This window comes from Bacillus sp. Leaf49, from assembly GCF_001426125.1.
Lineage (GTDB): Bacteria > Bacillota > Bacilli > Bacillales > Bacillaceae > Bacillus > Bacillus altitudinis.
Genome location: NZ_LMRK01000022.1, coordinates 115,159 through 172,829 on the forward strand (window position 1 = coordinate 115,159; position 57,671 = coordinate 172,829).

The 57,671-nt window shown below is 41.2% G+C and carries 55 protein-coding genes (2 of these 55 only partly in view); 34 read left to right on the forward strand and 21 right to left on the reverse strand.

The features are described from left to right. From ASG46_RS15285 to ASG46_RS15315, 7 genes are all read left to right on the forward strand, one after another. Nucleotides 1-764: the 3' portion of a transglycosylase domain-containing protein gene (locus ASG46_RS15285; protein WP_056705110.1), read on the forward strand. The gene continues 1,372 nt to the left of window position 1, outside the view; the window shows 764 of its 2,136 coding nt (coding positions 1,373-2,136); its start codon lies off the left edge, out of view; it ends in the stop codon at nt 762-764. A gap of 124 nt (nt 765-888) precedes the next feature. Then, on the forward strand, nt 889-1,947 hold the full coding sequence (gene hemE, locus ASG46_RS15290; RefSeq protein WP_007497181.1) for a uroporphyrinogen decarboxylase: 1,059 nt from the start codon (nt 889-891) through the stop codon (nt 1,945-1,947). A 32-nt stretch (nt 1,948-1,979) separates the two neighbouring features. Then, the gene (gene hemH, locus ASG46_RS15295) at nt 1,980-2,918 is read left to right on the forward strand and encodes a ferrochelatase (RefSeq protein WP_017366949.1); all 939 of its coding nucleotides are present in this window, start codon (nt 1,980-1,982) and stop codon (nt 2,916-2,918) included. A 22-nt stretch (nt 2,919-2,940) separates the two neighbouring features. Further along, on the forward strand, nt 2,941-4,353 hold the full coding sequence (hemY, locus tag ASG46_RS15300; protein WP_056705183.1) for a protoporphyrinogen oxidase: 1,413 nt from the start codon (nt 2,941-2,943) through the stop codon (nt 4,351-4,353). A gap of 175 nt (nt 4,354-4,528) precedes the next feature. Next, nucleotides 4,529-5,107, forward strand: coding sequence for a TetR/AcrR family transcriptional regulator (locus ASG46_RS15305; RefSeq protein ID WP_007497184.1), 579 nt, complete (start codon nt 4,529-4,531; stop codon nt 5,105-5,107). 64 nt (nt 5,108-5,171) lie between these two features. Next, entirely contained in the window at nt 5,172-7,481 is a 2,310-nt protein-coding gene (locus tag ASG46_RS15310) for a YhgE/Pip domain-containing protein (RefSeq protein ID WP_056705113.1), read from the forward strand. A gap of 347 nt (nt 7,482-7,828) precedes the next feature. After that, a complete protein-coding gene (locus ASG46_RS15315) occupies nt 7,829-8,878 on the forward strand; it encodes a M42 family metallopeptidase (protein ID WP_017360302.1) in 1,050 nt (349 codons plus the stop codon). A gap of 32 nt (nt 8,879-8,910) precedes the next feature. Here the strand turns inward: ASG46_RS15315 and ASG46_RS15320 are convergent, their stop codons facing one another. Further along, the gene (locus ASG46_RS15320; protein ID WP_008348850.1) at nt 8,911-10,200 is read right to left on the reverse strand and encodes a cation:dicarboxylate symporter family transporter; all 1,290 of its coding nucleotides are present in this window, start codon (nt 10,198-10,200) and stop codon (nt 8,911-8,913) included. Between the two features lie 339 nt (nt 10,201-10,539). After that, the gene (gene yhfH, locus ASG46_RS20710; protein ID WP_008359029.1) at nt 10,540-10,677 is read right to left on the reverse strand and encodes a protein YhfH; all 138 of its coding nucleotides are present in this window, start codon (nt 10,675-10,677) and stop codon (nt 10,540-10,542) included. A gap of 155 nt (nt 10,678-10,832) precedes the next feature. On the opposite strand from yhfH, the gene ASG46_RS15325 reads away from it, so the two are divergent. The 3 genes from ASG46_RS15325 (at nt 10,833) to ASG46_RS15335 (ending at nt 14,294) form a co-directional block, all read left to right on the forward strand. Next, on the forward strand, nt 10,833-11,576 hold the full coding sequence (locus ASG46_RS15325) for an MBL fold metallo-hydrolase (protein ID WP_056705114.1): 744 nt from the start codon (nt 10,833-10,835) through the stop codon (nt 11,574-11,576). Between the two features lie 2 nt (nt 11,577-11,578). After that, nucleotides 11,579-12,568, forward strand: a complete 990-nt coding sequence (locus tag ASG46_RS15330) for a lipoate--protein ligase (protein ID WP_056705116.1) — start codon at nt 11,579-11,581, stop codon at nt 12,566-12,568. A gap of 172 nt (nt 12,569-12,740) precedes the next feature. Further along, a complete protein-coding gene (locus ASG46_RS15335) occupies nt 12,741-14,294 on the forward strand; it encodes a fatty acid--CoA ligase family protein (RefSeq protein ID WP_056705118.1) in 1,554 nt (517 codons plus the stop codon). Between the two features lie 193 nt (nt 14,295-14,487). Here ASG46_RS15335 and ASG46_RS15340 read toward each other — a convergent pair whose 3' ends face one another. Then, nucleotides 14,488-14,904 (reverse strand): hypothetical protein, encoded by a 417-nt coding sequence (locus tag ASG46_RS15340; protein ID WP_056705121.1) that lies wholly within the window; start codon nt 14,902-14,904, stop codon nt 14,488-14,490. A gap of 177 nt (nt 14,905-15,081) precedes the next feature. On the opposite strand from ASG46_RS15340, the gene ASG46_RS15345 reads away from it, so the two are divergent. Beyond that, a complete protein-coding gene (locus ASG46_RS15345; RefSeq protein WP_056705123.1) occupies nt 15,082-16,365 on the forward strand; it encodes a M48 family metallopeptidase in 1,284 nt (427 codons plus the stop codon). Nucleotides 16,366-16,411: 46 nt separating this feature from the next. Here ASG46_RS15345 and ASG46_RS15350 read toward each other — a convergent pair whose 3' ends face one another. The 4 genes from ASG46_RS15350 to ASG46_RS15365 all read right to left on the reverse strand — a co-directional run bounded on the left by ASG46_RS15350 (nt 16,412) and on the right by ASG46_RS15365 (nt 21,509). Then, entirely contained in the window at nt 16,412-17,557 is a 1,146-nt protein-coding gene (locus ASG46_RS15350) for a serine alkaline protease SapB (RefSeq protein ID WP_008348814.1), read from the reverse strand. A 386-nt stretch (nt 17,558-17,943) separates the two neighbouring features. Continuing rightward, the gene (locus ASG46_RS15355) at nt 17,944-18,528 is read right to left on the reverse strand and encodes a histidine phosphatase family protein (protein WP_008348812.1); all 585 of its coding nucleotides are present in this window, start codon (nt 18,526-18,528) and stop codon (nt 17,944-17,946) included. Nucleotides 18,529-18,589: 61 nt separating this feature from the next. Next, nucleotides 18,590-19,951 carry a globin-coupled sensor protein gene (locus tag ASG46_RS15360; RefSeq protein ID WP_370539267.1) on the reverse strand — a complete coding sequence of 454 codons (1,362 nt, stop codon included), beginning with the start codon at nt 19,949-19,951 and terminating at the stop codon, nt 18,590-18,592. A gap of 25 nt (nt 19,952-19,976) precedes the next feature. Continuing rightward, nucleotides 19,977-21,509: an FAD-dependent oxidoreductase gene (locus tag ASG46_RS15365; protein ID WP_008348809.1), complete on the reverse strand. Its 1,533-nt coding sequence runs from the start codon at nt 21,507-21,509 to the stop codon at nt 19,977-19,979. A gap of 142 nt (nt 21,510-21,651) precedes the next feature. Between ASG46_RS15365 and ASG46_RS15370 the strand changes: the two genes are divergently transcribed. Next, nucleotides 21,652-22,512 (forward strand): SDR family oxidoreductase, encoded by an 861-nt coding sequence (locus ASG46_RS15370; RefSeq protein WP_008348806.1) that lies wholly within the window; start codon nt 21,652-21,654, stop codon nt 22,510-22,512. Nucleotides 22,513-22,570: 58 nt separating this feature from the next. Here ASG46_RS15370 and ASG46_RS15375 read toward each other — a convergent pair whose 3' ends face one another. Continuing rightward, nucleotides 22,571-22,807, reverse strand: coding sequence for an IDEAL domain-containing protein (locus ASG46_RS15375; protein ID WP_008348804.1), 237 nt, complete (start codon nt 22,805-22,807; stop codon nt 22,571-22,573). Nucleotides 22,808-23,096: 289 nt separating this feature from the next. On the opposite strand from ASG46_RS15375, the gene ASG46_RS15380 reads away from it, so the two are divergent. The 3 genes from ASG46_RS15380 (at nt 23,097) to ASG46_RS15390 (ending at nt 25,794) form a co-directional block, all read left to right on the forward strand. Next, the gene (locus tag ASG46_RS15380; protein ID WP_017366958.1) at nt 23,097-23,675 is read left to right on the forward strand and encodes a competence protein ComK; all 579 of its coding nucleotides are present in this window, start codon (nt 23,097-23,099) and stop codon (nt 23,673-23,675) included. 143 nt (nt 23,676-23,818) lie between these two features. After that, nucleotides 23,819-24,925, forward strand: a complete 1,107-nt coding sequence (locus tag ASG46_RS15385; RefSeq protein ID WP_056705189.1) for a D-TA family PLP-dependent enzyme — start codon at nt 23,819-23,821, stop codon at nt 24,923-24,925. 386 nt (nt 24,926-25,311) lie between these two features. After that, a complete protein-coding gene (locus ASG46_RS15390; protein WP_007499155.1) occupies nt 25,312-25,794 on the forward strand; it encodes a hypothetical protein in 483 nt (160 codons plus the stop codon). Between the two features lie 30 nt (nt 25,795-25,824). Here ASG46_RS15390 and pdxR read toward each other — a convergent pair whose 3' ends face one another. Then, nucleotides 25,825-27,264, reverse strand: coding sequence for a MocR-like pyridoxine biosynthesis transcription factor PdxR (gene pdxR / locus ASG46_RS15395; protein ID WP_056705124.1), 1,440 nt, complete (start codon nt 27,262-27,264; stop codon nt 25,825-25,827). 143 nt (nt 27,265-27,407) lie between these two features. Between pdxR and ASG46_RS15400 the strand changes: the two genes are divergently transcribed. The 7 genes from ASG46_RS15400 (at nt 27,408) to ASG46_RS15430 (ending at nt 33,781) form a co-directional block, all read left to right on the forward strand. Next, nucleotides 27,408-28,577, forward strand: a complete 1,170-nt coding sequence (locus ASG46_RS15400) for an MFS transporter (RefSeq protein WP_048002568.1) — start codon at nt 27,408-27,410, stop codon at nt 28,575-28,577. Nucleotides 28,578-28,639: 62 nt separating this feature from the next. Continuing rightward, nucleotides 28,640-28,918, forward strand: coding sequence for a barstar family protein (locus ASG46_RS15405; RefSeq protein WP_025207101.1), 279 nt, complete (start codon nt 28,640-28,642; stop codon nt 28,916-28,918). Between the two features lie 158 nt (nt 28,919-29,076). Next, nucleotides 29,077-30,027 carry an ABC transporter permease gene (locus ASG46_RS15410; protein WP_017366964.1) on the forward strand — a complete coding sequence of 317 codons (951 nt, stop codon included), beginning with the start codon at nt 29,077-29,079 and terminating at the stop codon, nt 30,025-30,027. Then, a complete protein-coding gene (locus tag ASG46_RS15415; RefSeq protein ID WP_008348643.1) occupies nt 30,020-30,970 on the forward strand; it encodes an iron chelate uptake ABC transporter family permease subunit in 951 nt (316 codons plus the stop codon). The genes ASG46_RS15410 and ASG46_RS15415 overlap by 8 nt, the downstream gene beginning before the upstream one ends. Further along, nucleotides 30,961-31,719 carry an iron ABC transporter ATP-binding protein gene (locus ASG46_RS15420; protein ID WP_056705126.1) on the forward strand — a complete coding sequence of 253 codons (759 nt, stop codon included), beginning with the start codon at nt 30,961-30,963 and terminating at the stop codon, nt 31,717-31,719. The genes ASG46_RS15415 and ASG46_RS15420 overlap by 10 nt, the downstream gene beginning before the upstream one ends. Before the next feature lie 22 nt (nt 31,720-31,741). Further along, a complete protein-coding gene (locus ASG46_RS15425; RefSeq protein WP_025207104.1) occupies nt 31,742-32,686 on the forward strand; it encodes a siderophore ABC transporter substrate-binding protein in 945 nt (314 codons plus the stop codon). Between the two features lie 138 nt (nt 32,687-32,824). Next, complete coding sequence (locus tag ASG46_RS15430) at nt 32,825-33,781, forward strand: LCP family protein (protein WP_056705127.1); 957 nt, start codon at nt 32,825-32,827, stop codon at nt 33,779-33,781. A 233-nt stretch (nt 33,782-34,014) separates the two neighbouring features. On the opposite strand, the gene ASG46_RS15435 is transcribed toward ASG46_RS15430, so the two are convergent. Beyond that, a complete protein-coding gene (locus ASG46_RS15435; protein WP_039167431.1) occupies nt 34,015-34,449 on the reverse strand; it encodes a hypothetical protein in 435 nt (144 codons plus the stop codon). A gap of 85 nt (nt 34,450-34,534) precedes the next feature. After that, entirely contained in the window at nt 34,535-34,897 is a 363-nt protein-coding gene (locus ASG46_RS15440; RefSeq protein ID WP_017360224.1) for a hypothetical protein, read from the reverse strand. Between the two features lie 158 nt (nt 34,898-35,055). On the opposite strand from ASG46_RS15440, the gene ASG46_RS15445 reads away from it, so the two are divergent. Next, nucleotides 35,056-35,673, forward strand: coding sequence for a TVP38/TMEM64 family protein (locus tag ASG46_RS15445; protein WP_017366969.1), 618 nt, complete (start codon nt 35,056-35,058; stop codon nt 35,671-35,673). Beyond that, entirely contained in the window at nt 35,673-36,185 is a 513-nt protein-coding gene (gene lepB, locus ASG46_RS15450; protein WP_007499139.1) for a signal peptidase I, read from the forward strand. The genes ASG46_RS15445 and lepB overlap by 1 nt, the downstream gene beginning before the upstream one ends. Before the next feature lie 220 nt (nt 36,186-36,405). On the opposite strand, the gene ASG46_RS15455 is transcribed toward lepB, so the two are convergent. Then, nucleotides 36,406-37,548, reverse strand: coding sequence for an AbrB family transcriptional regulator (locus tag ASG46_RS15455; protein WP_024720016.1), 1,143 nt, complete (start codon nt 37,546-37,548; stop codon nt 36,406-36,408). Nucleotides 37,549-37,822: 274 nt separating this feature from the next. Here ASG46_RS15455 and ASG46_RS15460 point away from each other — a divergent pair, with 274 nt between their 5' ends. The 3 genes from ASG46_RS15460 to ASG46_RS15470 are packed head-to-tail and all read left to right on the forward strand — an operon-like array spanning nt 37,823 to nt 39,545. Next, the gene (locus ASG46_RS15460; RefSeq protein ID WP_007499135.1) at nt 37,823-38,245 is read left to right on the forward strand and encodes a BlaI/MecI/CopY family transcriptional regulator; all 423 of its coding nucleotides are present in this window, start codon (nt 37,823-37,825) and stop codon (nt 38,243-38,245) included. Then, nucleotides 38,238-39,077, forward strand: a complete 840-nt coding sequence (locus ASG46_RS15465) for a M56 family metallopeptidase (protein WP_025207106.1) — start codon at nt 38,238-38,240, stop codon at nt 39,075-39,077. The genes ASG46_RS15460 and ASG46_RS15465 overlap by 8 nt, the downstream gene beginning before the upstream one ends. Nucleotides 39,078-39,134: 57 nt before the next feature. Then, nucleotides 39,135-39,545: a DoxX family protein gene (locus ASG46_RS15470; RefSeq protein ID WP_008348626.1), complete on the forward strand. Its 411-nt coding sequence runs from the start codon at nt 39,135-39,137 to the stop codon at nt 39,543-39,545. A 191-nt stretch (nt 39,546-39,736) separates the two neighbouring features. Here the strand turns inward: ASG46_RS15470 and ASG46_RS15475 are convergent, their stop codons facing one another. Continuing rightward, nucleotides 39,737-40,183, reverse strand: a complete 447-nt coding sequence (locus tag ASG46_RS15475; RefSeq protein WP_056705129.1) for a ferritin-like domain-containing protein — start codon at nt 40,181-40,183, stop codon at nt 39,737-39,739. Between the two features lie 166 nt (nt 40,184-40,349). Here ASG46_RS15475 and addB point away from each other — a divergent pair, with 166 nt between their 5' ends. From addB to ASG46_RS15500, 5 genes are read left to right on the forward strand one after another with little or no spacing between them, the layout of a single operon-like run. Then, nucleotides 40,350-43,859 carry a helicase-exonuclease AddAB subunit AddB gene (gene addB / locus ASG46_RS15480; RefSeq protein WP_056705131.1) on the forward strand — a complete coding sequence of 1,170 codons (3,510 nt, stop codon included), beginning with the start codon at nt 40,350-40,352 and terminating at the stop codon, nt 43,857-43,859. Beyond that, entirely contained in the window at nt 43,837-47,541 is a 3,705-nt protein-coding gene (addA, locus tag ASG46_RS15485; protein WP_056705132.1) for a helicase-exonuclease AddAB subunit AddA, read from the forward strand. The genes addB and addA overlap by 23 nt, the downstream gene beginning before the upstream one ends. Before the next feature lie 25 nt (nt 47,542-47,566). Beyond that, complete coding sequence (sbcD, locus tag ASG46_RS15490) at nt 47,567-48,742, forward strand: exonuclease subunit SbcD (RefSeq protein ID WP_056705134.1); 1,176 nt, start codon at nt 47,567-47,569, stop codon at nt 48,740-48,742. Further along, nucleotides 48,739-52,134, forward strand: a complete 3,396-nt coding sequence (gene sbcC, locus ASG46_RS15495; RefSeq protein WP_056705136.1) for an exonuclease subunit SbcC — start codon at nt 48,739-48,741, stop codon at nt 52,132-52,134. Before sbcD ends, sbcC begins: the two co-directional genes overlap by 4 nt. A 17-nt stretch (nt 52,135-52,151) precedes the next feature. Next, nucleotides 52,152-52,451: a hypothetical protein gene (locus ASG46_RS15500; protein WP_017360217.1), complete on the forward strand. Its 300-nt coding sequence runs from the start codon at nt 52,152-52,154 to the stop codon at nt 52,449-52,451. Between the two features lie 47 nt (nt 52,452-52,498). Here the strand turns inward: ASG46_RS15500 and ASG46_RS15505 are convergent, their stop codons facing one another. From ASG46_RS15505 to ASG46_RS15540, 8 genes are all read right to left on the reverse strand, one after another. Further along, a complete protein-coding gene (locus ASG46_RS15505; RefSeq protein ID WP_003211468.1) occupies nt 52,499-52,717 on the reverse strand; it encodes a spore germination protein in 219 nt (72 codons plus the stop codon). A 22-nt stretch (nt 52,718-52,739) separates the two neighbouring features. Beyond that, entirely contained in the window at nt 52,740-53,174 is a 435-nt protein-coding gene (locus ASG46_RS15510; RefSeq protein ID WP_008348609.1) for a spore germination protein GerPE, read from the reverse strand. Further along, nucleotides 53,174-53,350: a germination protein GerPD gene (locus ASG46_RS15515; RefSeq protein ID WP_003210893.1), complete on the reverse strand. Its 177-nt coding sequence runs from the start codon at nt 53,348-53,350 to the stop codon at nt 53,174-53,176. The genes ASG46_RS15510 and ASG46_RS15515 overlap by 1 nt, the downstream gene beginning before the upstream one ends. Continuing rightward, entirely contained in the window at nt 53,347-53,961 is a 615-nt protein-coding gene (locus ASG46_RS15520; protein ID WP_008348607.1) for a spore germination protein GerPC, read from the reverse strand. The genes ASG46_RS15515 and ASG46_RS15520 overlap by 4 nt, the downstream gene beginning before the upstream one ends. 31 nt (nt 53,962-53,992) lie before the next feature. Then, on the reverse strand, nt 53,993-54,226 hold the full coding sequence (locus tag ASG46_RS15525) for a spore germination protein GerPB (RefSeq protein WP_035392485.1): 234 nt from the start codon (nt 54,224-54,226) through the stop codon (nt 53,993-53,995). Between the two features lie 14 nt (nt 54,227-54,240). Next, nucleotides 54,241-54,462, reverse strand: coding sequence for a spore germination protein (locus ASG46_RS15530; protein ID WP_003211745.1), 222 nt, complete (start codon nt 54,460-54,462; stop codon nt 54,241-54,243). Nucleotides 54,463-54,589: 127 nt separating this feature from the next. Next, nucleotides 54,590-54,751, reverse strand: a complete 162-nt coding sequence (locus ASG46_RS15535; RefSeq protein ID WP_008348605.1) for an aspartyl-phosphate phosphatase Spo0E family protein — start codon at nt 54,749-54,751, stop codon at nt 54,590-54,592. Nucleotides 54,752-54,873: 122 nt separating this feature from the next. Continuing rightward, nucleotides 54,874-55,968, reverse strand: coding sequence for a CotH kinase family protein (locus tag ASG46_RS15540; protein WP_056705138.1), 1,095 nt, complete (start codon nt 55,966-55,968; stop codon nt 54,874-54,876). A gap of 203 nt (nt 55,969-56,171) precedes the next feature. On the opposite strand from ASG46_RS15540, the gene cotG reads away from it, so the two are divergent. Together cotG and ASG46_RS15545 are read left to right on the forward strand one after the other, a co-directional pair. Continuing rightward, complete coding sequence (gene cotG / locus ASG46_RS21645) at nt 56,172-56,714, forward strand: spore coat protein CotG (protein WP_442854138.1); 543 nt, start codon at nt 56,172-56,174, stop codon at nt 56,712-56,714. Between the two features lie 127 nt (nt 56,715-56,841). Continuing rightward, nucleotides 56,842-57,671 carry the 5' portion of a fumarylacetoacetate hydrolase family protein gene (locus ASG46_RS15545; RefSeq protein ID WP_056705139.1) on the forward strand. 76 nt of this gene lie beyond the right edge of the window, so the window shows 830 of its 906 coding nt (coding positions 1-830); the start codon lies at nt 56,842-56,844; the stop codon falls past the right edge of the window.

The following is a 57,671-nucleotide window of genomic DNA, read 5'->3' on the forward strand; positions in this document are numbered from 1 at the left end:
TGCAGATGGCTGGAGCATTTCATACATTTGCAAATGAAGGCGTCTATAAAAAGCCATTCTTCATTCAGAAAATCACGAATGATGATGGTGAAACCGTTGAAAAAAATCGAAACAAAGAAGAACGAGTGTTTAGCGTACAAAATGCTTGGAATATGACAAGAATGCTTCAACAGGTCGTCAAAGGCGGAACCGCTCAGAGCGGATCATACGCTGGAGATTTGGCTGGTAAAACAGGCACAACTACGTATTCCGGTGTCAAAGGGGCAACGAAAGATGCTTGGTTTGCTGGCTACACGCCTAGTACAACAGGGGCAATCTGGATGGGGTATGACAAAACGGATAACAGTCATTATTTAACTGGCGGCAGTCAGTATCCAGTGCAGTTAATGAAAGATATTTTAACGACCGCTCAAATAACCAATGAAACATTCCAAAAACCAGAGGGAATTAAAGAACTTCAATCGCCAATCCATTTAGAAGGACTGTCAGGCTTTGAAGCACGTTATGCATTTAAAATCAAAGGGCTCTTTACATTGGAGCTGTCATGGGATGAACAGGAAGACAAACGCGTTGAATATCGTATTTATGAAAAGAGAAATGGAAGCGAGACCCTGATCGACTCAGTAACAGGAACAAACAGCTACACAATGCCGTATGCAAATGTGTTTTCAGATGTGCAGTATAAAGTTGTTCCATACAATACTCAAACACAAGAAGAAGGCGAAGGTAGTGCTTATATCAAGCCAGAGGCTTTTGGACGTTAATATTCGGCGATTTTTTGAACATTGAGCCGCTTTAGTATACCGAGCCTTGAAAAAGCGGTATAGTAAAAGCAGTGTTTGAGCCTTATACAAAGAGAGTGTGAGGCGAAAGGTGGAATGAAAGGTAATGGGAAAAACGAAGGCTTTTAATGACACGTTCTTAAAGGCGTGCAAAGGGGAAAAAACAGACCATGTACCGGTTTGGTATATGAGACAGGCAGGACGCTCGCAGCCTGAATATCGTGCCCTTAAAGAAAAATACGGGCTATTTGAAATTACGCATCAGCCAGAGCTATGTGCTTACGTAACAAGACTTCCTGTAGAACAATATGGTGTAGATGCCGCTATTTTATATAAAGATATTATGACTCCGCTTCCAGCTATTGGAGTGGATGTTGAAATTAAAAATGGAATTGGACCAGTGATTGACTCGCCTATTCGGACAAAGGCAGATATCCAGCGTCTTGGAGAGCTTCATCCTGAAGAAGACCTGCCATATGTGCTTGATACGATCAAGCTGTTAACAGAGGAGCAGTTGAATGTTCCGCTGATTGGTTTCGCAGGTGCACCTTTTACGATGGCAAGCTATATGATCGAAGGCGGTCCATCTAAAAATTATCATAAAACAAAGGCGCTCATGTACAGTGAGCCAGAGACATGGATGCTTTTGATGAATAAATTAGCCGATATGACGATCACATACATACGCGCTCAGGTAAAAGCAGGCGTCCGAGCATTTCAAATCTTCGACTCTTGGGTTGGCGCTTTAAATGCAGCAGATTACCGGACCTTCATTAAGCCTGTCATGCAGCGTATTTTCACAGAGCTGAAGTCTGAAAACGTACCAATGATTATGTATGGTGTCGGTGCGAGCCATCTGGCGAAAGATTGGCATGACTTGCCGCTTGATGTCGTTGGACTGGATTGGCGTATGAGTATAGACGAAGCGCGAAAAGAAGGCTTAACAAAAACGTTACAAGGAAACCTTGATCCAACGATATTACTTTCTCCTTGGGAAGTGATTGAAGAAAGAGCAAAAGCGATTTTAGATCAAGGAATGAAATCAGATCAATTCATCTTTAACTTAGGTCACGGGGTATTTCCTGATGTCTCACCAGACACGTTAAAGAAGCTGACTGATTTTATTCACGATTATTCAGCTAAACATAAAAAGACATCCATCTAAATGATTTCAAATGATCCGAAGGAGTGTTGGTTGTGGAGAAAAAGAAAATGGGGCTACTTGTCATGGCATATGGCACCCCATATAAAGAAGAAGACATTGAACGTTACTATACACATATCCGCAGAGGCAGAAAGCCAGAGCCGGAGATGCTGCAAGATTTAAAGGACCGCTACAAGGCAATTGGCGGCATTTCTCCTTTATCAAAAATTACAGAACAGCAGGCAAATGGTTTGTGTGAACATTTGAATGAGATCCAAGACGAGATTGAATTTCATGTATACATTGGGTTAAAACACATCGAGCCTTTCATTGAAGATGCTGTCGCTGACATGCACCGAGATGGTATCACAGAAGCGGTGAGTATTGTCCTAGCACCGCACTTCTCCACATTTAGTGTGAAATCGTATAACAAACGTGCACAAGATGAAGCAGAAAAGCTTGGCCATCTGAACATTACTTCTGTTGAAAGCTGGTACGATGAGCCGAAGTTTGTGGACTATTGGGTGAAACAAGTGAAAGAGACGTATGCATCCATGAGTCAGGAAGAAAGAGATTCAGCAGTGCTGATTGTGTCTGCACACAGTCTTCCTGAAAAAATTATTGCAGCAGGGGACCCATACCCTGATCAGCTTGCACAATCTGCAAAAATGATTGCTGAAGGTGCAGGAATTGAGCATTATGAAATTGGCTGGCAAAGTGAAGGCAATACGCCTGATCCGTGGCTTGGACCAGACGTACAGGATCTCACGCGTGACCTATTTGAGCAAAAAGGCTATAAAACATTTGTATACGTGCCTGTTGGATTTGTCGCTGATCACCTTGAAGTGTTATACGACAATGATTATGAATGTAAAGTCGTCACGGATGAAATTGGTGCAGCCTACTATCGTCCAGAAATGCCAAATGCGAAACCAGCATTTATTGATGCACTGGCAGCAGTCGTATTAAAGAAGCTTAATGAAAGTAAGTAATCATATAAAAGAAGGCGATCCTATGCATGACAATCAAAAACACCTTGTCATCATTGGCGGTGGCATCACGGGTTTGGCCGCCGCCTTCTATTTGGAAAAGGAAATTGAAGAAAAAGGCCTTCCTCTCCAAATATCTCTTATTGAAGCGAGTCCTAGGCTAGGTGGAAAAATTCAAACATTATATAAAGACGGTTATATCATTGAACGTGGACCCGATTCATTTTTAGAAAGAAAGGTCAGTGGACCCCAGCTGGCAAAAGATGTTGGCCTATCTGATCAGCTCGTCAATAATGAAACAGGGCAAGCGTATGTATTAGTCAATGAAACCCTTCATCCGATGCCAAAGGGCGCTGTCATGGGCATTCCAACTCAAATCAGTCCTTTCATTACAACTGGGCTTTTTTCAGTTGCCGGAAAAGCACGTGCAGCGATGGATTTCGTTTTGCCAAAAAGCAAACAGACAGAAGATCAATCTCTTGGGGAATTTTTTAGAAGACGTGTGGGTGATGAAGTGGTGGAGAATTTAATTGAACCGCTACTATCAGGCATTTATGCTGGTGACATTGATCGCCTGAGCTTAATGTCTACCTTCCCGCAGTTCTATCAAACAGAACAGAAGCATCGCAGTTTGATTCTTGGGATGAAAAAATCACAGCAGCATGCTAAAGCTCAACAAGTGACAGCGAAAAAGCAAGGACAGTTCCAGACAATCAATCAAGGGCTGCAAGCACTTGTTGAAGCGGTCGAAAGTAAACTCAAGCTGACGAAGATTTACAAAGGGACAAAAGTGACCCAGATCGAAAAAGCCGAGGGAGGCTATGGCGTTCAATTAGACAGCGGTCAAACGCTTTTTGCAGATTCTGCCATTGTGACAACTCCTCACCAATCGATCTATTCCATGTTTCCAAAAGAAGCAGGGCTTGAGTACTTGCATGACATGACATCGACTTCTGTTGCAACAGTTGCACTCGGATTTAAAGAAGAAGATGTTCACAATGAATATGATGGTACTGGTTTTGTCATCTCAAGAAATAGTGATTTCTCCATTACAGCATGTACGTGGACAAATAAGAAATGGCCTCACACTGCACCTAAAGGAAAAACATTGCTCCGTGCATACGTTGGGAAAGCTGGCGATGAATCAATTGTTGAACAGTCTGATCATCAAATCGTGAGCATCGTGCTGGAGGATTTGAAGAAAATCATGGATATTAAAGCAGATCCAGAGCTGACGACAGTGACTCGCTGGAAAACAAGCATGCCGCAATATCATGTGGGTCATCAAAAAGAGATTTCGACGATGAGAGAAACGTTTAAGCAATCATATCCTGGTATTTATATCACGGGTGCTGCATTTGAAGGTGTTGGGATTCCTGATTGTATTGATCAAGGAAAAGCTGCCATCTCAGAAGCTGTATCTTATCTATTTTCATAAAAAACAAACTCCCTTTTCTGTCATGGAAAGGGAGTTTTTCATGTTCGTATGTTTAGAAAAGAGTGGTGAATAATAAAATTGAACAAAGTTGTTGCATCTGACGAAAAAGATGTGGTATATTACTTTCTGTACTTAATGACCGAAACGTTCAAATAGTCATTTTGGGAGTGAGATCATGAGTGTTGATAGGAGACAAATGATTTTAGATGGAGCAACAAAGGCGTTTACCCAGTTCGGGTATAAAGCCACGACAATGGACCTTGTAGCAAAGCTTGCTAACGTCGGAAAAGGAACGATTTATACCTTTTTTAAAAACAAAGAAGAGCTGTTCGATGAAATTTTCACATCACTGTTAATGGAGATGAGGAAAATTGCAGATGAAGCAATAGATGAGAAGAATAGTTTCTCAGAAAATCTTCACTTAGCACTCTTTGCAATATTAGAATTTCGAAAAAACCACCAACTTACAATTAAAATCTTTCAGGAAAATGCGGAGCTTGGCACATCAGCAGTGAAAGAAATGATTGAAAAAATGGAGCAGATGATCATTCGCTATATTAAAACAAAAGTAAAAGAAGCGATTGAAAAAGGCGATATCAAGCCCTGTGATCCTGAATTGACGGCATTTGTGATGGTGAAACTATATATTGCACTTATTTTTGACTGGGAAAAGCGATATGAGCCTTTAACAAAAGAAGAGGTCGCTGAATCGCTCGAGCTTTATGTACTAAAAGGACTGTCTGCAACAACATAATTTTTTTTGAGTTCAAATGACCGAATTCTTAATTTAGTCATTCATCAATGGGAGGAAAACAGCAATGAATTTAATTCGGAATCAATGGAAAGACATTGTGACGAGCAAAAAACTACTGATCCCGATTTTAGCTGTCTTATTTATTCCACTGATTTATAGTGGTGTATTTTTAAAAGCTTACTGGGATCCATATGGTACAGTTGATCAATTACCTGTAGCGGTTGTCAACTTGGATGAAGGCAGTCATTATGACGGCAAAACCCTTCAAGTGGGCGATGATTTAGTGAAGGAATTGAAGAAAAACGATAGTTTTAAATGGCATTTTGTTGATAGTGAAGAAAAGGCCATCAAAGGGTTAAATAACGAAGACTATTATCTTGTCGTCGAGATTCCGAAAGATTTCTCGAAAAATGCGAGTACAGTACTAGACAAACATCCGAAAAAATCGAATCTGAAATATTATACGAATCCAGGCGCAAACTATGCTGCGTCTCAAATTGCGAATAACGCCATTATCAAATTAAAAGATTCGGTTTCAAAGGAAGTCACAGAAAATTATGCAGAGGTCATCTTTGATAACTTCAAAACGATTGCAAAAGGATTAGATCAAGCAAGCGATGGAGCGAAGAAAATTGATGACGGAACAAAAAGCGCAAAAGACGGTAGCCAAAAGTTAAAAGACAATTTGGCGAAATTGGCAGAAGGAACGTTAACGTATAGCGAAGGTGTTCATCAGTTTGCAGGAAAAATGGGTGAACTGAACACTGGAATTCAATCTCTTGATAGCGGTCTTGGTCAGCTCTTAACAGGCTATCAAACGATTGATCAGAAATTTGGTGAACTTGGCACAGGAATTGATACATTGACCGAAGGGTTAAACACAAGCCGTGAAGGTCATGAGCAGCTTTCTTCTAAAATGCCGCAATTCACAGCAGGCATTGAGCAGCTGAACAATAAAGCACAGTCATTTTCAGAAAAAATCGCTGCTGTGGAGAAAGTATTGTCTTCACCTGAATTAGCGAATCTTGAAAAGATGGCGCCTAAGATTGATCAGGTGAAAAAAGATGCAAAAACGTTTAGTACCAAACTTGCTTCTTTAAAAGAAGCATTATCTAATCGAGATGCAAAAGTAAAAAGTATTATTCAAAACAGCTCGATGACAGATGAAGAGAAAAAGGCGGCAATGGATCAGCTAGACAGTCTTCCTACAATCGAACTGCCTGATTTGTCTGGTCTTGAGCAAAGCTTAGCGGCGCTGCAAGAACTGCCTGACGCAAGTGAAGTTCAGTCTGCGGTTGCATCTGCAAAAGCACAGCTACAGCAAGTCAAGCAGCTGCCAGAGAAAACAGAACAGCTGTATACATCAACAGTCGCCATACAAAATGCGATTGATCAAATGACATCTGGTACGAATAAATTGTATCAAGGTGCACTGAAGCTTCAAACGGGTCAAGGGAAATTACAAGATGGCCTGCAAACAGCAAATGGAAAGCTTGACACAGCGAAAAGTGGTGCGGATAAACTGGCAAATGGTTCAAGCCAGCTTAGTGCAGCATTGAATAAACTAGAAAGTGGATCAGCGAGTATCCAAAGCAACTCATCTAAACTAGCTGAAGGGTCAAAATCCCTTGATAAAGGATTAGGTGACTTAAAAAGTGGGACTGGAAAGCTTTCTGATAAGCTAAAAAGCGCTGCAGATGAAACAGGAGACATTGATGCGGGGCAGGACAACTACAATATGATTGCAAGCCCAGTCAAAACAGAGAATGATACAGCGAAAAAAATTGATAACTATGGAACAGGGCTCACACCATATATTTTATCAATGGGACTCTTTGTTGGAGCTCTAATGCTGACTGTTGTATTCCCAATGAAAGATCCTGCAGGACGCCCTAGAAATGCGTTTGAATGGTTTGTCAGCAAATATAGTGTGCTTCTCTTAGTCGGTATCTTGCAGGCAGTGATTGCAAGCTCCATGCTGATCTTTGGACTTGGACTTGAAGTGGAAAGCCTCTGGCGCTTCTATCTCTTTGCAATCATCGTCAGTCTGACATTCCTAGCGATCATTCAGCTTCTTGCGACGACGATGGGGAACCCAGGACGCTTTATTGCCGTCATTATCTTGGTTCTTCAGCTTGCAGCAAGTGCGGGTACATTCCCGCTTGAGCTTGTACCAAAATTCTTCCAAGTTATTCACAGTCTGCTTCCAATGACGTATACCATCAACGGATTTAGAACGATCATTGCAAGCGGTGATAACAGTTATTTATGGCACCAAGCAGCGATTCTTGGAACAGTAGCCATCATCATGATGGCTGCAACAACAGCATACTTTGCTTGGAACATAAGAAAAATGAAACAAGAAGAAGCATAATCAAAAAAACCTTTCTCTTTCCTGAGAAAGGTTTTCAGCGTGTAGACAAACCCTCGCATTCGGTGTCAGTCCTGCGCTTCGGTGCTCACGAATGTTAAATTCGCTCCGCGCCGATGCTCGTCCTTCCTAGACTGCAAAGGTTTTCTATCACGCTGAAAAGAAGACAAAGGGCTAAAATCAAGTTCATTTTAGCCCTTTGTCAACAATCTGAAACCTTTCTCTTTCATGAGAAAGGTTTTTCTATTAGAAATTAGACATCAGGAACCCGAAGCGATATATTTTAAGAAGGATGCTGAAAAAAAGCATGCTTGGAAATAATTTCTTTTAGATGAAGGAGGATATGCCGAATGACAACGGAAGTAAATGAAACGATTCAGCTTATTCAAAAGCTTGTGTCGATCCCAAGTCCATCAGGAAATACTGAGAAAGTGATTGGCTTTGTCGAACGTTTTTTACAAGATTTACATATTGAAACGAAGCGAAATCGAAAAGGCGGATTAATTGCCACCCTAAAAGGAACAGATGACAAGGAACACCGCATGCTGACAGCACATGTCGATACGCTCGGTGCGATGGTCAAAGAAATTAAATCAAATGGCCGGCTGCGTCTTGCACTCATTGGAGGCTTTCAATATAACTCGATAGAAGGCGAGTATTGTGAAATTGAAACAGTAACAGGCCGTACATACACAGGTACCATTCTGATGCATCAAACGTCCGTTCACGTATATGAGGATGCTGGAAAAGCGAAGCGAAATCAAGAAAATATGGAGATTCGCTTAGATGAAAAAGTGAAAAATGCAGACGATGTGCAAGCACTCGGCATTCAAGTAGGAGACTTTATCTCATTTGATCCTAGAGTGGAAGTGACATCTTCAGGTTTTATTAAATCAAGACACCTTGATGATAAGGCAAGTGTGGCGTTGTTGCTGAGATTGATTCACCGCATTCAAACAGAGAACATCACATTGCCGCATACGACACATTTCTTAATTTCAAATAATGAAGAAATCGGATACGGTGGGAACTCGAATATCCCGGAAGAAACGGTGGAATATTTGGCTGTTGATATGGGAGCCATCGGTGACGGTCAATCAACTGATGAATACAGTGTGTCAATATGTGTGAAGGATTCTAGCGGTCCTTATCACTATGGTCTGCGCAAACATTTAGCCGCATTAGCTGAGGCAAATAAGATCGATTACCGCCTTGATATATACCCTTATTATGGTTCAGATGCGTCAGCAGCGATTCGAGCAGGGCATGATATCATTCATGGACTGATTGGACCTGGCATTGACTCTTCGCATGCCTTTGAAAGAACCCATGAAGACTCATTGATTCATACGGCCAATCTTCTGTACCACTATGTTCAAAGCAAATTAATCACAGTATAAAAAAAGAACCCCGATCGCGGGGTTCTTTTTGATTAGCTTGAAAGTTGTGTTGGCTCAGGTACATCTTGTCCAGTCATCACGCGGTGTCCTTTTTCAGGGTCATATTGCCCTTCCCATTTAGACATCACGACAGCTGCAAGTGCATTACCAGTTAAGTTGACAACGGTTCTTGCCATATCCATGATACGATCAACACCTGCAATAAAGGCTAGACCTTCAGCAGGAACACCGATCGTTCCAAGTGTTGCAAGTAATACAACAAAGGATGTACCAGGAACGGCAGCCATTCCTTTTGATGTCACCATCAATACAAGGATTAGTGTGAGCTGCTGTACGATCGTGAGGTCAATGCCATATACCTGCGCTAAGAAAAGCGCCGCAATGGCTTGATACAAGACGGAGCCGTCCAGATTAAACGTATAACCAATTGGGATAACAAAAGAAACAATTCCTTTTGGACACCCGATGCGCTCCATTTTATCCATGACTCTCGGTAAAACTGTTTCAGAGCTGGATGTACTAAAGGCGAGAAGCATTTCGTCTTTCATGTAAGCAAGAAATCTGAAAATATTGACGCCAATCATCTTTCCAATAATTCCGAATACAACGATAAGGAAGAGAGCGAGCGCAAAATAAACAAGACCTACGAGCTTACCTAATGAAACGAGAGATTCAAGACCAAATTTTGATACTGTCACACCAATGAGTGCGAACACACCAAATGGTGCAGCTTTCATCACAACATTGACGACATGGAACATCGCATGTGACACACCTTCAAAGAAGGCGAGCACTGGTTTGCCGCGTTCACCAATCGCTGAAACGCCAAGTGCGAATAATACAGTGAAGAAAATAATCGCAAGCAAATCACCTTCCGCCAATGATTGGAAGAAGTTCGTCGGAACGATATGAAGGAACGTATCAGCAACTGATTTACTGCTTTGTTCTTTTTCCGTTTCAACATACTGGCTAATATCCTGTTTTTCTGTATGTCCAAAGTCAACGCCTGCACCTGGTTGAACAAAGTTCGCAAGCACAAGACCAAGGATGATCGCAAACGTTGTGATAATTTCAAAATAAAGAATGGTTCTAAAACCAAGCTTCCCTACTTTTTTACCATCACCCGCACCTGCAACACCTAAAATTAAGCTAGATACGACAATCGGAATGACAATCATCTTAATGAGTCGTAAGAAGAAGTCTCCAATTGGTTTTAAATATGTCTCAACACCAGGGTTACCGAAAAAGATCGCACCAACCACGACACCGAGAATAAGACCGATTAGGATTTGAGTAGCTAATCCAAATTTTAATTTTTTCATAGATTTCCTCCCTAACATATTCATTAAAGGAATATTCCCATTATATTAAGTTTTAATATATGAATTAAAGTATAACTAAAATTAAAGAGGTTCGTCCACGATTAAATTATATTAAGAAAATACAAAATTATTTGAAAAAATGGACACTTCGAACCCCCTTCGTTGTTTTAAGTCAATAAAAAGTGCCTTCCGAACTAAAAGTCATCATATGAAAATACTAAAAAACCCTTCTGTACCAAGGGTTTTACCTTTTTACCTATTTTTCAGAAAAAATAAAAAGCACTTTTGACTCCAACTGACGATGGAGGAAAAAAGTGCTTTTTTATTCTATTTATTACCTTATTTAAGATAACTTACTTGTGAGCATTCCTCACATTCATTACCGTAACACTCGTGCTGTTCCATTAAATCATTTCCACATTTTGTGCATTTTTTTGAAGGCAAATTTCTAAAAAACTCAGTGATTTTTCCTAGCATTTGTCATCCTCCAATACGTTTTATTGCTATCATTGTATTATAACAGATTAATAATTGTCAATCTGTTTTGTAACAATAGGCAAGAAGAATGCTTTTTTTATGAAAAATGGGTATATTGTAAGAAGGGGATTTTTTGAAAAGGAGGAAATATGACGATGAAATTAACCGTGATTGGCTGCTACGGAGGATTTCCAGCAGCTGGTGAAGCCACATCAGGTTATCTTTTTGAATCAGATGGTTTTCGTCTGCTTGTCGACTGCGGGAGCGGAGTTCTGTCAAAGCTTCAGCAATACATTGATATAGAAGAACTAGATGCTGTACTCCTTTCTCATTATCATCACGATCATATTGCAGATATCGGACCTCTCCAATATGCGAAGCTAGTGGGTTATCATTTAGGAAAAAGCAGTGGTCCGCTGACGATCTACGGACACACCGGGGATCAAGCAGCATTTCAGCGGCTCTCTGATGATGTACATACAAAGACAAAACCTTATCAGCCGGAAGAGGGCATTCAAATCGGACCATTTCAAATTGATTTTTTGAAAACGGTTCATCCGGCAGAATGCTATGCGATGAGAATTCAGGCACATGAGGCTGTGGTGGTGTATACAGCCGACTCCAGCTATCAGGATGCATTTATCCCTTTTAGCAAGGATGCAGACTTACTTATTGCCGAAAGCAACTTTTACGCCGGACAAGACGGATCGGGTGCAGGACATATGAACAGTACTGAAGTAGGGAAGCTGGCTAGTGAAGCAAATGTTGGGGAGCTCATCATCACCCATCTGCCTCATTTCGGTCGGCATAAAGACCTAGTCAATGAAGCACAGGCGTTATATACTGGCAATATACAGCTTGCCCATTCAGGGCTTAGATGGAACAAGGAAGGAAGATAGAGATGCTGTTTATCGATAACGAGCAACATTATGACCCAATGATTAATTTAGCAATTGAAGAGTATTGCTTAAAATATTTAGATCCAGAAGAAACGTATTTGCTGTTTTACATCAACCAGCCGTCTATTATTATTGGAAAGAACCAAAATACAATAGAAGAAATCAACACAAAATATGTGGAAGACAATGGCATCAAAGTCGTTCGCCGGTTATCTGGCGGTGGTGCAGTTTACCATGACAAAGGAAACTTGAACTTCAGTTTTATTACAAAAGACGATGGGGACAGCTTTCATAACTTTAAAAAATTCACCGAGCCAGTCATCAAAGCGCTTGAAAAGCTTGGCGTCAAAGCGGAATTAAGCGGCAGAAATGACATCATGGCAGATGGGCGTAAAATCTCGGGGAATGCTCAATTTGCTACACGAGGACGTATCTTCAGTCATGGCACCCTATTATTTGATTCAGAAATCGAACATGTTGTCTCGGCATTAAATGTGAAGAAAGAAAAGATCGAATCAAAAGGCATCAAATCCATTAGAAGCAGGGTTGCGAATATTAGTGAACTGATGGATCAAAAGATGACCACAGAAGAATTTAGAAAAATTCTTTTAAGCTATATTTTTGACACGAACGGAGACGTGCCTGAGTATCAGCTGACAGCAAAGGATTGGGAGAAGATTCATGAGATTTCTCGTGATCGATACCAAAAATGGGAATGGAACTACGGCCGTTCACCTAAGTTTAACTTGCAGCACTCTAAGCGTTTTCCAGCTGGATCGATTGATCTTCGATTAGAAGTGAAAAAAGGCATCATTCAAGACTGCAAAATTTTTGGTGACTTCTTCGGTGTAGGGGATATTGCTGATATTGAGAAACGACTCATTGGGCAGCAATATGATCGCAAAACCATTAGTGATGTATTAGAAGACATGGATATGCGCCATTATTTTGGTAACGTATCAAAAGAAGATTTTCTGGATTTGATTTATTAAGCAAGGACAAGCACGGCTAGAGATAGCGGTGCTTTTTCTAATGAAAGAGATGAAAGCGGTTTACATTTGATCTTGTGGATTTTTTCGATTGTCTATTATAATAGAAAGGAGGAATGTTTGGTCATAAAATGAATGGCTATTCATTCATTGATGAAGTATAAGGGGTGGGAGAATGGATTTGATCAAAAATCTTGAGCAGACTGCGATGACCAAGGGAGAGAACGTCGCACTGATCTTTGAAGGGAACAAGTGGACCTATCGAGAACTGATGACAAGTATCGAACGTTTTGCAGATGGTTTAGTGAGCGAAGGGTTTCAAGCGGGAGATCATATCGCGCTGATTTTAGGAAATTCACCGCATTTTGTGATTTCATTTTTTGGTGCATTAAAGGCAGGGCTTGTTGTTGTACCTGTCAATCCAACATATACGCCAAGTGAAATTGGCTATATGCTGGTCACTGGTGATGTAAAAGGGATTGTTGCTCCGGATCAGCTTCTGCCGATATACGAGCAGGTGTATGAACAGCTTCCAGCGATTGAACGAGTCATTATTTGTGCTCAAAATGAATCTGCGTGTAGGTCAAGTTTAAAAGAAGTATCTGATCGTCTTGTTTTCTTCGGAAAGCTTGTGTCTGGAGATGCACCAGAAGCTGAGCATCCTTCCATACAACCTGACGATACGGCCGTTATTTTATTTACATCTGGCACAACAGGAAAACCAAAAGGGGCAATGCTCACTCATGTTAACCTTTATTCAAATGCAAGAGACATTGCGGAGTACCTGTCAATTGATGAGAAGGACAAGGTGATTGCTGCTTTGCCGATGTTCCATGTGTTTTGTTTGACCGTCTGTATGAATGCCCCTTTGATGCATGGAGCGACCATTTATGTCCTGCCGCATTTCAGCCCATCAGAGCTTTTACGAATGATGGAGAAAGAAAAACCAACGCTATTTGTGGGAGTTCCAACCATGTATAACTATTTATACCGCCAGGACGGTCATGAGGAAGCGATGAAGTCGGTGAGGATTTGTATATCAGGCGGTGCGTCCATGCCTGTTGCTTTACTTCACGGTTTTGAAGAAAAGTTCGGTGTCACGGTGCTAGAGGGCTATGGATTATCAGAGGCTTCCCCAGTGACGGCATTCAATCCCCTTGATGGAAAAAGAAAACCAGGCTCGGTCGGCACTGATATTATGAATGTGAAAAATAAGATTGTGAATGAACTTGGAGAGGAAGTTGGACCAAACGAAGTCGGAGAACTCATCGCAAAAGGGCCAAACATTATGAAAGGCTATTATCAAATGCCAGAAGACACAGAGGCGGCCCTGAAAGACGGCTGGCTGTACACAGGAGATTTGGCGAGAAGAGATGAAGACGGATATATTTATATCGTCGATCGAAAAAAGGATATGATTCTCGTTGGCGGGTATAATGTCTATCCAAGAGAAGTAGAAGAAGTGCTTTATCAACATGAAGCTGTAGCAGAAGCCGTTGTCATCGGTGTGCCAGATCCAAACACAGGAGAGGCTGTTGTCTGTTACATTTCCCCTAAGAAACATGCTCACATCAATCAAGAAGACATCATCACCCATTGTTCACGCTATTTGGCGAAATATAAGCAGCCCCAAACGATCCATTTCATTGATGATATTCCAAAAAACACGACTGGTAAAATTTTAAGAAGAGCGCTAAAAGACAAGTACCAAGCAGAAACAAGTAAATAAAAAAAGAGTCTCTTCTTATGAAGAGGTTCCTCAGCGTGTAGACAAACCCTCGCATTCTTTGTCAGTCCTGCGTGCTTGGTTCACATTCGCTCCGCGCCTCCTAGATTGCAAAGGTTTTCTATCACGCTGAAAAGAAGACAAGGGGATAAAATAAAGTTCATTTTATCCCTTTGTCAACAATCTAGGGAGTCTCCTATGAAGAGGCTCCTTTTTGAATCGCTTCTTGTACCTGTTTTCGAAAGGAATTTGACTGTTTTTGATTTAATTCATAATAGGTGCCGTTTACTAAAAAAACAACTTGAGAGCGGTTGGTCCATAGCTGAAAAGAAGTACCATTTGTCCGTCCGAACATGACCTTGGCGATATAATCTGGCTTTTTTACATTCTTTTTGAGATGGCTGCTTGTTTGTTTCCCTTTGTTTAATTGTTCAATTAGATCTTCAGTTGTATCTTTATCATCTATTTCATAAGAAATGGACTGGTTCGTCGGTGAAAGCAATAATTTCTCTGCTCGATTTTCATCGAAGATGTCACTTGTCCGGCTGAACACATAAAAGAAGGTAATCAGTAAAAGCCCAAAGATCACAATTCCTGCAAGGATTTTCTTCATGATGAACCTCCAACTCACTTTTTTATGGTTAGTTTCTCCGATTTTTGAACAGCATAATCATTTTTTTCACTCAAGCTTTTTCAGATAGGGCATGCTATGATTGAGCCACATGAGACAGGTTCTAAACAAAAACGTGCGTGATTACAATAGAGAGAGAAATGGAAAGGAGGCTGACCAGTGCGAGTACGCAAATGGGTAGCTCTTGCAACGGTAGCATACATATTGTACGGTCTTTTTATTTATTCTTACTTATTTCTAATGGGGGATTCATCTGTCCCTGACAGTGTGAAAGGGACAAGTGCAGACCCGCATACATTTATGACAAGCCATGAGCTTGTGATTAGCGGAAGTTACTCGAACATTCGTAACCTGTTGTACTTTATGACAATTCCTTTAGATTGGTATGTCTTTTTCCTTTTGCTCATTTCTGGGTTTTCAAGGAAATTAGCAGATTGGAGCTTGGCAGCAGCTCGTTTTCACCTTTTGAGCAAACTTGTGTATGTGTTTGTGCTGTCACTGTTGACGATGCTGATCACATTGCCGGTCAAGTGGGTGAGCTACCAGTTGTCCTTGCACTACGGTGTTTCAGCACAAAGCACGGCAAGTTGGCTAAAAGACCAAACGCTTGATTTTTGGATTCAATATCCGCTGCTTGTTCTATGCGCGATTGTGTTCTTTTGGCTCATTCAAAAGAAAAGGAAATATTGGTGGCTGTATGCTTGGTGTTTAACCGTTCCAGTTACACTGTTTCTCTTCTTTATACAGCCGGTCGTTATTGATCCACTCTACAATGATTTTTACCCATTGAAGGATCAGGCACTTGAGAAGAAGATATTAACCCTTGCAGAGAAAGCACACATTCCAGCAGATCATGTATATGAAGTCAACATGTCAGAGAAAACAAACACGATGAATGCTTACGTCACAGGAATTGGTGAAAATAAGCGTATTGTTTTGTGGGATACGACACTTCAAAAGCTGAAAGACCGTGAAATCTTATTTATCATGGCGCATGAGATGGGACATTACGTGATGAAGCATGTGTATATCGGTTTAGCAGGATATTTAGTGCTGTCTCTGGTTGGATTTTTTGCCATTGACCGTCTTTATTTTTACCTTTACCAAAAAGGCGCTTCTCCATTTCGTCTGAAGGCACCACATGACGTTGCTGCTCTTCCGCTTCTGTTGATCATTGTATCTATGCTGTCATTTGTTGCTTCTCCTTTTACAAATGCTGTGTCAAGGCATCAAGAACGTGCAGCTGATGAATACGCCGTGAACTTGACGAAAGATGGAGAGGCGGGGGTGACGTCATTTCAAAAGCTTGCAAAATCAGGGCTTTCCCAAGTCAATCCGCCACTTTTAGTGAAAATCTTCCGCTATGGACACCCGACGATGATGGAGAGAATCTTCGATATGGAAAAAGCCGCAAAAAAAGAGGAAACATCGAAAAAGCAATAAATAAAAAATCCGGCTCAGTTCGCCGGATTTTTTTGTCACACTTATTTTAGTTAGAAGCCGCTTGAACGTTAATTAATCCTTTTCCATAATAGAACGAATTACCAAGCGGTGTTGCCGTATTTTCTAAGCGCTGACGAACCTGAGACGTTGATAGATTCGGATACTTAGAAAGGATAAGCGCTGCTGCTCCTGCTACATGAGGAGATGCCATTGATGTTCCCGTATAAGACGTATATCCACTGCTTGGTACTGTACTTAAAATCGATGTACCAGGTGCAGAAACATCTAATTCAGGACCTGCGCTAGAAGACGAGTTTCTGACATTGTTGCTGTTCACGTTGGCAACAGCAATTGTAGAGTCGTATTTTGCAGGATACCCTACGGTGCTAGTAGAGCCAGTTGAACCTGAATTCCCTGCTGCGGCAACGACAACTACTCCGCGGTTATTCGCTGTGTCTACAGCATTTTTAAGCGCTGTGGAGCCGTTTGGTCCGCCTAAGCTCATATTGATGACATCCATGTTATTGGCAACAGCCCATTCAATACCGCTGATAATCCAGCTGTATTGTCCATCGCCGTAACGATCTAATACTTTAACGGCATACAAGGAGGCGCTTGGCGCAACCCCAAGAACACCAATCGTGTTATCAAGGGCAGCAATGGTTCCGGCTACATGAGTTCCGTGTGATTGAAAGTCTTGTGTGGCATTTGGCTCTGAAGGGACGAAGCTAGCACCGCCTGCAACATTTAAGTCAGGGTGTGCGGCGTGGATTCCAGTATCAAGGACAGCTACTTTGACGTTAGCACCTTTATAACCTTGAGCGTGTACGGCTGGAGCTTTGATTTGAGGGATACCATAAGGGACGGTTTGGGCATATGCTTCTGCTTTGTGGTCTTCTTCTACATAAGCAATGCTAGGGTCGTGTTCAAGTTTTTTTGCGGCTTGTTCAGACATCTTCACTTGTGCAGCATTAATGAGGCGGTATTGTTTTTCTAATTTCCCACCATTTTGTGTCACTGCCTGTTTCTTAGAGCTGTTTGTGGTGGCAGAAGCTTTAAAGCCAACGATATAGCTTTTTTCGCTTTCTGACTTTGAGGCAGTTTCGGCATTTGCCATCGAGCCTCCAAACCCTGCTGAAAACAGAAGAGGGACAGCCAATAAAACACTTGTCATCACATTTTTCTTTTTCACGCACATTCCACATCCCTTTTTCTTATTTCAGAATAATCATCCGTAGTCTATTAGAATGATCCGTTTGATTATTCTGTATTTTCAGTTTAATAGAGATAGGCAAATAAGAGTAGACCTGAATTTTTGTGGAAGTCCTAGCGAAAAATAGGGAATTAAGTCACTTGGAAATGATGGTAAAATATGTTTATTTTATATTTCCAACGGTTTTCTATTAAAAAGGAATCGTGCTTTTTTTCTCATGATCCATTTGAGGATAAACATTCGATACCCGAAATGCCATAAAATAGGTAGAAAAGGCTATCATCTATTTCGAATTTCGATATAAAAAAATATTATTTTATCATTGTTTTTGACATGAAAAAGAACCTGCTATGAAAACAGGTTCTTTAAGAAGGGGCAGATTGTGTTAAATGGCTGACCACGTTGTAATCGTTCACCTTCCATTCACCATCTGTCCATTCCACATAATTTAAGCAGGCATTCTCAAGTCTTGTATCCTTAATACCCATATGTTTGTCAGCTAGTGAGGTGAGTAAGGCATGGATGGCAGCACCGTGTGCTACGATTAGTACCCGTTGATCTGGGTAGGTTGCTCTCACTTTTTCAATACCTTCTAGCATTCGATCTTGAAGTGCCGATAGTGGTTCCATATTTGGATACTGTTTATTTGGAAACAGTTTCTGACGTTCCTCAAATGACATGCCTTCAGCGTCGCCATAGTCACGTTCAATAAAATCGTCCATGATCACGAGCGGTGCATGTACATGCTGTAAAATCAAATGAGCTGTTTCTTTTGCCCTTGATAGCGGACTGGAAATGACAACATCCCAGTGGGCATTTTTTAAGTAAAGACCGGTTTGTTCCGCTTGCCATTTACCAGTGTCATTTAAAGGGATATCTGTTCGTCCTTGAATTCGTTTTGCTGCATTCCAATCGGTTTCTCCGTGTCTGACTAGGCAAATTGCTGTCAATCAAATCCCGCCTTTTCTATCTTTTCCTCTATTATACTAAAACAGAAGAAGAATGACTGGATCAGTGATTTGTCAGACTCGTTAAAGACTCGACCGAACTTGCCACTTGGGACACTGTTTGTTTGACTTCTTTCAATTCGTTTAGGAATGTTTGCAAATCTATTTCAATTTTTCCGTTTTGGTTTTTGCTTAAGTTCATGCTGCTGACGATATCATCGAATAGCGAGTTGATTTGGGTCATTTTTTCTTTACTGTCTGTCACAAGTAAATTCACATCAGCAATATGCTGTGACACAATGGCGATTTGTGAATTTGTGTTGTTGACGAGCTCAGATACAGTTGAAACCGTTTTCTTTGTATCCTCTGATAATTTGCGAACCTCATTTGCAACGACAGCAAAGCCTTTGCCATGTTCACCTGCTCGAGCTGATTCGATTGAAGCGTTTAAAGATAGTAAATTCGTTTGCTCCGCAATACCTGTGACGATCCCAAAAATTTGTTCAATTTGTTTCGCAATTTCTTCTAAGCGTTTAATTTCTGTTTCAATCTTTGTCATACTGCCGTCAATTTGGTTCATTTGCGTCTGCTGAATTTCTAACTCTTTTTTACCGCCAATTGATTTCTCTTCAACTTGTGCTGAGATCTTTGTGCCAGCCTGTGACATATCCGCCATCTCATCAGATTTTGATACAAGTTTGTCCACTGCATTTGTTGTGTTTGAGAAGAGAGAAGCAAGTGAATTAGATGTTTCTGTAATTTTTGTATGAAGCTCTTTTTGCTGTAGTTCTGCTTCATCACGAACTTTAGAGTATTCATTTTGGAACGTATCTAGGACAAGCTGTTGCTCTAGATTTAAAATTTTCGTCGTCGCCTTCACTGCCGTCTGATATTCTTTGAAATCTTGGATATGCTGGGCAAATAAATCCATTATGGATAGCAATAGGTCTTGGAAGGCTGCCATATACCATTTAGGTTGAAGTCCAATTCTTAAATGAACTTGTGCAATTTTAATTCTTTTGGCCACATAAGATTCGTCAATCACACCGGCAAACATTTCACTAATATGAATGCGTAGTGTTTTCTTTAGACGCTCGACTGAGCTGTTATCTTGAATGATGTGCATCAAGGAAGACTCGACTTCTAGGTTTTTATAAAATTTATCGACGATATGTTCAATTTCATCTTGAACGATTGGATTCAGCTGTTTCAAGATAAAAAGGTCTTGCTGCGTCAAATCAATCATTTTAATTTGTTTGGCAATGTCCGTATTCTCCGGAAAATTGATTCGTTTTATCCCATCATCCTGCTGTGTGAAAAAAGCAGTGTTTTTCTTTTTACTCTCTTTTTTAAATAACAATGTGTTTGTCCCCCCATGATCATCAAAAATATCAGACTTTATGTTTTTTATCGGATAATATTGGATTTTTTAAAGGGGAAACAGTGAAATTTTACTGTTCTTTATATGACCTTTTTAGTGGTTTTTTCGCCGGACCTTCTACTACTTCTCCCGTAATGGAGAAACGAGACCCGTGACAAGGACAGTCCCACGTGCGGTCACTATTATTCCACGCGACTTCACAGCCTAAATGAGTACAGGTTGTATCGACAAGAAAGATATCGCCGTCCTCTGACTTAAAAGCGCCACATTTTTTATGCTCATAAGACACAATCCCGCCTTCACCCGGTTTTAAATCATCAATTGTTTGATCAGCTCGCTTTAATTTACCGCTGATCAGCTTCGCTGCAACATTGGTGTTTTCTTTGATAAAGTCTTTTACGAATGCGTCTGACACGAGTCTTGATGGAGTAAAGATGGATTCGTAAGGATTCGATTTTCCTTCGATCAAATCTCCGATCAGTGTTGCTGCTACGTGGCTAGTGGTCATGCCCCATTTTCTAAAGCCTGTTGCCACAAAAATATTCGAATGATGTGATGTCAGGCGGCCAATGTATGGGATTTGATCCATTGTGACCATATCATGCGTGGACCAGCGGTAAAGGACTTCCGTTATGCCAAGGGTCGCTTCACCAAACTTTTCTAGTGCTTCATAGTGTGCGGATTCATCTCCGCCTTGTCCGGTTTTATGGCCTTGTCCACCGATGAGCACGACGTCTTCTCCATGGAATTTTGCTGTTCTTAATGAATGGGCAGGCTGATCAATTCCTAAGTACATGCCGTCTGGAAGCGGTTTTTTTGTTTTGGCTGCGACGACATAAGATTGCTCAGGATGGATTCGCGTGAAATACAGTCCTTTGCCATCGTAAAAAGGAAAGTGTGAGCATGAAATGATAGAGCGCCCCATCAGATGATGGCCACTTTTTGTGATGACAGCAGGGTGTTTTCCTTCTTTTACATCGACTGCCGTTGTCTGTTCAAATATGCGCACGCCTCTGTCAATGAGCTGATCGATCAGTGCATGAAGATAATGAAGAGGATGAAATTGTGCCTGCTGCGTCATGGCGAGGGCTGCCTTGATGCCAGCATCAAACGGGAGCGCTGTTTTCCATTCGCGATCGATACCGAGCTGTTTGTACGCATCTAATTCCTTCTTTAACTTTTTGACGCCGTTTTCTTCTGTTGTATAAAGATAAGCATCTTTTACCTCAAGATGACAATCAATGTCATACTCTTTCACACGTGCTTGGATGAGTTCCTTTGCTTTTTCATTTGCTTCTACATATAAACGGGCTTTCGGCATACCAATATGTTGAATCAGATCATGATAGTACACATCATGCTGGGAGGTAATTTTCGCTGTTGTATGTCCGGTGGTTCCTTGCAATACTTGATCAGCATCTATGATGATGACATCCAGTCCGCGTTCTGTCATTTCAAATGCAGTAGCGATACCGGTAATACCAGCACCGACAATGATGACATCTGCTGTAAGATCTTCGCTGACAGTAGGAAAAGAGGGCTTCTCACTATCAGCTAGCCATAATGACTTTGCTTGTTCCGATCCTTTATGTTCTTGTTCCATGTTGTCGCCTCCAGTCACTTGTTGTGTATAATTTTTCCACGATGCTGAAAATCATACATTTTAATGAAAACAAGAGCGAAATACATAAAAAAATGAGCAACACATAAAAATAAACGAGATAAAAAGGAAGGAGTGGTCTGACGTGTCAACAAAGCAGCCAAAGAAAACGTTACCGCCTCAGCATCAGAACGAACGTCCAGGACTTGAATATAAAATGAACCCTAGACCTATCTTTGATCGAGAGGTGCAAGGCAAAAAGCTGACAGGGAAAACGGCGATTGTCACAGGTGGAGACAGCGGGATTGGAAGAGCAGTATCTGTCTTATTTGCGAAAGAAGGAGCCAATGTAGCGATTGTTTATTTGAATGAACATCGTGATGCGGAAGAAACGAAGGACTATATTGAAAAAATGGGAGGTCGCGTTATCTTAATAGCAGGTGATCTAGGCGATGAAGCTTTTTCACACGAGGTCGTCAAACAAACAAAAGATGCTTTCGGTTCGATTGATATTTTGGTCAACAATGCAGGTGAACAGCATCCGCAAAAAAGCATTGAACAGATTACCTCTCACCAGCTTCTTCGGACATTTCAAACGAATATATTTGCCATGTTCTATTTAACAAAAGCGGTGCTCCCTCATTTAAAAAAAGGAAGCAGTATTATTAATACAGCATCGGTCACTGCTTATAAAGGTCATGAAACCTTAATTGATTATGCATCGACAAAAGGGGCGGTTGTAACGTTTACAAGATCATTATCTCTATCTCTTATCAAACAAGGGATTCGGGTAAATGGGGTAGCGCCTGGACCGATTTGGACACCGCTGATTCCATCCACATTTACGGAAAAGGAAGTGTCTGAATTTGGTGGTGATGTCCCAATGGAGCGGCCTGGTGAGCCAGTAGAGTTAGCACCGAGTTATTTATTTTTAGCGAGCGAAGACTCTTCTTATATGAATGGACAAATGATTCATGTGAATGGCGGAACCATATTAAATGGATAAAAACAAAAAACTTGCGGTAAAGAGACAAGTTTCTGTCTCTCTGCCGCAAGTAAAATCATCATGATTGATGTAAGCAGTGTTCTGCATATTGAGCTGACAGGTCATTAAAACGCTTTTCATCACGCTGATCTAGCGCCTTGTCAATCTCTTCTCTAAGGAAGGTTAAGCGCTGTTTATAAAGCGCCTCATCTAAAACCATTTGAATATAAATGTCTAAAATAGTAACGCCATTCTCTTCGGTTTTTTGGGTGTTGCGGGACTTCATGAGCTCAGCATACGTTTTTTTCTCTTTCATAAAGAATCCCCCCGATGCCTTTTTTATAGTATATGGATTGGCGGAGAAAAAATCAACAAGAATTTATAATTTTTAGACAATTTATTTTTGAGCCATATCGACACCACTTGTCCAGTCGACAAGATGCGATATATCTTTAAAAATGGCTTTTAGATAGATCGAATGTACTAAAAAACATGATAAAAAGATAATTTTAAATAAATATTGAAAAAATCCTGTCGTTTCTTATACGTTGGTGATAGATTAATAGTATCTAAAATAACCAAAAATTAACACAGGAGGAAATGAAGTGTCAGGAATTAGTGAAACACCATTAGATTCATACGTCATTAATCAAACAACAATGGCGGTCCTTCCGGTTGAAGAAGGAAAACGAGTATATTCAAAAGTGATCGAAAGAGAGACAAGCTTTTACGTTGAATTAAAGCCGCTGCAAATTATAGAACGCAGTTGCAGGTTCTTTGGCTCAAGCTATGCAGGCAGAAAAGCGGGAACATATGAAGTAACAGGTATTTCCCACAAGCCTCCCATCGTGATTGACTCATCCAATCATCTGTATTTCTTCCCAACCTATTCATCCAACCGCCCTCAATGCGGATGGATCTCCCACAAATACATTCATATCTTTCAGGAATCATCCCTCGGAGACACGGTTGTTACTTTTACAAATGAGCAATCGGTCAAATTAGATGTCTCATATAAGTCATTTGAGAGTCAGGTACACCGAACAGCGTATCTCCGAACGAAATTTCAAGATCGACTTGATGGAGGTCTTCCTAAGAAACAAGAATTTATGCTGTATCCAAAGGAACAGCAGCTCAACCTTGTGTATGATTTTATCTTAAGAGAACTTCGTAATCGTTATTAGTGAGAGACCAGCGGCAGACAGCCGCTGGACTGCTTACTCATCGTCATCACTTTTTTGCAGAAAAAACCATTGATTATCGTATAAAAAAATATATAATTTATCTATATCATATAATTTTTTATATAACGAAAGGGGTCATGGGGATGATGTATGAAGAACTGGATACGCCGGCACTACTCATTGATAAACGGGTGATGATGGAGAATGTAGTGGCGATGCAGCAATACGCAGACCGTCAGCATGTCAAATTGCGCCCTCATACGAAAACGCATAAAACGCCTGCACTTGCCAAGCTGCAGGAAGAGAAAGGTGCATCTGGCATTACGGTAGCGAAAGTAGGAGAGGCTGAAGTAATGGCAGCCCATGGGCTCAAGGATATTTTTATCGCCAATCAAATTGTAGGTGAGACTAAACTCAAGCGGATTCGTAAACTGGCAGAGTCGATACAGATTTCATTCGGTATAGATTGTGTTGAGCATGTGAAGCAGATTGAGCAAGTCTTTCGTGAATCAGAGAAAAAAGCGGAGGTTTTAATTGAGATAGAGGTTGGAGAAGGAAGGTCTGGTGTCATTGAAGAACGTGATTTCTGCCACATATTAGAGGCGATTCAAACAAGTGATGCCGTTCATTTAAAGGGGATTTTTTCTCATGATGGCCATACATATCAAGCGGAAAGTAAAGCACATTGCCGGACATTATACAAGGAGGCTGTAAATCGAACGCTCCGTTTTGCGCAGATTGCAGAAGAAGCTGGTATGCCGATAGAGGTCGTCAGTATTGGATCAACACCGCCATTTTTATTTCAATTTGATATCCCAAAAGGAGTCACAGAAATACGGCCAGGCACATACATCTTGATGGATGCTTCCCAGTCCAATGTAATCGGCACATATTCACATTGTGCAGCATCTGTGCTGACGACGGTCATTAGTAAACCGACAGAGCGCCGGGTGATTACAGATGTAGGGGCCAAGGGGCTGACGGCACAAACACGTACAAAAGGGCTGACCAAAACAGAGGGCTTAGGCAAAGTGAAAGAATATGATGATGTATTTGTTTCAAGCGTATTTGACGAGCATGCCATTATCTATCATGAAGGCTTTCGTCAAAGTGTACAGATCGGTGAGAAGGTGCAAATTATTCCGAATCACATCTGTCCTGCTGTGAATCTTCATGAAAAAGCATACCTCATTCAAGATGGCGAAGTGGTAGAAGAGCTGGAGATTGCTTGTAAAGGAAAGCTGCAATAAATTGGTAGGGTCATAGAGGGTGTTGCCGCTATGCAGAGCAGAATATAAGGCAGCTTCCATTCTAAGAAAGATCATCATTTGAAATCCATACATCTAAGAAAAAGGCGCCGAAAGGGGTCTTTTTTATTTGAGAAAAAATGACGAAGATGAAATAGATTGAAACCAAACGTGCCTCTCTCGTCGTCTATTGACTGTATCATCATGAAATGGCAGGGAAATGTGAACCATTAGAAGGATTTTCATTCATTTCCGCATAAATCACAGAAGTGATACATGCGGTCTGTTACAATAAAAACAAGTCATTTCTTGCAATGTGTTCGTATGAGGTAAAAGTTGATCATATTTGACCGATATGAACAAATGGGAAAGAGAAATGGGGGCCCTGTATGAAAAAACGATGGCATTTGATGCTGCTATTTACCGTGACAGTGACACTACTCACGGCCTGCAATCAAGCAGGTCAGCCGCCTTCAAAACAAAACACAAAAGAAGCTGCGTATGAACAATGGGTTCAGCGTTATATGGATGAGTTAAATGAAGCATATGAAAACATGACCGATCAATTTATTTCAGATGGACATGGAAAAATTCAAGTAAATGAAAAATTGACAAAAGCGACGAAAGCATTCGACCGTGTCATTCAAAAAGGGCTTACTCATCAAGAAGTGCCAGCTGTGTATCAAAAGGCAGACAAACAATTAAAGACAGGTCTTGCTTCATTTGAAAAAGGAATGAGCAAGGTAGAGCAGCTGTTGAAGCGTCCTGATCAAGAAAAGCTGTTTATGTCAGCAACTCAACATTTTCAAGATGGATTGCAAGAGACAGCCTCTTTCATTGAAGAAGTAGGAAACGTTCAGCAATCTCAATGAAAAGCCTGGAAGAGAGACTTCCAGGCTTTTTTAGATGTGCAGTGTTTGCTTTAATCGGCGTACACCTTCTTGAATCATGGCTTCATCCGTACAGGCAAAGCCAAGCAGCAACCCTTTCCTTTTGCTTTCATAACAATAGGGGCTTAATGGATAAATGCCGACACCTGCCGCTTGTGCGGCCTCAATCGTGCCTTGTTCATCAAAGTCTGATGTTCCTTCTAAAAAGACGTGAAGGCCTGTATCGGTTCCATATAAACGGAAGTGTTTGTCAAAGTGATGTGTCAAAAGAGCATCCATCATCGCTGCCTGCCGTTTTTTATACACCTGTCTCATCCGCCTGACATATCGCGTAAACTCTCCTTCTCTGAAAAAAGAGGCAAGAGTGATTTGCTCCATGATCGGCAGCTGTCTTTGAATAAGTGATTGCAGTGCAGCGATTTCTTTGATGACTGCTTTGGAGCCGATGATGGCAGCAAGGCGGATGCCTGGTGCAAGTACCTTGGAAAAACTGACAATATAGATCACATGATCGGGTGCTTCTGAAAATAAAGAAGGAAGCGGTCCGCCATGATAACGATAATCCCCATCAAAATCATCTTCTAATATGTAAGATTGATGCCGCACAGCAAACTGCAGCAGCTCCCGTCTTCTATTGACGCTCATACAGACACCGGTTGGCCGCTGATGAGAGGGCGTTACAGCGATCAGCTTTGTACGTTCTGGCAATGTATTCACCATCATTCCTTCTTCATCGACTGGTGCGGGGTAAATAGTCATTTCGCGATGTAGAAAGGACAACCTAGCTCCAGGAAAACCAGGATCTTCAACAGCGACTGTATCTCCTTTTTTGAGCATGACTTGTGAAATCAAGTCAATGGCTTGCTGTGTGCCCCCTGTTAACACCATTTGGTCTTCTTCTATATCAATGCCGCGTTCAACCGATAAGTATTGGCGAATTTCTGATCGCACTTCCCATAATCCGTGCGGAGAAGAATAGCCCCAATCCTTCATATTTAAGCGCTGTAATGCTTTTAGAAGCGAGCGTTTCCATATGTTTTGAAAATGGTCATCGATGGCTGGTTCTTGATGGCGGAAATCAATCTCAAGTGTTTCATGAAATTGATTGGCCGAGAGCCAGTGATCCATTTGTTTTTCAGCCTCGTCAAAGTGAGGTCTTGTCGGAAGTGCAAAAGGCGGTTCGTTTTGATGTGGGGGAGAAGCAGCATAGTGATCACTTGAAATGACCTTTGTCCCGCCTCTTCTAGAGGTGCTGACATAGCCTCTTGCCAGCAGTTCATCATAGGCAAGCTGTACGGTGGATCGAGATACGTTGAGCTCTTGTGCTAATACTCTTGTCGGAGTCAACTGATCATCAGGATTCAGTGTGTTTGTATGAATTTTTTGAATGATGCCATTGACGATTTGCTGCCAGAGCGGGGTAGAGCTGGAACGGTCTAAATGAATGTACACAGTGCACCTTCTTTCCTTTGTCATGTCATCATTGATGATGACATGGAATTATGGACTGGTCAATAGCTTCATTTTTGGATGTGGGAAGAAATCCAAATGATGTGTACACTGGTTCATATCATTTACACAGAGGAGAGAGTCCCATGATTCCTGCATCAAAAGAAGAAACAGCACAGCTATCTATGATTCCGTTTGTGTTCGTTTTATTTAGCCTTTTTATGATTACAACAGCAGTGAACCTGCAAGTCCCTCTTTATACGGAATATGCAGAGCAGGCAGGATACGGAAAGGCGTCAACAGCCCTTGTGTTTGCTGCGTATGTTTTCGGACTGATTCCAGTATTATTGTTACTTGGCGGCATGTCTGACCGGGCTGGACGAAAACCGATTTTATTGATCGCTCTTTGCTTTTCATTATGTGCCACCCTGCTCATGATCGTGCAGCCGACCATACAAATGCTCTTTGTCGCCCGGCTGCTGCAAGGAGTGGGACTTGGGTTAAGTGTTGGCACATGTACTGCCTACTTGATTGCTTTATATCCAGAGAAATCGGGCTGGATCCCAACGTTTATCGCATTATGCAGTTCAATTGGATTTGGAGGAGGTGCTCTTTTTACAGCGATTCTTTCTTTTGAGCGAGTGTCACTGACGCCTCTTAGCTATTGGATTGTGTTGGTCTTGATCATGTTGACGATTGTTGCTGTATTCTTTTTGGTGCCGCCTGTACAAGGGGATGCAAGTAAACCGCTCATGAACATGCCGAGGTTTCCAAAAGGAACAATGCCTGCCAACTTAGCCATTGCTATCGCATGGTCTGTGTGCGGTCTTGTCATTTCGATTTTGCCAGCACAGCTTAAATTAAATGGCTATGAATTGTGGGTAGGCCCGGCGCTGTTTTTTATTAATATGGCAGGTGTTCTGATGCAGCCTTTTGTCCGAAAGATGAATAGCAGTGCAGCGCTTCGTATCGGTTTTATTTGTCTTCCGTGCGGATATGGCCTGCTGTTATTCGGTGCTAATAGCGGGTCCATTTTCCTTGTCCTTGCTGGAACTCTTTTAGCGGGCACAGCTTGCTATGGATTTACTTACTTAGGCGGTCTCCAGCTGATTGTTGAGAAAGGGAAGAAGGAAGCGGCTAGAGCCGTTGCTGGATATTACTTGTTTGCGTATCTAGGTCTTGGCATACCAAGTGTGTTCGTTGGTCTCTTTGCTGATATGTACGGTACTCAGACAGTGTTAACGCTCTTTTTCATGCTCGTGCTGGCAGCCTGTCTGATCTTGTTTAGTTTAAGTTTCAGAGAGAGGCAAAAGTGAAATGGATTCTTTCTCTTTCCTCTCCAATTCGTTTAAAATAAAGACAGAAGAGGGGGAGGAAAATGAAAAAAGTACAGCTAAATGGAGCGATGTGCAGATCACAAGAGGAGCTTCATGATCAACTAAAAACAGTGTTACAACTTCCTGATCATTACGGGAAAAATCTTGATGCCCTTTGGGACTGTTTAACAGGAGAAGTGAGCTTGCCTGTAGAGCTTACATGGATTCATTATCAAGCAAGCAAAGACGAGCTTGGTGATTATGCAGAGAATTTGCGGCAGTTATTTCAAGAGGCTGAAGAGGAACTGCAAGGGCAGTTTCAATTGAATATTGAAGTGTAAAAAAGCAGCTGATCCTAAAAGCTGTTTTTTTATGCAGTTTTCACCCTTTCTCATTCTACTATTGAATATTTCACTAAATATGATAATATATGAACTGCCGTTAATTGATAATGATAATCATTTGTGGCAGAGAGCTTGATAGAAAGTGTGAACCCTGTATGAAGTTGTACCAATTAAGTTTGTTGTTTGTGTGTTTGGCATGTGCGTCGCTGTTTGTCGGAGTACAGGACCTGTCTCTTTTACAGTTGTTTCATCTATCAGATGAACAAATGAACACCTTATTTTCAAGTCGCATCCCGCGGCTGATGAGTATTGTGCTTGCTGGCATGAGCCTGAGCTTATGCGGTTTTATCATGCAAAGCATGACGAGAAATAAATTTGTCTCTCCAACGACTGCAGGAACAATGGATTGGGCCAAGCTGGGTATTTTAACCGCTATGCTTGTTTTTACACAGGCAAGCCCGCTGATGAAAATGGCGATTGCGTTTTTATTTACGTTAGCTGGCAATCTATTATTCTTAAAAATTCTACGCCATATTAAGGTGAACGATACGATCTACGTACCGTTAGTCGGCTTAATGTTTGGCGGAATTGTTAGTTCAATTTCCACGTTTATAGCCTATAAATATGATTTGATCCAAAACGTATCCGCATGGCTGCAAGGGGATTTTTCTCTTATTGTTCAGGGGCGTTATGAACTGCTCTATGTGAGTGTTCCTCTATTGATCATCGCGTATTTATATGCTGACCGCTTTACAGTGGCTGGTATGGGTGAGAGCTTTGCCGTCAATTTAGGTTTAACGTATAAACGTGTCATGGCAGTTGGTTTGGTGATTGTTTCGATGATTACTTCTGTAACGATTTTGACTGTTGGCATGCTACCTTTCCTCGGCTTAATCATTCCGAATATTGTATCGATCTACCGAGGGGATCACTTGAAAAAGAGCCTTCCGCATACGGCTTTATTAGGGGCCATTTTTGTGCTCATATGTGACGTGCTCGGACGAGTGATCATTTATCCATATGAAATATCTGTCGGGCTTATGGTCGGCATCATTGGAAGTGCGATCTTCCTGTACATGTTATTAAGGAGGAAGCGCTATGCATAAGAAACGAACATTATTTCTCATTGCAGCCATTGCAGTCGTATTCGTTGTCATCTTCGTCACCTTTCAAATGGGGTACTGGGAGTACACAGTGCCGAGCCGTTTAAAAAAGGTGCTTGCCATGACTTTGACAGGAGGCGCGATTGCCTTTTCCTCTGTTGTGTTTCAAACATTGACCAATAACCGAATCTTAACGCCAAGCATTTTAGGGTTAGACGCGCTTTACTTGTTTTTGCAAACGGCAATTATTTATCTTTTTGGATCGACCAATTTGATGATCGCGAATAAGAACCTGAATTTCTTTCTCTGCGTTGGATTAATGATTCTGTTTTCTGTGCTGCTCTATACGGTCATGTTCAAGCGCAAAAACAAGCATATTTTCTTACTCCTGCTTGTCGGGATTGTGTTTGGAACATTGTTCAAAAGTCTTTCTTCCTTTATGGAAATGCTCATTGACCCGAATGAATACCAAGTCGTACAGGACAAGTCCTTTGCCAGCTTTAATCACATGAACACAGATATTTTACTCTTCGCTTCTCTTTTATTTGCGGCACTTTGTCTTTATATATGGACCTTCCGCGCGAAATTAGATGTCATGTCGTTAGGAAAGGAACAGGCTGTGAATCTCGGGATTGACTATGACAGGATCACAAAAAAGATGCTGATCGTCATTGCCGTCCTTGTTTCTATTGCGACGGCCCTCGTCGGCCCGATTACGTTTCTTGGCTTACTCGTTGTAAATGTGGCAAGAGAGCTGTTTCGTACATATCGGCACACGTACTTGCTATTAGGCTCGTTTTTCATTAGTGTCATTGCGCTTGTAGGCGGGGAATTTCTTGTGGAAAAGGTATTTACGTTTCAAACACCGCTTAGTGTGCTAATTGATTTAGTCGGCGGACTGTATTTTATTTATCTACTTTTAAAGGAGAGTCGTTCATGGTCGTGATGAAGGGAGTCAGTAAGACATATAACGGAAATACAGTGCTTCACGAAACAACTGTCAGTGTAAAAAAAGGACAGCTGACTTCTCTCATTGGTCCAAATGGCGCAGGCAAAAGTACGCTTTTGTCCATCATGAGCCGCCTGATTCAACCTGATACTGGGGAAGCTTATTTAGAGGACAAACCTTATCGTGCCTACTCTCCTCAGGAGCTTGCGAAAAAAATGAGCATCTTGAAGCAGTCGAACCACATGAGTGTGCGCCTGACCGTTCGTGAGCTTGTCAGCTTTGGCCGCTTTCCTTACTCTCAAGGCCGCTTGACAAAAGAAGATGAGAACATGATTGATGTGTCGCTTCAATACATGAGACTCGTCGAAATCCAGCATCAATATTTAGATGAACTAAGCGGCGGACAAAGGCAGAGAGCCTTTATTGCCATGGTGCTGGCTCAGGATACGGATTATATTTTCTTAGATGAGCCTTTAAATAATTTAGATATGAACCATTCAGTTGAAATGATGAAGCTGTTTCAGCAGCTCGTGAAAGATCTTGGAAAAACGATTGTTGTTGTTCTCCATGATATTAACTTTGCATCTGTCTATTCAGATCACATCGTCGCCTTAAAAGAGGGTCAGGTAATCAAAGAAGGAAGCGTTGATGAAGTGATTCAAACAGAAGCACTTGAACACATTTATGACATGCGCATACCGATCGAAGTCATTCGTGGTGAGCGTATTTGCTTATATTTTTCTTGAAAAAATGAAGAGGTGATCAATCATGAAAAAATGGATTTGGATGATAACAGTATTAACAGCGATTGCTGTCCTTGCTGCCTGTGGTAACCAAGGAAAAACAGCGGGAACGAATGAGGAAACCGTAACAGTAAAGGATATGTTGAATAAAGACGGTGTAAAAATCAAGAAAAACCCGAAAAAAGTCGTCGTCTTTGATATGGGAAGTCTCGATACACTTGATAAGCTTGGTGTCAACGTGACAGCCTTACCAAAACAAGTGATTCCTCACTATTTATCTAAATATGAAAGTGACAAATATGAGAATGTTGGCGGCTTAAAAGAGCCAGACTTTGAGAAAATTGCAGAAATCAAGCCTGACTTGATCATTATTCAGCACCGTCAAGCAGATGCATTTGATGAATTTTCTAAAATTGCTCCGACGATTTATATGGATGTAGATAATGCAAACTATATGGATTCATTTAAAAAGAATGCTGAAACATTAGGAAAGATTTTTGATAAGGAAGACCAAGTCAAAAAAGAACTTTCTGCTATTGATCAAAAAGTAGATGCATTAAAGAAACAAGCAAAAGAGTTAAAGAAAAATGGTCTCGTCATCATGGCGAACGACAGCAAAATGACGGCATTTGGTCCTAAGTCAAGATATGGTCTGATCCATGATGTATTTGGCATCACACCAGCAGATCAAAAGCTAGAGCCATCTGATAAACATGGACAAAGCATTTCGTATGAGTATATGGTCAAAACGAACCCAGATTACTTATTTGTCGTGGATCGCGGCGCGGCAATTGGAGAAGAAACGTCTGCGAAACAACTTGTTGAAAATGATTATGTGAAATCAGTCAAAGCGGTTAAAAACAATCATGTGGTGTATTTAAACTCTGACATGTGGTATTTAGCAGGCGGCGGCCTTGAATCATTGAATGCGATGATTGATGAAGTGAAAAAAGGAATTGAACAAAAGTAATGGATGAAAAGTTGCTCCTATCGAGCAGCTTTTTTATTGTGGATACATAAAAATATGTTGCATGCAGGAAACTTTCATCAAAATATGTTATAGTGGAACCTCATTGTGAGACTAAGATAGAGTGAGGGTTCGGAAAGGATGAAGGAGAAAACAAGATCAAAAAGAAGGCTAAGACCTTGGGTGAAAGTCGTGCTGTTTATCATGGCATTTGTCATGATCATGGCAGTATCTGTCACAGGATACGCATACTATAAAATTTCAAAAGCGTCGAATAAAGCGCAAGTATCTTTAGAAAGAGGAGAGACCTCGCAAAAGCGTGTGAAAGCTTTTGATCCAGGAAAGGATAGCTTTTCGGTGCTGCTCTTAGGGATTGACAGCCGTCCAGGTGAAACGGTAGACGAAGCAAGAAGTGATGCGGTCTTACTGGCGACGGTGAATCGAACAGACAAAACGATGAAGCTCCTAAGTATTCCTCGTGATTCTTATGTTGATATACCGGGGAGAGGATATGATAAAATTGCTCACGCCCATGCGTTTGGGAGTGCAGATTTATCAGTCAAAACGGTAGAGAATTTGTTAAACATCCCGGTAGACTATGTGATTGCAGGAAACTTTAAGGCGTTTCAAGACATTGTCGATGAGCTAAATGGAATTGACGTAACGATTGAAGATGAAGGCATTGCAAAACAAATGGAAAAGGATTCAAAAGGAAAAGTTCATGTGGAAACAGGCACGCATACGCTCAGTGGTGAAGAAGCATTAGCGTTTGTGAGAACGAGAAAGGCAGATAGTGATCTCATGCGCGGAAAGCGCCAAATGGAAGCACTTCAAGCCATCTTTGAAAAATCAAAATCCATTTCTTCCATACCGTCTTATGACAACATCATTGATACACTTGGGGATAACGTCTCCACCAATTTATCCATGAAACAGTTGATCGGTCTATTCCCTTTACTGAGTTCATTAAAATCAGTGGATACCATCCAGTTAAAAGGGCACGATTACCAGCCTGGGAATGTGTATTACTTTGAGTTAGATGGACCAGAATTAGAAGAAGTGAGACAAGAGCTGAGAAAACAGCTCGAATTGTCATAATGGAGAAAGAGCCTGCCGCTGTGGCAGGCTTCAGCGTGTAGACAAACCCTCGCATTCTTTGTCAGTCCTGCGTGCTGGTGCTCACGAATGCCAAATTCGCTCCGCGCCAGTACTCGTCCTTCCTAGGGCTGCAAAGGTTTTCTATCACGCTGAAAAGATGACAAAGGGCTAAAATAAAGTTCATTTTAGCCCTTTGTCAACAATCTGGAGCCTGCCACTGTGGCAGGCTTTTTTTAATAATAGAGGGTTGCAGGCATCGTTGGGTACCACACACCATTTAAAGCAAGCGCCCAGCCATACACCTTTTGACCTGATTCAATCTTGTCCTTTACCGAAGTGAGCGCTTCGTATGAAAAGACTTGATAAGCCTGTCCGGTTTTTTTAGCGACAATGACCGATAGAATATTGTCATTGAATACACTTGGCTCTTCGTCCGTACTCGTCCAAGCAATTCGATTATAGTAATTCATGTTAAAAGGATTTTCGAGTGCTTTCACTTCAAACTTCACTCGTTTTCCAACGATAGAAACCGTTGTATAGGCTACACTTGTTATTTGTGCAGATGCTGCTGGGGCTTGTTTTCCTGTTTGCAGTGGTTCTAATGCTGACACTGTGCTTGGCACAAGTAATCCTGCTGCTAAGGTGAGTGCTGTTATTTTTTTGAACATGAGTTGGAACCTCCTAATTTTTGGTATAACAATCAATTCGCCAAAAACTGAAGAGTTCCTTCTATAAATGTAAAATATAACCATATTATTTTCCTGAATGGAGGAAATAATGGGTGAGCATTTCCTCTACACGATGACGTATACGGGGATTAAAATATTTATGCTTTTCTTCATAGCCATTGATCAGAAATAAATATGTCGTAAATCCTTCATCGTGTTCAATTTGCTGTACGTTCATTTTTTCTTTACGTAACTGTTGTTTCAGTTGATAAAGGGCTTTTTGTGCTTCTTTTAATGAAGAGGTGACTAGCTGAATATATGGTTCATTTAGTTTGAATGTTTGATGTTTTTTAAGGTACGTCAAATCACGATTGAGGATGGAGATGACCATTGGAAGAAAGATGGCCTGTTCCATCATCTGAAGCTGTACGCTTGATAATCTCGTCATGTCCATGCCTGCTTTCTTTATTTATAGAACATTTGTTCTTATTTATTATATCGGATGAGTTAAAAAATCTCAAGGGGGGCTGAGAGGGATTCATTTGTATATTTTTATGTTTTCCATGTAAAATGAAAGATAGACAAACCTTGAAGGAGTCAAACAAGTTGCCATTATTTCTTTCTATATTTACTCATGAAAATATCACATCATTTTTTGAAAGCTACAAGGCTTTTGGACCCATTGTGGCTATATTACTCCCTTTAATAGAAGCATTTCTACCGTTTTTACCTCTCGTGGCATTTGCGGTGGCCAATGCAAATGCTTTTGGGCTATGGGAAGGCTTTTTATTGACCTGGATTGGTGCAAGTGCAGGGTCTATCCTTGTCTTTTTACTGATCAGAAAATTTGGACAGATGAGGATGCTGAACTTTATTAGCAGACACCCTTCTATTCAAAAGCTAATGCTTTGGGTTGAAAAGCGGGGATTTGGTCCGTTGTTTATTTTACTCTGCTTTCCTTTTACACCATCTGCTGCCGTTAATGTCGTAGCAGGTCTATCAAGAATCAGCGTCTGGCAGTTCTCATTAGCTGCTTTATCAGGGAAGTGTGTCATGCTCTTTATTATTAGTTTTATCGGCTATGACATCTCAGCTTTAGTAAAGAATCCGTTAAGAAGTGTTTTTGCGGTTCTAGTCATTGCTTTATTATGGTATGTTGGAAAGAGAGTAGAAAATAGGTTGAATATACGGATGAGTCAGCGTGAGGACAAAGGAGGCTCTTAATGAAAAAGAAGCCATTGCTATGGTTCATGATTATTACATGCATCGTCTTGTTGTTCCAAGTAAAGAATTTCATGTTTGTCACGTACAAAGTAGAAGGGGTTAGTATGGACCCGACATTTACAGATGGAACAGAATTATTAATTAACAAGTTCTCGCCAAAACTCACGAAAATTAGCCGGTTTGACTATGTGTTATTTCATGGCCCTAAAAATCAAATCTTGATCAAACGGGTCATTGGACTTCCAGGAGAAACAATCAAATATGAAGATGATCAACTATTTGTTGATGGTGTAAAGTGGAAAGAGCCGTATTTAAAAGAGCAGAAAAAACATAAAATGGGCAACGTCCTAACAGGTGATTTTCAGCTGAAAGCCATCACCGGTCGTCAGAACATACAAAACAATCATTACTTCGTGATCGGAGATAATCGAATACATAGCTTTGACAGCCGGCATTTTGGAACGATCTCAAAGGATCAAGTAGTCGGTGTAAAAAGGAATCATGATGAATAAAAAAGAGCCGCTCTGCTTATGCAAAGCGGCTCAGCGTGTAGACAAACCCTCGCATTCGTTGTCATGTCTGCGCTCCAGTGCTCACGAATGTCAAATTCGCTCCGCTCTGGTGCTCGACCTTCCTAGACTGCAAAGGTTTTCTATCACGCTGAAAAGAAGACAACGGGCTAAAATCAACATCATTTTAGCCCGTTGTCAGACCATCTGAAAGCCGCTCTTTTTATTTAGCGGCTTTATAATCAGTCTGTCTTTTTGCCCAGACATGATGTAAGAAACGAAAAAACGGTGGCAGCATGGCGATGACCAAAATAATTCTAACGACTTGTACAGCCACAACAAATGTGGAATCCTCATGAAGTGTAACAGCTGTTGTGGCCATTTCTGCAATACCGCCAGGCGAAAAAGCAAGAATGGCCGTAATGACAGAAATACCTGTTATTTCTGCGATGGCAATTGAACTGAGAACGGTCGCAGCAATCAATCCGGCTGAGCTGACGACGGCCACAATCAAGGTATTTTTTAGCCCGACAAACATTTGTTTATTCATTTTTGACCCGATGGTTGCCCCTAGAAATACCTGTGACGCAATGTTCGCTTGGGCTGGCCAGTAAGGAATCAAATCATGACCTGTCAAGGCGCCTGCCCCTACTTGGAGAGCCGCCACACCTAACATACTGCCGATGAGCCAAGGGGCGGGAAAGTGAAGACGCACGGCTAGGCGTGACATCATCCATGCCCCTAAAATGAGTGCAGCAGTCCAAGAAATGTTTGATATTGTGAAAACGCCTGATGAGAAGGCGCTGCCTTGGGCGACTACCACATCTGATTGGCTTTTTGTATTTAAATAAAATACCGTAAATGGAATGGTCAGTACGACCATTAACACACGTATCGTTTGTACGAGACTCACTACAGCTGTATTAGCTCCAACCTCTTGGGCGATGCCAGGCATAGCGGAAAGACCGCCGGGGGCAGTGCCGACAAAGCTGGTCAGCATATCTGTTTTACTCAGCTTCCATAAAACAAACCCGGAGAGCATGGCTAATAAAATAGAAAAGACGAGCATGAAACTCACGGGAAGCCAATTTTCAGCGAAAATGTGAAGGACTTTCATGTTCATTTTTTGTCCTAGTTCGATTCCGAGAATGAATTGACCAAGGAGTAGCCATCTGCTGTGAATACGTAAGGTATTCTTTCCTTTACGCTGAAACAGGGCGGGACGGCGCAGGGCAATAAATGCAGCTGTCATTAATGTGCCAATCATCCAGCCGATAGACATCCCTGTTAGAGACAAAAGGAATCCACCTAAACCGCTTACCGCAATCAAAATGAGATCGGTTCGAAGGCTGTTTCCTTGCTTCATCACGTATAAACCTTCTTCCTGTATATTTGTTCAGTAAGTGAAATGTTGTTATCTTCACTATAATACAAAAGTCTCTATAAATAAAATACGAATTTTTTTAGTATTTTCATAAGATTATCTTATGGTTAACTCTGTTAGAAAAGAGATTTTTTTGATATAAATGACATATAATTTTTTCAAAAACAAATACAATATACAACGATTTTCCCCTATTTTTGTTATCTGTTGACTATCATTTTCAATTACACTACAATGCTTAGTGTGAGGTGATGACATGAAAATTCCTTCTTTTAAATATAACGAAAAGGGATTGAACCGCTTTTTCGGTCCTTTAGAAGGAAGGATTATGGAGATCCTTTATCAAGGTGAGGATATGCCGATTAAAGAGGTACAGCAGAAGCTGTCAGATGAGAAGCCAATTAATTTCAACACGGTCATGACGGTACTCAATCGATTAACCGAAAAAGGAATTGTGGAAAAGAAAACAAAAGGGCGTTCATCTATCTATAACCCTGTTTTAACAAAAGAAGAATTTCTAAATGAGCAAACGAAATGGATTACTCAAGGACTGATGGATGATTTCGGCCCCCTTGCAGTCAATCATATGGTGGACGCAATTGAAAGTGCTGATCCTGAATTACTGAAGGTACTCGAAGCAAGGCTTGCATCCAAAAAAGAGGAGAAACGACATGATTAAAATGAAGTCGAGTCTGCTGTTTTTAGGCGGTATATTGATTGGCTTAGTGATCTTTTACCAGATGGGCTATTATGTACTCTCAAGCTTTTTTGGCTGGAATCAAGCATATAACCTGATCCATGTATGTCAATCTGTTCTCGAATTTTATGGATTCACTCCTTTAAAGTATTTTCTGGATGCGTTCGTCTTGTATACGCTTGGTTTTGCCGTTTTCTATATGACAAAGCAGGTCAGAAAGTATCTTCATTTCAAAAGAAATATGATGATGGCAGTCGATCAACATTCAACGCAAAGTCTATCAGACAATTATAGAAATGAGATCATTGTGTTTCATTGCCATGAACCGCTTGCTTTCGCAATGGGGATGCTTCGGCCAAAAGTGTATCTCTCAACAGCGCTTATAGACATGCTGGATGAAGGGGAAATCGATGCTGTTGTCTATCACGAATTACATCACAAATACAGCTACGATCCTTTAAAGACTTTCGCTTTCTCTATGCTCACAAAAGTGATTTGGTACATTCCTGTGTTAAAGCATATGAGACAAAGTTACTCCGTTTTTCGTGAAGTCATTGCAGATGACTATGCCATTCAGCAGACAGGGACTGAGCTTGGAGTAGGGCAAGCCCTTTTGAAACTCATTAAAAATAGAACCCAGTTTCAAAAACAAACGAAATTTGCCGTGTCCTTTGGAGACCGAGCATTGAATTTAAGAATCCAAAAGATCTTAAACCCAACATACAACATACCGTTCAATGTACCACTTATCCCAATTGTGACATCAACCATCCTCATGCTGGTCTTAATGATTATGCTCAACTTAAATTACTAATTTTTTTTACGAATGAACATTACATGATGTAGTGTAAAAATGGGAGGAAATCACTATATGAAAACAAATCAAGAAATAGGAACACTTTTTGTACGCGTCATCTTAGGCATTATTTTCTTTTTACATGGGCTTCAAGCATATCAAGGTGGACTAGGAGGCACTGCTGCATTTTTTGGTCAAATTGGTGTCCCAGAATTTATGGCCTATATTGTCAAAACAATTGAACTGGTTGGTGGAATTGCCCTGATTCTAGGTTTAGGCACACGTCTTTTCGCAGCTTTATTTGTGCCAATTATGGCTGTAGCCATTATCACAGTTGGTTTTGCAAGAGGATTTGTGGGCGGTTATGAATTTGAACTTTCTTTAATGGTCATGGCGCTTTACTTGACACTTAGTGGCAGCAAGATGCTATCGATTGATGGATTGTTAAAACAACAGCAGCAAAGCAATGAAGCAAAATTTCATTAAATAACAAAAAACTCCTTCTGCGATTTGTAGCAGAGGAGTTTTTTTATGGTCAAAAGGTCGTTTTATCATTAAAAAAGGAAAAGCGAAGAGGCGTTTTGATGATGACAGCCCTTTATTTAACATATTGAATGAGCAAAAAAGCAATTTCATTTTTTGACGGAACATACGATCTCCTATTAAAATAGGGGTAACTAAGAAACATGGTGCGTTAAAAGATATAGAAACCAGACGGCATGCTGCTGTTCATCTTGAGCAATACGCTTCATTAATTCCTTTGTTCCTTGATCACGGACATAGTCTGATACCGTTAAGTAAAAATCGACTGTTTTTTGTTCGTCTTTAAAGGCAAATAAGAGACCTTCCCTAAATTGGTCTGGACAAGGCTCTGTTATGCTTGGTTTGTGGTTTTTACCAGTCAAAGAATAGTATAGCTTTGTAAATAGCTGATAATGTCTGACTTCATCCTGACGTATTTCTTGAATGATTTTTTTTGTTTCAGGATTTTTTGCTTTTTGTGCAAGTTTTTCATAGCATTGGATCGCAGAATATTCGCCATTGATGGCCTTTTCAAGGTCTGCAATGATCCTTGTGTTTTGGCGCATGTCATATGGCGAGTAGTCATAATAACCGTAATACATGATATTGCCAGCCTCCTTTTAGATCATGATGGTTTATGATATGAAAAGAGTCGGGAAAGGTGCCTATTTTCTTTTCAATCGGAGGAGAAAGGGAAGGTGATAGGAAAATAGCTATTTACCTTTATTTTCGCTAGAATATGAGTACATAAGAAAGGTGTTGTGGAACGTGGAGATTCAGTTTTTAGCAGGCAGATCGGGGAGTGGAAAAACGACTGCAATTCTAGAAGAAATCAAAGAACAACTGCGGCTTGATCCGCTGGGTCCGCCAATCATTTTTTTAGTCCCGGATCAAATGACATTTTTAATGGAATATGAGCTTGCAAAAACGTCTGAAGCTGGTGGAATGATCAGGGCCAAAGTCTTTAGTTTTACTCGGCTTGCCTGGTCTATATTACAGCAGACTGGCGGTGCGAACCGTCAATTTGTCACAAGCACAGGGATTCAAATGCTCTTAAGAAAAGTAATAGAAGAACAGAAAGACAAGTTTAAGGTATTCAAAAAGGCGAGTGATAAACCGGGATTTGTTGAGCAAATAGAAAAGACGATGGCTGAATTCAAAAGGTACTGTATGATGCCGGAGGATATTGAAAAAATTTCGGCATCCAGCATGCATTCAGAGTATACAGAAGAAAGACGTGCGGCGGAAAAATTGCATGACCTTCATGTTCTTTATCAGCAGATGGAGCAGCATCTGCAAGATGAGTATGTGCACTCAGAGGATTACTTGACACTTCTGGCTCAGCAAATTCCTTTATCAGAAGAATTGAGAGGGGCACACATTTATATAGATGGTTTTTATGAGTTTACCCCCCAGCAGCTTCTTGTCATTGAACAGCTTTTGCTACATGCCGAAAAAATAACAGCTGCATTCACAGTGGATCGTTCCTATCATGACACGCAGCCAAATGAACTTGATTTATTTCGCATGACAGGTAAGACATATTCCCAGCTTTATCAGTTGGCTAAAGAGTGCGGAGCGGCTATTTCTGAGAACATTTTGGAGAGAAATAAGCGGCATCTTCATACCCCAGATCTAGCTTATTTAGAAAATCAATATGAACAGAGACCTTTGCAGCCGTATCAAGAAGAAACGCCTCACCTTACCGTATCGAAAAGTGCAAATAAACGAGCTGAAATTGAGGGAGTAGCGAGAGATATTCTTGATTTAGTAAGAGGTGAAGGTCTTAGGTTACGAGACATCTCAATTGTTGCAAGACATGTAGACGACTATAAAGATACGTTAAAAGAGGTGTTTCGAGATTACGATATTCCTTTCTTTATTGATGGAAATGAATCGATGCAGTATCATCCGCTCATTGAGTTCATTCGTTCGAGCCTCGATGTCATAAAAGGGAACTGGCGGTATGAGGCGGTGTTTCGCTGTGTGAAAACGGAGTTCTTATTTCCGCTTGAACTCGCTAAAAACAAAGCGAGAGAACAGGCGGATCAGCTGGAAAACTATTGTATTGCTTACGGTGTAAAAGGTGAACGCTGGACGAATGGTTCACGATTTCATTATCGCCGCTTCCAATCACTAGATGAAGATTTTGGACAAACCGATCAAGAAATAGAAATGGAGCAAATGCTGAATGATGTAAAAGAATGGATTGTTCCGCCTCTCTTTCAATTGCAAAAAAGATTGAAAAAAGCGCAAAAGCTAAGAGACATGGTGGAGGCAGTGTATGTCTTTCTAGAAGAAGCCCAAGTGCCAGAAAAGCTTGAAAAGGCAAGGCTTGAGGCGGAAGAAGCAGGCAGGTTAGCTGAAGCGATGCAGCATGGGCAAGTGTGGGATGCTGTCATTCAATTGATGGATGAATTTGTTGAAATGCTGGGCGAGGAGGAGCTCTCATTTCCATTATTTCAACAGATGATGGATACAGGACTGTCCTCTCTCAAGTTCGCTTTGATTCCCCCTTCACTTGATCAAGTGTTTATCGGAAGTATGGATTTATCCAGAATGTATCAAGTAAAGTGTACGTTTGTCATTGGAGTAAATGATGGAGTTATACCTGCACGGCCCTCTGATGAAAGTGTATTGTCTGAAGACGACCGGGAATGGTTAAAACGGGCAGGAGCAGAGCTGGCAGAGACAGGGAAGGAACGGCTGCTGGATGAACAATTTTTGATATATCAAGCGCTGTCCAGTCCATCGCACTACCTGTATTTATCCTATTCAGCTTCAGATACGGAAGGGCGGTCTCTTTTGCCTTCGACCCTCATCAAGTATTGTGAGGAACTGATGCCAAACCATCAGCAAGCCCTCTATGTGTTAGATCCAGAGCAGTTGGATGATCAGGAGCAATTAAAATTTGTAACAAACGAGCATGTCTCGTTATCCTATACCGTTTCGCAGCTACAACAATGGCTCAATCAATATCCGATCAGCGGCGTATGGTGGAGTGTATATAATCATTTGATGACCTCGTCCAACCGCGACGTATCAAAAAAAATCATGTCCAGCTTGTTCTTTACAAATAGAGCGACACGTTTAAATCCGAATGTCACAAAAGAACTTTACGGTGACCATATTCAGGGCAGTGTTTCAAGAATGGAGAAATTCAATGCATGTGCATTTTCTCATTTTGCTTCCCACGGGCTAAAACTAAAAGATCGACAATTTTACAAATTAGAAGCACCTGATATCGGCCAGCTCTTTCACTCGGCTTTAAAACTGATTTCAGATACGCTTGTTGAACAAAAAAAGGATTGGAAAAACTTAACGAAGGAAGATTGTGTGACCTACTCAAGGCATGCAATTGAACAGCTGGCTCCACGTCTGCAAAAAGAAATTTTATTAAGCTCTAATCGGCATGCTTATATAAAAGAAAAGCTTCAAAAAATCCTCATCAGGGTGTCTTCTATATTAAGCGAACATGCAAAAGTGAGCGGATTCTCTCCGGTTGGACTTGAGTTAGGTTTTGGAGGTCAAGGACCTCTGCCGCCGTTTACTTTTCAATTAAAAAACGGCTGCACGATGGAGCTTGTTGGAAGGATTGACCGAGTGGATAAAGCAGAAGGGTCAAAAGGACTTCTATTAAGAATTGTCGACTATAAGTCCAGTGAGAAGGGGCTTGATCTAGCAGAAGTTTACTACGGTTTAGCCTTGCAAATGCTCACTTATTTAGACCTGACCATTACGTATTCTAAAGAATGGCTTGGCATGGAAGCGACACCGGCAGGAATTTTATACTTCCATATTCATGACCCGCTGATTCAAGCCCCTATTCCGCTCGCAGAGGATGCAATTGAGCAGGAAATATTGAAGAAATTTAAAATGAAGGGTCTATTGCTCGAAGATGTGGAAGCAGTGAAGTTGATGGATCAAACACTCGAATCAGGAAGATCACAAGTCATCCAAGCTGGTTTGAAAAAGGATGGTTCTTTCCGATCTGACTCTGCGGTATTAAGTGAAGATCATTTTCACATTCTCACAAAACACGTTCGGCGAACCTTTGAAGAGGCAGGAGAAAGAATTACAAGCGGTGAGGTAGAGATAAACCCATATAAATTAAAGGATCAAACCCCTTGCCGCTTTTGCTCCTTTAAGTCTATTTGCCAATTTGATGAATCAATAGAAGATAATGAATTTAGGGTGCTCACCTCTGAGAAGGATGATGTCATGTTAGACCGGATCAAAAAAGAAGGGGATCAGTATGCAAATACCAAAACCGAATAACAGTACTTGGACAGATGACCAATGGAACGCCATCGTTTCAGAAGGACAAGATATTCTTGTTGCTGCGGCGGCAGGGTCAGGGAAAACAGCGGTCTTGGTTGAACGGCTCATTCGAAAAATGACTCGGCCGGAGCAGCCAGTTGATGTGGACAGGCTGCTCGTAGTGACTTTTACCAATGCTTCAGCAGCAGAAATGAAGCACCGGATCACTGAAGCACTTGAAAAAGAACTATCTAAAAACCCTGGTTCCCTTCATATGCGGAGACAGCTGTCACTTATGAATCGTGCCAATATTTCTACCTTGCACTCCTTTTGTTTGCAAGTTCTGCGCACTTTTTATTATGAGATTGACCTTGATCCAGGTTTTCGTTTGGCTGATCAAACAGAAGGAGAATTACTAGGAGATGAAGTGTTAGATGAACTGTTTGAGGATGAGTATAAGGTTGGAAAGCCGTCATTCTTTGAACTCGTTGATCGTTACACATCTGATCGGCATGATTTAGATCTTCAATGGCTTGTCAAAAGAATTTATGAGTTTTCTAGATCACATCCAGCGCCAGAACAGTGGATGCGGGCATTCCTTTCTCTTTATGATGTGGATACACAGACAAAGGTAGAAGAATTACCCTTTTATCCATATATCAAAGAGGACCTTTCTCTCGTTTTAAGAAGCTGCCAGGAACTGCTGGAACAAGCGCTCGCTTTATCAAAAGAGCCGGGCGGTCCAGCACCGAGAGCAGAGAATTTTATAGATGATTTAGAGCAAGTAAATGAATTAATAAGGCATCAAGATGATTTTGGTACACTTTATGAGCTTTTGCCAAACATCAATTTTAAAAGGTTAAAGACTTGCAAAGGGGATGACTATGACCCAGCTCTGTTAGAAAAAGCAACAGATGCACGCAATCAAGCCAAAAAACAATTAGAAAAGCTAAAAGATGAATACTTTATGCGCAGTCCCGATCAGCATTTAAAAAGCTTGGCTGAAATGAAGCCAGTTGTAGAAACACTTGTAGAGCTTGTGATTCAATATGGAGAGCGTTTCGAAAGAGCAAAACAAGAAAAATCAATCGTAGACTTTTCGGATCTAGAACATTATTGTTTGCGCATTTTAGCGAAGCAGGACGCAGAAGGAAATCTCATTGAAACAGAAGCGGCTAAATACTATCAACAGCAATTTGAAGAAGTACTCGTGGATGAATACCAGGATACAAACCTTGTCCAAGAAACGATTCTAAAGCTCGTGTCTAAAGGGAAACATCCTGCAGAAGGCAACCGCTTTATGGTTGGTGATGTGAAGCAGTCCATTTATCGCTTTAGACTTGCAGAGCCGATGCTCTTTTTAAATAAATATAAACAATTCAAAGCAGACAGCAAAGAAACAGGTAAAAGAATTGATCTAAATAAAAATTTCCGCAGCCGGGCTGATGTATTAGACAGTACCAACTTTCTGTTCAAACAGCTGATGGGAGAAACAGTTGGAGAAATTGAATATGACGAACAAGCTGAATTAAAGCTTGGAGCGAGTTATCCGCAAAGCGAAGACACGACGACAGAAATGCTTCTTGTTCATTTAGATCAGCACGACACAGAAAGCGATGAAGAACGAGAAGAGCTAGAGACGGTACAATTTGAGGCGAGAGTGATTGCAAAGAAAATAAAAGAATTGGTAGAACAGCCTTTTCAAGTGTACGATGCAAAACAGCAGCTGACCCGCAACTTGCAGTATCGAGACATTGTGATCTTGCTTCGCTCAATGCCGTGGGCTCCGCAAATGATGGAAGAGTTGAAGAAGCAGGGAATCCCTGTTTATGCGAATCTTTCCTCAGGCTATTTCGAAGCGACAGAGGTATCTGTCATTCTTTCTTTGTTAAAAGTGATTGATAATCCATATCAAGATATTCCGCTCGCTGCTGTTTTAAGGTCACCTCTTGTTCATTTAGACGAAAATGAGATGGCACTGATTAGAACCAGTGATAAAAAAGGCACTTATTATGACGCTGTGAAGGCATTTATGAGTGTGACACACTCTGATCATCCGACATGCAGAAAGCTGGAGCGATTCTTCCTTCAATTACGCAAATGGCGTGATTTTTCGATTCAGCATTCGGTAGCAGAACTGATTTGGGAAGTGTACCGAGATACACAATATCTAGATTATGTCGGCGGGATGCCAGGAGGTAAGCAAAGACAGGCAAACCTTCGGGCTTTATATGATCGAGCGAAACAGTATGAAAAGGCTGCATTTAGAGGGCTGTTTCGATTTCTTCGATTTATTGAAAGAATGCAAGAGCGTGGAGATGATCTTGGAGCGGCAAAAACGTTCAGTGAAACAGAGGATGTTGTACGCATGATGACCATTCATAGCAGTAAAGGACTCGAATTCCCTGTTGTATTTACTGCAGGACTTGGCAGGAACTTTAACATGATGGATTTAAACCAGTCCTATTTGCTCGACAAAGAATTAGGCTTTGGCAGCAAATATATTCATCCTGAGCTGAGAATTAGTTATGCAACATTACCGCTGATCGCGATGAAAAAAAAGATGAGAAAAGAGTTATTATCTGAAGAACTGAGGGTTCTATATGTGGCGCTCACAAGGGCGAAGGAAAAATTATTTTTAGTCGGCTCTGTCAAAAATCAAGTGAAAGCTTTAAGCAAGTGGCAAAATGCCGCAAACGGAGACGACTGGCTCCTCCCTGATTTTGAACGTTATCAAGCGAGAACATACTTAGATTTTATTGGCCCTGCTCTTATCCGTCATCAAGCGATGTCTTCTCTTTTAGAAGAATCGAGAGAAGTCGTTCTCTCGCATCCATCATCATTTTCTATCACCTTTCATCAAGCGTCCAATCTTCTACAAGAAGACATGTCACTTGAAAAACAAAAACAAGACGAAGTGGTACAAGCATTAATGGAAGGTATGCCTGTTCAAGGATATGGCGATTACGAGGAGGAAGTAAAAGAAAGACTTTCATGGCGTTATCCATATTTAGCGGCCTCCCAAGTAGGGACAAAGCAGTCAGTTTCCGAGATCAAAAGAATGAAAGAAATACAGGATGAATACAGTGTGCCTTCTTCCATTCGAAAAGCTCATGCGACACTGTACGAACGACCGGCTTTTATGAAGAAAAAAACACTCACAGCCGCAGAACAAGGGACGGCCATGCATACAGTCATGCAGCATATCCCTCTTCCTTCAAATGAACCATATGATGAATCTCGTGTAGAAGAGCTGCTCCATTCTTTAAAAGAGAAAGACTTACTAACAGATGAACAAATCCAGTCCATCAATCGAGAAGGAATTGTGGCCTTCTTTTCTACTGCTATTGGTCAAAAACTGCGGAAAGCGGACTGGGTGAAACGAGAAGTATCGTTTAGTATGGTTTTACCGGTTAAAGAGGTATACAGCCATATTGATGCAGAAGGTGAACCTGTGCTCATTCAAGGAATGATTGATTGTTTATTTGAAGCAGATGGCAAGCTCTATTTACTTGATTATAAAACAGATCGAGTGACTGGCAGATTCTCAGGTGGCTTAGAGGAAGCTGAAGCGATGTTAAAAAAACGCTATGAAACACAAATATCGTTGTATTCAGCAGCGGTAGAACGTTTAACAAACAGAACATTAGAGGAGAAAATCCTTTATTTCTTTGATGGAAATCTAGAAATTTCTTTATAGGTGGAATGAATGAGAGGTGAATCACATGAGGATTCTGCATACAGCGGATTGGCATCTAGGGAAAACCCTAGAAGGCCGAAGCCGGCTTGAGGAGCAGGCTGAGTTTTTAGATGAATTAAATCACATCGTCAAGGATGAACACATTGATGTCATTGTGATGGCAGGCGATGCCTTTGATACAGTGAACCCTCCTGCTCGCGCAGAACAGCTTTTTTATGAAAGTTTGTCTGCATTATCTGATAAAGGAAAGCGTCAGGTGGTTGTGATCTCTGGCAACCATGATAACCCAGACCGTTTATCAGCCGCATCTCCTTTAACGAATGAGCAGGGGATTCATTTAATTGGATATCCGACAAATGATTTAATTCATGTCGATGTTTCTTCTGCAAGTGAACGTCTATCTATTGCCGCACTCGCTTACCCGTCTGAAGCAAGGCTAAACGAGGTGCTGGCTGAAACATTTGAAGAGAAACTGCTTCGTGATCAGTACAATTTAAAAATACAACAAATGTTTCAACATTTAAGCAGCCAATTTCAGGCGGATACGGTCAATATCGCAACAAGTCATATTTATGTGGCAGGTGGCAGTCAAACGGATTCGGAAAGGCCGATTGAAGTGGGAGGCGCATATACCGTTGCGGCCGAAAGTCTGCCTGAGGCGGCTTGTTATGTCGCATTGGGGCATTTGCATCGCCCCCAAACTATTAAACGTGCCAAAACGATTGCCCGCTATTCTGGATCTCCACTTGCATACAGCTTTTCTGAAGCAGGCTACGCCAAATCAGTCACCATTGTGGATGCAAAACCGAATGAAACAGCAAGCTGGAAAGAAGTGTTTTTATCAAGCGGTAAACCACTTATGAAGTGGAAGGCGACTGAAGGGCTGAGCCAAGTACACAGTTGGCTGGATGAAAAGCGGGATCTTCAAGCCTGGATTGATTTAGAGATTCACTTAACAGATCAGCTGTCGATCGAACAAATTCATCAGCTGAGAAAACAGCATAGTGGATTTGTCCATATTAGACCAAAGTTTAAAGAGTTACAGCAAAAAGAAGAACAAAAACAAGTGGAAAAGCTCTCGATTGAAGAGCGGTTCGTGAAATTTTATGAGCGTCAGACAGGTGGAGGTCTACCTGATGAAAAAACCGTCAAGCTATTTTTAGAGCTTGCCAATGACATGCAAGAGGAGGAAGCGAATTGAAGCCGATCACGTTAACCATTAAAGGACTTCATAGCTTCAGAGAAGAACAAATCATTGACTTTAGCTCCTTATGTGATGCAGGTGTGTTTGGTATTTTTGGACCGACTGGAAGCGGAAAATCGTCCATATTAGATGCCATGACACTCGCACTCTATGGCAAGGTCGAACGTGCACTCAATAATACGCATGGTATTTTGAACCAAGCTGAAGAAAAGCTGTCTGTCTCCTTTACGTTCGCTTTGCAAAGAGAACACCATATTTCTTATAAAGTGGAACGTGCCTTTAAACGGGCAGATGAAATGAAGGTTAGAACGACGTTATGCCGATTGATTGAAATTGGTGATACGCAGACAGTTCTTGCAGATAAAGCAAGTGAGGTCAATCGTAAAATAGAAGAATTACTTGGTTTAACCATTGACGATTTTACGAGAGCGGTTGTTTTACCCCAAGGAAAGTTTGCGGAATTCCTTTCATTGAAAGGAGCCGACAGACGCCAAATGCTGCAGCGTTTGTTTAATTTGGAGAAATATGGTGATCAGCTCGTCAAACGTTTACGCGCAAAGGCTCAAAATCACTATGGACAGAAAAACGAACTGCTGGCTGAACTGACTGGATTAGGAGAAGCTGGTCCAGAGGCATTAGCGAAAGCTAAAGAAGCAGCTGCGCAGGCGCAAGCTATTTTTCATGAGAAAAAACAAACGCGGGACGAAGCGTTCACTGCTTTTACAAAAGCGCAAGCCATCTGGCAGTATCAAAAGGAACAAGAAGCGTACGAGAAGGAACAACACAACCTCAATCTGCTGGCATCCACAATGGAAGAGAAAAAGAATCAACTTCACATTGCAGAGCAGGCAGAGACATTAAAGCCTTATGCGGATGCATTAACAAAGGCTGAAAAGCAGCTCTCTCAAGTATCAAAAGAGAAGCAGGAAGCAGAAAAACGTTTACTTCATCAACGAACGATCTATGATCAAATGACGCAGGAGTATGAGCAAACGCGGCAAAAGAAAATGGAAAATGAGCCAGGGCTTCTTCAAAAGAAAGAGCAGCTTATTCAATTAAAAGAAATTGAACGAAAAAAAGAAACAGCACTTCAGGAAAAGACCGTACTAGAGCAGCAAAACAATGAAAAAGCGCAGCAATTGACTCAAAAAAAAGCGGAAGCCGAAAACGTGCAATCTTTATTAGAGCGTGCGCTTGCGAAACAAACACAGTTGAAGCATGAGCTGGAACAATTACAAGTCTCTGTCAAAGAGCGGAAACTTGTACAAGACGCACTTCGTTTCAGTGAAAATGTTCAAAGAATGAATGTGAGCATTCAAAAGGAAGAACAAAAGATTGAGGAGCTAAGACAGCGTTCAGCACAGGCGACACAATCGTATGAAAAGCTTCAAAAACAGCAAAAAGATCATCATGAAAAAATAAATCAATCGTTTCAAGCGATAGAGCAATTGTATTTTTATGTATGTGAATTTGAACGAGGTCTTACAGAATGGAGTCATAAAGAGCAGGACAAAAAACAAGAAAAATTAAAACAGCGTGATGTTGTCAGATCTGCAGAATTAAGAAAAGAATTAGCGGCAGAGCTAGTAGACGGTGAACCATGTCCTGTTTGTGGATCGATTCATCATGATCCAAAGGCTGTGATAGACAATGACCATGAAGAAACGGTTGCCCAAATTGATGAATGGATTGTAAAAATGGATAAAGAGCTCAAGCTGGCAGAGGAATATGCTAGAGACATGTTTGCTGCAAAGCAGCTGCTTGAAACGCATGCCAATCAATTAGTCAAACAGTTCTCCTTTTTATCTCAAAAAGCCCCCGATTCGGAAGTAGCTGCAGCAGTAGAAGCAGTACAGAATCCGCAGTCTTTGCACCAGCTGATTCAAGAATGGAAAGGCGTAAAACAAGATATTCAAGCAATCGAAAGCAAACGAGCTCGTTTAATGGACGTCACTTATGATCAAGCGGCAGAAATGAGCAAAGTAAAAGATCAACTGACATTTGAGCAGCAGCGCATGCAGGAATTAGACATGCTGATCAAGGAGCTTCGATCTGAGCTTTCCGAACAACTGACGCAATTTGAACAGACCTTTCCTCACCTGACAATCAACCAAGTGCAGGAAATGCAGCAACAAATTGACGAAAAGGATCAACAAGCGGAAGGTTATCAAGAGCGTATTGAGAAGAGTATTTCTTTTCTAGAGGAAAAACAGCAGGCAAAAGAGCATCTGCAAACAGCCATATACGATCTAGAGAAGGAACTCGATAAGTTGGCACATCAGCTGGGAAGCCAGCAACACCTGATCGATCAATATGAAACAGATTTACAGCGATATCCTTTAAAAGCCGCTTCTCTTTCTGATGAACTGGACGAAGTTCAACAATCTATTGCTCATCTAAATGAAAAAGAACAGCAATCGTACGAGCAATTTAAGCATGCACAGCAATTATTTAGTGAGGCACAAAGCCATTTCTCAAGCAGTGAACGTCAGCTCCAAGAGGCTAAGCGGCGAAAACAAGAAGCTGAGGAAGCATGGCAAAAAGAAACAGGATCTACTCCTTTTGATCAGCCGCAGGAGATTGAACCTGCTTTAATGGATCGATCTGTACGTCTTACAGTCAAACAGGAAATTGAGGAATTTGAGGATAAAAGAAAGCAATGTGCAGCAAACTTAAAGCGAATTTCTGAACTGTTAAAAGGTGAGTCGCTGGATGAAGACGAGTGGACAGACATTCAACTAAAAAAAGAAGCGGCAGAAAAAGCGCTTGAAGAAGCGACAGCGCTGAGTGGATCTGCACAGGAGCATCTGCGAGTGATTGAAGCAAACCATCAGCGCTTTGCAAGCATTCATGAACGCCTTGAAGAACTGCAACAAGAAATTGACCGGCTGGATAAGCTTCAAACGGTGTTTAAAGGGAATACGTTTGTTGAGTTCCTAGCAGAAGAACAGCTAGAAAGTGTCAGCCGTGATGCTTCTCATCGTCTTGGGATTTTGACAAGACAAAGGTATGCCATTGAAGTCGATTCAGAGGGCGGTTTTGTGATGCGGGATGATGCCAATGGAGGTGTCAGACGTCCGGTATCCAGCTTGTCTGGGGGAGAAACTTTCCTGACGTCTTTAGCACTTGCCCTTGCTCTGTCTGCACAAATTCAGCTGAGAGGTGAGTTCCCGCTGCAATTCTTCTTCTTAGATGAAGGATTTGGTACACTCGATCAAGACTTGTTAGATACGGTGATTACAGCATTAGAGAAGCTACAATCTCAAAATTTAGCTGTTGGTGTGATCAGCCATGTGGAAGAATTAAAGATGAGACTGCCAAAGAAACTGATTGTCCACCCAGCAGATCCAAGCGGGAAAGGAACAACAGTCTCGATGGAATTAATGTAAAGTGAGGTGATCTCAGGATGGCAAAGCAAACGATTGGATTATGTGAGCTATGCGGAAGACAAGAGGTCGTCCTTACAGAACATCACTTAACGCCAAGAGAAGAAGGAGGGGCTTTTCTACCGACTGCCTTCCTGTGTATCCCTTGCCATAAACAAGTACATGCTCTTTATACAAACCAGGAGCTTGCCGCACGTTTGAATACGCTGGATGCACTAAGACAAGATGAAAAGCTTGTTCCGTACATCAAATGGATTCGAAAGCAGCCGGCAAGCAAGCTGGTCAAAACAAAGAAATCAAGACAACGCAGAAAGAAATAAGCATAAAAAAGCGCTCCTCTAAATGAAATGAGTGTAGAGGAGCCGCTTTATGCATTGCCTACCATATTCTGATCATTTAAGTCAGGATCCACATAGTTGGTGGCGCTAATGCCATTATTTAAAATCAAGAAATCTCCGGTATTCCCCGCTCCAGAGCCTAAAGCAGATTTTGAAGAACTTTTAGGCGAAAGATAAAATGAGTCACCGACGTTTACGACGCCCCCAGAAATCGAGTTAATGTAAATGGGTCCGACAATTGCTGGCATAATCGACATCCTTTATTCGAAGTCATATCACCATCATATGCGCAGGTAGGTCCAATTGTGAGTTTGGCGGATGTTCGTCATTGTTGCTAAATAACTCTCGAATATGCTTCACTCGCGCAACGGCATTTATTCCGCACGTAGAGCCAATTTGATAGATAGAGGAGGAAGAGACCCCTTCTACATGAATGGACGACACTTTAATGAGAGGCTTTTCATGATAAAAGGCCGTTCTAACCGCTCGTTCTGGCAGCATCAATGGGATCGGCTCATAATACACTTCAAATTCTTTTGCATCTAGGTTTTCAGCTTCATTTCCATAAAATAAACTAATCGTTCGCTGGACAGCTAGCACCTTTACGTTCGGACATAGCTCTTGTGTATCACCAATTTGAACAACACTTGCAATCCCGACAGAATTCACCTTCGAGAACTTCACTTGAGATGTGCGCTTAATCATTATCGAGGGGCTAGAGGAACAAACGGGCCAATAATTAATGATTCTGGCGGTGTATCGAAAATCGATGACAGTTGTACATGGTCCGTGTCCCCGATAATAAATAGGGAAGAGGACGATACCCCAACTACTTTAATGCTTCCAGTTTCGATGTTGCGGTTGACGACTGTGAAATTCATCCGTTTTCCTCTCCTTTCGTTTCGTTTGGAATATGGGCTAAAAAGTGCTCGATTGCCCGTTTGACATCATGTTTCACGTATTCAGCAATTTGCTCGGAACGTTGAAGCGGGGTCATATCTTCCCTTTGTGGCAGCTGCCCCGCATAATATTTGATTCTGCTGTCTATTTGTTTTCGAATGTCCTCAATGATATGGTGTTTGTTGCTTTCATCAAGCGAGCCTTCGTATCGCTGCTCTAGTTCTTCAAGAAGCTGCGGTGCTTCTTCATTTAAGAATGCATCGACAAGCTGGCGTGTTTGATTGAAAAATTGATCAGCCATTTCTTGCTGCATCATTCCAATTCCCGGGGTTGTTGTTTGGCCCACTTCAAAATTTTGAACACTATTTGGATCAGATGGATTGAGGCCGATATTTAATGTGCCTTCCAGCCGCTCGATTTTCAGTTGATCAAATTGATAATCAATCCGTTCAATCGTTGTTGTCGGTTTATCTTTGATCATTTGCATTTCCTGCTGAAGCTCGTTAAGCCTTTTTTCAAGCATCATGATTTGCTGTGTTTGCTTTTGAATGATGCCATACATTTGTGAAGCGCTGTTTTGATAGTCATACATATGCATACACCTCCGGGGATTGCAGATGAACTTATGTTGTTGGTGACTGAAGCGGTACAAAAGGTGCCGTGCTTGCGCCTTGAGACTCTTCAATTCCTTGTGTGCCTGCTGCGGCAGGTGCTGACTCTACATAGCTTCCAGTGTTATACAGATTGGAGAGTGCCTTGATTGATCCAGCACTGCCGATTTGCAGAACGGATGAGTTACTCACAGACTCCACACGTAAGTAATTAATTTGTATCGCTTGATTAATATAGAAGTTCAATGGATTCTCACTCCTTACAAGTTACCAACAAGCGGTTGATCAATGACATCACTATCATACGTATTTGTCACACTTTTATAGTTGCTAATGCGTAATTGATCACCAGTGTTAAAACTGCCTGCGCCGGCAAACGTTTTAACCTGACTATTTGGAGAAATGGTGATGCAGTCTCCAACATGAACGACTCCGCTCGTTCCGACGGCATTTACTTTAAAGGCTCCAACAATAGCCGGCATAGCGGTGCACATCCTTTAGAAAAATAGGGCACTTCGTTTTTGGGCGTTTCACCATAGCTTATGATGGGTCTTTTAATATGTGATTGTCTTTTTGAAGAACTTTGATGAGAGGAATGAAGTGTATGGTTTACCCTTTATTCGAGCATTCTTTAGAGGTGGTTTTGATGCCTTTATTTAAGAGTGTGTCAAGCTCTTGACTGCACCTGATAGTTTCTTCGGCATTCATTCCGAATTTTTTTGCGGTCTCAATCAAATGTAATCTTTTTTGTTCAATTTCATAATTGATCATAACGGACGCCAACTCTCACATTTTTTATCAAATAGAAGGATATGGTTAGTATACCCTATTTTTCTATAAAAAAAGCTCTTTCGTCAATATGAGAACTAAAGTGACAAAATTCGAAAGTGTCTTTACAGGCGCGATGTCTCTTTTTTAATCTCAGTTTGTAAATAACGTCGTCTTTTGTTGATATACTGTCGGATTAATTCTCGCTCTGAACGCAGCATGTCTTGTCGGTTTTTCGTATATGGATCATCTCCAATTCGCTGCTCAATCGAAGCATGCCATGACTCAATGATGGGGAGAAGCCGTTTTTCTAAAAAATGTGTATCTAGTACGTGCTGGAAAAGGGCATAATAGTCTCTTTTAAATGCAGGGATGTCTAGCAATCTAGCGGTTAATGTATTGAAACCGCTGACTGGAATATAATCAAACGCCATTTCTTCTCCGTGAATATCACGACCCCAAGTCGCATCATAATCCCAAGGCATTACTTGAAACCTTCCTTGATCATTCACATAAAGCGCATAGTTATGAACAAAGCCATCAAAATTTTGGGTACACACGACACCAATGAGCCAGCGGAAATATTGTGTTACATCAAGGTACTGCTCAATCTTATTTGCAAACGTGTCGTCCCTTGCGGTGTTCAAAAAGTAAATAAATTCACTCAGCTGCTTGTCGTGTTCAGGAGTTCCCGTTTTTTTCTCATAACCGAGAAGAAGATGTTTTTTTGGCTTTTTATCAAATGAACTTAAAAGAGAGAAATTGGCGTCATCATCTACAGCATAATAAATGCCGCCTCCATGCAGCTGTCGTTTTTGGAGGAACAGCTCATCTACAGATTCTATTTTTAAATAAATGCCTTCTTTTCTTCCATTAATGGTCAGAAACACATGAGAAGCGGATGGGCTGAATACACCCATCTGTTCAAAGAAATAAAAAGACAGCCTGTTGCGAATGAAAGAAGGATCATTGTACTCTGCATTTAAGTGAAAAAGGGATTCGCCCTGTCTTTGCTTTGGTTTTCGATATTCAATTTGATAGGATTTTTTCTTGAGCTTTCGGATGTGTGATCCTCGGTATGAGGCATAAATATGTGACTTGGTTTGGCCGGTTTTCAGAATGGCCTCGACGGGTTCATCGTTCCATATGTCCTTTTTTAATTCCATGAGATCTTTTGGATGAATCCAGATATCCAGTTGTTTTAAAGGTTCTGTGTCCATGCGTTCATCACCCTCCTATATCTCTTCCACTATATGAAAATGAAGGAATGTCCTGTACCTGCTGATAGGTATTCATGGAGTTTTCTAAGAAAGAGGCATTCGCCAAGAACACTTGTCTACCGAGTCTCGTAACATAAAGCAGAGAAGATAAACAGCTTTGTCTGTTTGTTTTGTCAGAGCACAGTTTGGGAGGGGAATTGTTCGTGAGCACATTTGATCATTCGCATATTGAACATGCAGTTGATTCACTTCGAAGTGAGGGGCGTGATCAACACTTAGATCGTGAACCAGAATCGGGACATTCGCACAAATCATCTCGTTCTCGTCATTCAAATCGCCGTCACTGGTTCTTTGGTGGGGTAGGATGCCGTAAGTCACATCGCAGCAAAAAAAGCCATAAAAGCTATCGCTCTAAAAAAAGTCGCTGTTCAAAGAAAAGTGTAAAGAGCAAGAAATCATACAAAAGTAAAAAGTCGTATAGAAGCAAGAAATCATGCAAAAGCAAAAAGTCATACCGCAGTAAAAAGAGTAAACCAAAAAAATCATGCCGCAGCAAACACAGATCACATCATAAGAAAAGCTGCCGCAAATCACACCGCAGCCATCGATCTAAACGTTCTCATCACCATAAACGGAGTCACTCTTGCCGAAGATGCGGAAAGAAAAAACATCATTCCCGCCATCAAGGAAATGTTGATCGTAAATGGGATCAAGGGAATATGTGGGAGTATCGACGCTACCGCTAAATGTCAGGTCTTCATTTTTGAAACCCTTTTTAAAAGAGAGTATGATAAAAAAGGGTTTTTTTTATTTCGTAGAGAAATAAAAATGAGACATCATAATGTATTGAAATGAAGATTGTGAGGGGAAGACATGAAGTTTTTTACAGGTGAGATACATAACAGATTGTTTATCGGGGTCGTCATTGATGATGAATGGGTGATGGACGTCAAAAAGGCAGAAGCAAAACTATTTGAGCTAGAAACATTGCCAAACTCTTTATCTGAATGCATCAACATGGGGGACAAGTTTGTCGAACACGTCAAACAGCTTCTTGATTGGGCGGAGAAAAAAGAAGAAGACCGCGGCTCTTATGTCTATCCGCTTTCGGACGTGACACTCCATGCACCGATTCCAAAACCAACGAAAAACATCATGTGTGTTGGGAAAAACTATCAAGATCACGTCATGGAAATGGGAAGTGCGGCAGATATTCCTAAAGACGTGATGATCTTTACAAAGGCGCCTACCTCTGTTGTAGGGCATGAAGCGGACATTCTTCTCCATGAAGATGTGACAAGTGAATTGGATTACGAAGGGGAGCTTGCCATTGTCATTGGCAAAACAGGAAAGGATATTGCTCCTGAAGAGGTCCACGATTACATTTTCGGTTACACCATTTTAAATGATATAACGGCAAGAGATTTGCAGAAAAAACACAAACAATTTTTCATCGGAAAAAGCTTAGATACAACTTGTCCAATGGGACCTTATATCGTTCACAAGTCAGTGATTGAGGATCATGGAGCACTCCATGTGGAAACAAAGGTAAACGGAGAGGTTCGTCAGTCTGCCAGTACGGAATTAATGATCTTCCCAATTGAAGACATTGTGTCAACTCTTTCAAAAGGGATGACGCTGGAAGCGGGAGACATCATTGCAACAGGTACACCTTCTGGAGTCGGCAAAGGTTTTGAACCGCC

Bases quoted from the DNA above. Each gene is read 5' to 3' on its own strand.
- ASG46_RS15365 (WP_008348809.1), bottom strand. From the start codon at position 21,509: ATGGAACAAGAACATAAAGGATCGGAACAAGCAAAGTCATTATGGCTA.
- ASG46_RS15435 (WP_039167431.1), bottom strand. From the start codon at position 34,449: ATGTTCAAAAAAATAACAGCACTCACCTTAGCAGCAGGATTACTTGTG.
- hemY (WP_056705183.1), top strand. From the start codon at position 2,941: ATGCATGACAATCAAAAACACCTTGTCATCATTGGCGGTGGCATCACG.
- yhfH (WP_008359029.1), bottom strand. From the start codon at position 10,677: ATGCTAGGAAAAATCACTGAGTTTTTTAGAAATTTGCCTTCAAAAAAA.
- ASG46_RS15330 (WP_056705116.1), top strand. From the start codon at position 11,579: ATGCTGTTTATCGATAACGAGCAACATTATGACCCAATGATTAATTTA.
- ASG46_RS15530 (WP_003211745.1), bottom strand. From the start codon at position 54,462: ATGCCGGCTATTGTTGGAGCCTTTAAAGTAAATGCCGTCGGAACGAGC.
- ASG46_RS15470 (WP_008348626.1), top strand. From the start codon at position 39,135: ATGAAAACAAATCAAGAAATAGGAACACTTTTTGTACGCGTCATCTTA.
- ASG46_RS15425 (WP_025207104.1), top strand. From the start codon at position 31,742: ATGAAAAAATGGATTTGGATGATAACAGTATTAACAGCGATTGCTGTC.
- ASG46_RS15390 (WP_007499155.1), top strand. From the start codon at position 25,312: ATGAAAAAACGATGGCATTTGATGCTGCTATTTACCGTGACAGTGACA.
- ASG46_RS15520 (WP_008348607.1), bottom strand. From the start codon at position 53,961: ATGTATGACTATCAAAACAGCGCTTCACAAATGTATGGCATCATTCAA.
- ASG46_RS15535 (WP_008348605.1), bottom strand. From the start codon at position 54,751: ATGATCAATTATGAAATTGAACAAAAAAGATTACATTTGATTGAGACC.
- addA (WP_056705132.1), top strand. From the start codon at position 43,837: ATGCAAATACCAAAACCGAATAACAGTACTTGGACAGATGACCAATGG.
- ASG46_RS15305 (WP_007497184.1), top strand. From the start codon at position 4,529: ATGAGTGTTGATAGGAGACAAATGATTTTAGATGGAGCAACAAAGGCG.
- ASG46_RS15325 (WP_056705114.1), top strand. From the start codon at position 10,833: ATGAAATTAACCGTGATTGGCTGCTACGGAGGATTTCCAGCAGCTGGT.
- ASG46_RS15440 (WP_017360224.1), bottom strand. From the start codon at position 34,897: ATGACGAGATTATCAAGCGTACAGCTTCAGATGATGGAACAGGCCATC.
- ASG46_RS15340 (WP_056705121.1), bottom strand. From the start codon at position 14,904: ATGAAGAAAATCCTTGCAGGAATTGTGATCTTTGGGCTTTTACTGATT.
- ASG46_RS15420 (WP_056705126.1), top strand. From the start codon at position 30,961: ATGGTCGTGATGAAGGGAGTCAGTAAGACATATAACGGAAATACAGTG.
- ASG46_RS15320 (WP_008348850.1), bottom strand. From the start codon at position 10,200: ATGAAAAAATTAAAATTTGGATTAGCTACTCAAATCCTAATCGGTCTT.
- ASG46_RS15475 (WP_056705129.1), bottom strand. From the start codon at position 40,183: ATGTATTACGGTTATTATGACTACTCGCCATATGACATGCGCCAAAAC.
- ASG46_RS15385 (WP_056705189.1), top strand. From the start codon at position 23,819: ATGATGTATGAAGAACTGGATACGCCGGCACTACTCATTGATAAACGG.
- lepB (WP_007499139.1), top strand. From the start codon at position 35,673: ATGAAAAAGAAGCCATTGCTATGGTTCATGATTATTACATGCATCGTC.
- ASG46_RS15335 (WP_056705118.1), top strand. From the start codon at position 12,741: ATGGATTTGATCAAAAATCTTGAGCAGACTGCGATGACCAAGGGAGAG.
- ASG46_RS15430 (WP_056705127.1), top strand. From the start codon at position 32,825: ATGAAGGAGAAAACAAGATCAAAAAGAAGGCTAAGACCTTGGGTGAAA.
- ASG46_RS15400 (WP_048002568.1), top strand. From the start codon at position 27,408: ATGATTCCTGCATCAAAAGAAGAAACAGCACAGCTATCTATGATTCCG.
- ASG46_RS15540 (WP_056705138.1), bottom strand. From the start codon at position 55,968: ATGGACACAGAACCTTTAAAACAACTGGATATCTGGATTCATCCAAAA.
- ASG46_RS15465 (WP_025207106.1), top strand. From the start codon at position 38,238: ATGATTAAAATGAAGTCGAGTCTGCTGTTTTTAGGCGGTATATTGATT.
- ASG46_RS15315 (WP_017360302.1), top strand. From the start codon at position 7,829: ATGACAACGGAAGTAAATGAAACGATTCAGCTTATTCAAAAGCTTGTG.
- sbcD (WP_056705134.1), top strand. From the start codon at position 47,567: ATGAGGATTCTGCATACAGCGGATTGGCATCTAGGGAAAACCCTAGAA.
- ASG46_RS15375 (WP_008348804.1), bottom strand. From the start codon at position 22,807: ATGAAAGAGAAAAAAACGTATGCTGAGCTCATGAAGTCCCGCAACACC.
- ASG46_RS15415 (WP_008348643.1), top strand. From the start codon at position 30,020: ATGCATAAGAAACGAACATTATTTCTCATTGCAGCCATTGCAGTCGTA.
- ASG46_RS15405 (WP_025207101.1), top strand. From the start codon at position 28,640: ATGAAAAAAGTACAGCTAAATGGAGCGATGTGCAGATCACAAGAGGAG.
- ASG46_RS15310 (WP_056705113.1), top strand. From the start codon at position 5,172: ATGAATTTAATTCGGAATCAATGGAAAGACATTGTGACGAGCAAAAAA.
- ASG46_RS15510 (WP_008348609.1), bottom strand. From the start codon at position 53,174: ATGATTAAGCGCACATCTCAAGTGAAGTTCTCGAAGGTGAATTCTGTC.
- ASG46_RS15505 (WP_003211468.1), bottom strand. From the start codon at position 52,717: ATGCCAGCAATTGTCGGACCCATTTACATTAACTCGATTTCTGGGGGC.
- hemE (WP_007497181.1), top strand. From the start codon at position 889: ATGGGAAAAACGAAGGCTTTTAATGACACGTTCTTAAAGGCGTGCAAA.
- ASG46_RS15455 (WP_024720016.1), bottom strand. From the start codon at position 37,548: ATGAAGCAAGGAAACAGCCTTCGAACCGATCTCATTTTGATTGCGGTA.
- ASG46_RS15460 (WP_007499135.1), top strand. From the start codon at position 37,823: ATGAAAATTCCTTCTTTTAAATATAACGAAAAGGGATTGAACCGCTTT.
- ASG46_RS15515 (WP_003210893.1), bottom strand. From the start codon at position 53,350: ATGAATTTCACAGTCGTCAACCGCAACATCGAAACTGGAAGCATTAAA.
- ASG46_RS15500 (WP_017360217.1), top strand. From the start codon at position 52,152: ATGGCAAAGCAAACGATTGGATTATGTGAGCTATGCGGAAGACAAGAG.
- ASG46_RS15410 (WP_017366964.1), top strand. From the start codon at position 29,077: ATGAAGTTGTACCAATTAAGTTTGTTGTTTGTGTGTTTGGCATGTGCG.